The sequence below is a fragment of the Actinoplanes palleronii genome, from assembly GCF_016862315.1.
Classification (GTDB): Bacteria; Actinomycetota; Actinomycetes; order Mycobacteriales; family Micromonosporaceae; genus Actinoplanes; species Actinoplanes palleronii.
In genome coordinates this window covers 1-56,012 of sequence record NZ_BOMS01000158.1, presented here as the reverse complement: position 1 = coordinate 56,012, position 56,012 = coordinate 1, and the positions used below count along the sequence as shown (strand labels likewise).

The 56,012-nt window shown below is 72.0% G+C and carries 54 protein-coding genes (1 of these 54 running past the window's edge); 23 read left to right on the top strand and 31 right to left on the bottom strand.

Features of this window, described 5'->3' with window-relative positions; genetic code table 11:
• From Apa02nite_RS44550 to Apa02nite_RS44515, 8 genes are all read right to left on the bottom strand, one after another.
• Positions 1–333, bottom strand: partial view of a cation:proton antiporter gene (locus Apa02nite_RS44550; protein WP_203830529.1) — the 5' portion only. 927 nt of this gene lie to the left of the window's left edge; only the first 333 of its 1,260 coding nucleotides appear in the window; its start codon is at positions 331–333; its stop codon lies beyond the left edge, outside the window.
• Positions 330–1,610 (bottom strand): cytochrome P450, encoded by a 1,281-nt coding sequence (locus Apa02nite_RS44545; protein ID WP_203830528.1) that lies wholly within the window; start codon positions 1,608–1,610, stop codon positions 330–332. The genes Apa02nite_RS44550 and Apa02nite_RS44545 overlap by 4 nt, the downstream gene beginning before the upstream one ends.
• Positions 1,607–2,599, bottom strand: a complete 993-nt coding sequence (locus Apa02nite_RS44540) for an alpha-hydroxy acid oxidase (RefSeq protein WP_203830527.1) — start codon at positions 2,597–2,599, stop codon at positions 1,607–1,609. The genes Apa02nite_RS44545 and Apa02nite_RS44540 overlap by 4 nt, the downstream gene beginning before the upstream one ends.
• Position 2,600: 1 nt before the next feature.
• Positions 2,601–4,238, bottom strand: a complete 1,638-nt coding sequence (locus Apa02nite_RS44535; protein ID WP_203830526.1) for an NAD(P)-binding domain-containing protein — start codon at positions 4,236–4,238, stop codon at positions 2,601–2,603.
• 213 nt (positions 4,239–4,451) lie between these two features.
• A complete protein-coding gene (locus tag Apa02nite_RS52500) occupies positions 4,452–4,568 on the bottom strand; it encodes an SEC-C metal-binding domain-containing protein (protein ID WP_373873094.1) in 117 nt (38 codons plus the stop codon).
• Positions 4,569–4,731: 163 nt separating this feature from the next.
• Positions 4,732–5,793, bottom strand: a complete 1,062-nt coding sequence (locus tag Apa02nite_RS44525) for an FAD-dependent monooxygenase (protein WP_203830525.1) — start codon at positions 5,791–5,793, stop codon at positions 4,732–4,734.
• A 111-nt stretch (positions 5,794–5,904) separates the two neighbouring features.
• Complete coding sequence (locus tag Apa02nite_RS44520; protein WP_203830524.1) at positions 5,905–8,940, bottom strand: M4 family metallopeptidase; 3,036 nt, start codon at positions 8,938–8,940, stop codon at positions 5,905–5,907.
• A 76-nt stretch (positions 8,941–9,016) separates the two neighbouring features.
• Positions 9,017–10,492: an aromatic amino acid ammonia-lyase gene (locus Apa02nite_RS44515; protein ID WP_239164999.1), complete on the bottom strand. Its 1,476-nt coding sequence runs from the start codon at positions 10,490–10,492 to the stop codon at positions 9,017–9,019.
• Between the two features lie 63 nt (positions 10,493–10,555).
• Here Apa02nite_RS44515 and Apa02nite_RS44510 point away from each other — a divergent pair, with 63 nt between their 5' ends.
• Together Apa02nite_RS44510 and Apa02nite_RS44505 are read left to right on the top strand one after the other, a co-directional pair.
• Positions 10,556–12,073, top strand: a complete 1,518-nt coding sequence (locus tag Apa02nite_RS44510) for an NAD(P)-binding domain-containing protein (RefSeq protein WP_203830523.1) — start codon at positions 10,556–10,558, stop codon at positions 12,071–12,073.
• A 2-nt stretch (positions 12,074–12,075) separates the two neighbouring features.
• Positions 12,076–13,512, top strand: coding sequence for a class I adenylate-forming enzyme family protein (locus Apa02nite_RS44505; RefSeq protein WP_203830522.1), 1,437 nt, complete (start codon positions 12,076–12,078; stop codon positions 13,510–13,512).
• A gap of 243 nt (positions 13,513–13,755) precedes the next feature.
• Here Apa02nite_RS44505 and Apa02nite_RS44500 read toward each other — a convergent pair whose 3' ends face one another.
• Both Apa02nite_RS44500 and Apa02nite_RS44495 read right to left on the bottom strand, forming a co-directional pair.
• Positions 13,756–14,706 (bottom strand): nucleoside hydrolase, encoded by a 951-nt coding sequence (locus Apa02nite_RS44500; RefSeq protein WP_239164998.1) that lies wholly within the window; start codon positions 14,704–14,706, stop codon positions 13,756–13,758.
• 16 nt (positions 14,707–14,722) lie between these two features.
• Complete coding sequence (locus Apa02nite_RS44495) at positions 14,723–15,913, bottom strand: ROK family transcriptional regulator (RefSeq protein WP_203830521.1); 1,191 nt, start codon at positions 15,911–15,913, stop codon at positions 14,723–14,725.
• A 125-nt stretch (positions 15,914–16,038) separates the two neighbouring features.
• On the opposite strand from Apa02nite_RS44495, the gene Apa02nite_RS44490 reads away from it, so the two are divergent.
• From Apa02nite_RS44490 to Apa02nite_RS44470, 5 genes are read left to right on the top strand one after another with little or no spacing between them, the layout of a single operon-like run.
• On the top strand, positions 16,039–17,052 hold the full coding sequence (locus tag Apa02nite_RS44490) for a substrate-binding domain-containing protein (RefSeq protein WP_203830520.1): 1,014 nt from the start codon (positions 16,039–16,041) through the stop codon (positions 17,050–17,052).
• Between the two features lie 2 nt (positions 17,053–17,054).
• On the top strand, positions 17,055–18,020 hold the full coding sequence (locus tag Apa02nite_RS44485; RefSeq protein ID WP_203830519.1) for an ABC transporter permease: 966 nt from the start codon (positions 17,055–17,057) through the stop codon (positions 18,018–18,020).
• On the top strand, positions 18,017–18,757 hold the full coding sequence (locus Apa02nite_RS44480; RefSeq protein ID WP_203830518.1) for an ATP-binding cassette domain-containing protein: 741 nt from the start codon (positions 18,017–18,019) through the stop codon (positions 18,755–18,757). The genes Apa02nite_RS44485 and Apa02nite_RS44480 overlap by 4 nt, the downstream gene beginning before the upstream one ends.
• Positions 18,758–18,768: 11 nt before the next feature.
• Positions 18,769–19,638: a sugar phosphate isomerase/epimerase family protein gene (locus Apa02nite_RS44475; protein ID WP_203830517.1), complete on the top strand. Its 870-nt coding sequence runs from the start codon at positions 18,769–18,771 to the stop codon at positions 19,636–19,638.
• The gene (locus Apa02nite_RS44470) at positions 19,635–20,315 is read left to right on the top strand and encodes a nucleoside/nucleotide kinase family protein (RefSeq protein WP_203830516.1); all 681 of its coding nucleotides are present in this window, start codon (positions 19,635–19,637) and stop codon (positions 20,313–20,315) included. The genes Apa02nite_RS44475 and Apa02nite_RS44470 overlap by 4 nt, the downstream gene beginning before the upstream one ends.
• On the opposite strand, the gene Apa02nite_RS44465 is transcribed toward Apa02nite_RS44470, so the two are convergent.
• On the bottom strand, positions 20,296–20,799 hold the full coding sequence (locus tag Apa02nite_RS44465; protein WP_203830515.1) for a flavin reductase family protein: 504 nt from the start codon (positions 20,797–20,799) through the stop codon (positions 20,296–20,298). The two genes, Apa02nite_RS44470 and Apa02nite_RS44465, sit on opposite strands and share 20 nt — an antisense overlap.
• A 130-nt stretch (positions 20,800–20,929) precedes the next feature.
• Positions 20,930–21,781 carry a universal stress protein gene (locus Apa02nite_RS44460; RefSeq protein WP_203830514.1) on the bottom strand — a complete coding sequence of 284 codons (852 nt, stop codon included), beginning with the start codon at positions 21,779–21,781 and terminating at the stop codon, positions 20,930–20,932.
• A gap of 176 nt (positions 21,782–21,957) precedes the next feature.
• Between Apa02nite_RS44460 and Apa02nite_RS44455 the strand changes: the two genes are divergently transcribed.
• Complete coding sequence (locus Apa02nite_RS44455) at positions 21,958–22,452, top strand: DUF309 domain-containing protein (RefSeq protein WP_203830513.1); 495 nt, start codon at positions 21,958–21,960, stop codon at positions 22,450–22,452.
• On the opposite strand, the gene Apa02nite_RS44450 is transcribed toward Apa02nite_RS44455, so the two are convergent.
• Both Apa02nite_RS44450 and def read right to left on the bottom strand, forming a co-directional pair.
• Complete coding sequence (locus Apa02nite_RS44450) at positions 22,449–22,976, bottom strand: DUF3558 family protein (RefSeq protein ID WP_203830512.1); 528 nt, start codon at positions 22,974–22,976, stop codon at positions 22,449–22,451. The two genes, Apa02nite_RS44455 and Apa02nite_RS44450, sit on opposite strands and share 4 nt — an antisense overlap.
• 155 nt (positions 22,977–23,131) lie before the next feature.
• A complete protein-coding gene (gene def / locus Apa02nite_RS44445) occupies positions 23,132–23,677 on the bottom strand; it encodes a peptide deformylase (protein WP_203830511.1) in 546 nt (181 codons plus the stop codon).
• Between the two features lie 86 nt (positions 23,678–23,763).
• Between def and Apa02nite_RS44440 the strand changes: the two genes are divergently transcribed.
• Entirely contained in the window at positions 23,764–24,744 is a 981-nt protein-coding gene (locus Apa02nite_RS44440) for a cation diffusion facilitator family transporter (protein WP_239164997.1), read from the top strand.
• A 193-nt stretch (positions 24,745–24,937) separates the two neighbouring features.
• On the opposite strand, the gene Apa02nite_RS44435 is transcribed toward Apa02nite_RS44440, so the two are convergent.
• The 4 genes from Apa02nite_RS44435 to Apa02nite_RS44420 form a co-directional block, all read right to left on the bottom strand.
• A complete protein-coding gene (locus Apa02nite_RS44435; RefSeq protein ID WP_203830510.1) occupies positions 24,938–26,500 on the bottom strand; it encodes a pectate lyase family protein in 1,563 nt (520 codons plus the stop codon).
• Positions 26,501–26,761: 261 nt separating this feature from the next.
• On the bottom strand, positions 26,762–27,334 hold the full coding sequence (locus Apa02nite_RS44430) for a Dps family protein (RefSeq protein WP_203830509.1): 573 nt from the start codon (positions 27,332–27,334) through the stop codon (positions 26,762–26,764).
• Positions 27,335–27,556: 222 nt separating this feature from the next.
• Positions 27,557–27,772, bottom strand: a complete 216-nt coding sequence (locus Apa02nite_RS44425; RefSeq protein ID WP_203830508.1) for a hypothetical protein — start codon at positions 27,770–27,772, stop codon at positions 27,557–27,559.
• Positions 27,773–28,017: 245 nt separating this feature from the next.
• Positions 28,018–28,770: a DeoR/GlpR family DNA-binding transcription regulator gene (locus tag Apa02nite_RS44420; RefSeq protein WP_203830507.1), complete on the bottom strand. Its 753-nt coding sequence runs from the start codon at positions 28,768–28,770 to the stop codon at positions 28,018–28,020.
• A gap of 57 nt (positions 28,771–28,827) precedes the next feature.
• On the opposite strand from Apa02nite_RS44420, the gene Apa02nite_RS44415 reads away from it, so the two are divergent.
• Positions 28,828–29,532, top strand: coding sequence for an NUDIX domain-containing protein (locus Apa02nite_RS44415; RefSeq protein ID WP_203830506.1), 705 nt, complete (start codon positions 28,828–28,830; stop codon positions 29,530–29,532).
• Positions 29,533–29,970: 438 nt separating this feature from the next.
• Here Apa02nite_RS44415 and Apa02nite_RS44410 read toward each other — a convergent pair whose 3' ends face one another.
• Entirely contained in the window at positions 29,971–30,630 is a 660-nt protein-coding gene (locus Apa02nite_RS44410; RefSeq protein ID WP_203830505.1) for an alpha/beta fold hydrolase, read from the bottom strand.
• A gap of 56 nt (positions 30,631–30,686) precedes the next feature.
• Between Apa02nite_RS44410 and Apa02nite_RS44405 the strand changes: the two genes are divergently transcribed.
• Both Apa02nite_RS44405 and Apa02nite_RS44400 read left to right on the top strand, forming a co-directional pair.
• The gene (locus Apa02nite_RS44405; RefSeq protein WP_203830504.1) at positions 30,687–31,652 is read left to right on the top strand and encodes a helix-turn-helix transcriptional regulator; all 966 of its coding nucleotides are present in this window, start codon (positions 30,687–30,689) and stop codon (positions 31,650–31,652) included.
• Between the two features lie 106 nt (positions 31,653–31,758).
• Entirely contained in the window at positions 31,759–32,538 is a 780-nt protein-coding gene (locus Apa02nite_RS44400) for an esterase/lipase family protein (protein ID WP_239164996.1), read from the top strand.
• A 327-nt stretch (positions 32,539–32,865) separates the two neighbouring features.
• Here Apa02nite_RS44400 and Apa02nite_RS44395 read toward each other — a convergent pair whose 3' ends face one another.
• The 6 genes from Apa02nite_RS44395 to Apa02nite_RS44370 all read right to left on the bottom strand — a co-directional run bounded on the left by Apa02nite_RS44395 (position 32,866) and on the right by Apa02nite_RS44370 (position 39,674).
• Positions 32,866–33,699 carry an ABC transporter permease gene (locus Apa02nite_RS44395; protein WP_203830503.1) on the bottom strand — a complete coding sequence of 278 codons (834 nt, stop codon included), beginning with the start codon at positions 33,697–33,699 and terminating at the stop codon, positions 32,866–32,868.
• Positions 33,696–34,607, bottom strand: coding sequence for an ABC transporter ATP-binding protein (locus Apa02nite_RS44390; protein ID WP_203830502.1), 912 nt, complete (start codon positions 34,605–34,607; stop codon positions 33,696–33,698). The genes Apa02nite_RS44395 and Apa02nite_RS44390 overlap by 4 nt, the downstream gene beginning before the upstream one ends.
• 13 nt (positions 34,608–34,620) lie before the next feature.
• Positions 34,621–35,745: a LolA-like protein gene (locus Apa02nite_RS44385; RefSeq protein ID WP_203830501.1), complete on the bottom strand. Its 1,125-nt coding sequence runs from the start codon at positions 35,743–35,745 to the stop codon at positions 34,621–34,623.
• Between the two features lie 173 nt (positions 35,746–35,918).
• The gene (locus tag Apa02nite_RS44380) at positions 35,919–36,608 is read right to left on the bottom strand and encodes a hypothetical protein (protein ID WP_203830500.1); all 690 of its coding nucleotides are present in this window, start codon (positions 36,606–36,608) and stop codon (positions 35,919–35,921) included.
• Positions 36,605–37,147, bottom strand: a complete 543-nt coding sequence (locus Apa02nite_RS44375; RefSeq protein WP_275412902.1) for a SigE family RNA polymerase sigma factor — start codon at positions 37,145–37,147, stop codon at positions 36,605–36,607. Before Apa02nite_RS44375 ends, Apa02nite_RS44380 begins: the two co-directional genes overlap by 4 nt.
• Before the next feature lie 223 nt (positions 37,148–37,370).
• Complete coding sequence (locus Apa02nite_RS44370) at positions 37,371–39,674, bottom strand: putative bifunctional diguanylate cyclase/phosphodiesterase (protein WP_203830499.1); 2,304 nt, start codon at positions 39,672–39,674, stop codon at positions 37,371–37,373.
• 101 nt (positions 39,675–39,775) lie between these two features.
• On the opposite strand from Apa02nite_RS44370, the gene Apa02nite_RS44365 reads away from it, so the two are divergent.
• Positions 39,776–41,110, top strand: coding sequence for a TrkH family potassium uptake protein (locus Apa02nite_RS44365; protein ID WP_203830498.1), 1,335 nt, complete (start codon positions 39,776–39,778; stop codon positions 41,108–41,110).
• Entirely contained in the window at positions 41,103–41,771 is a 669-nt protein-coding gene (locus tag Apa02nite_RS44360; RefSeq protein ID WP_203830497.1) for a potassium channel family protein, read from the top strand. The genes Apa02nite_RS44365 and Apa02nite_RS44360 overlap by 8 nt, the downstream gene beginning before the upstream one ends.
• Before the next feature lie 162 nt (positions 41,772–41,933).
• Here the strand turns inward: Apa02nite_RS44360 and Apa02nite_RS44355 are convergent, their stop codons facing one another.
• Entirely contained in the window at positions 41,934–42,323 is a 390-nt protein-coding gene (locus tag Apa02nite_RS44355; protein ID WP_203830496.1) for an ATP-binding protein, read from the bottom strand.
• 187 nt (positions 42,324–42,510) lie between these two features.
• On the opposite strand from Apa02nite_RS44355, the gene Apa02nite_RS44350 reads away from it, so the two are divergent.
• Entirely contained in the window at positions 42,511–42,906 is a 396-nt protein-coding gene (locus tag Apa02nite_RS44350) for a hypothetical protein (protein ID WP_203830537.1), read from the top strand.
• Positions 42,907–42,960: 54 nt separating this feature from the next.
• On the opposite strand, the gene Apa02nite_RS44345 is transcribed toward Apa02nite_RS44350, so the two are convergent.
• Positions 42,961–44,574: a methyl-accepting chemotaxis protein gene (locus Apa02nite_RS44345; RefSeq protein ID WP_203830495.1), complete on the bottom strand. Its 1,614-nt coding sequence runs from the start codon at positions 44,572–44,574 to the stop codon at positions 42,961–42,963.
• 199 nt (positions 44,575–44,773) lie between these two features.
• Here Apa02nite_RS44345 and Apa02nite_RS44340 point away from each other — a divergent pair, with 199 nt between their 5' ends.
• Entirely contained in the window at positions 44,774–45,793 is a 1,020-nt protein-coding gene (locus tag Apa02nite_RS44340) for a lysylphosphatidylglycerol synthase transmembrane domain-containing protein (RefSeq protein WP_203830494.1), read from the top strand.
• On the opposite strand, the gene Apa02nite_RS44335 is transcribed toward Apa02nite_RS44340, so the two are convergent.
• On the bottom strand, positions 45,772–46,242 hold the full coding sequence (locus tag Apa02nite_RS44335) for a MarR family winged helix-turn-helix transcriptional regulator (protein ID WP_203830493.1): 471 nt from the start codon (positions 46,240–46,242) through the stop codon (positions 45,772–45,774). The two genes, Apa02nite_RS44340 and Apa02nite_RS44335, sit on opposite strands and share 22 nt — an antisense overlap.
• A gap of 73 nt (positions 46,243–46,315) precedes the next feature.
• Here Apa02nite_RS44335 and Apa02nite_RS44330 point away from each other — a divergent pair, with 73 nt between their 5' ends.
• Together Apa02nite_RS44330 and Apa02nite_RS44325 are read left to right on the top strand one after the other, a co-directional pair.
• Positions 46,316–47,350: an LLM class flavin-dependent oxidoreductase gene (locus Apa02nite_RS44330; RefSeq protein WP_203830492.1), complete on the top strand. Its 1,035-nt coding sequence runs from the start codon at positions 46,316–46,318 to the stop codon at positions 47,348–47,350.
• A gap of 3 nt (positions 47,351–47,353) precedes the next feature.
• A complete protein-coding gene (locus Apa02nite_RS44325; RefSeq protein ID WP_203830491.1) occupies positions 47,354–48,031 on the top strand; it encodes an NADPH-dependent F420 reductase in 678 nt (225 codons plus the stop codon).
• On the opposite strand, the gene Apa02nite_RS44320 is transcribed toward Apa02nite_RS44325, so the two are convergent.
• Positions 48,028–48,819, bottom strand: a complete 792-nt coding sequence (locus Apa02nite_RS44320) for a hypothetical protein (protein ID WP_203830490.1) — start codon at positions 48,817–48,819, stop codon at positions 48,028–48,030. The genes Apa02nite_RS44325 and Apa02nite_RS44320 overlap by 4 nt on opposite strands.
• A 52-nt stretch (positions 48,820–48,871) precedes the next feature.
• On the opposite strand from Apa02nite_RS44320, the gene Apa02nite_RS44315 reads away from it, so the two are divergent.
• The 4 genes from Apa02nite_RS44315 to Apa02nite_RS44300 all read left to right on the top strand — a co-directional run bounded on the left by Apa02nite_RS44315 (position 48,872) and on the right by Apa02nite_RS44300 (position 52,495).
• Positions 48,872–50,497, top strand: coding sequence for a GGDEF domain-containing protein (locus Apa02nite_RS44315; RefSeq protein WP_203830489.1), 1,626 nt, complete (start codon positions 48,872–48,874; stop codon positions 50,495–50,497).
• A 128-nt stretch (positions 50,498–50,625) separates the two neighbouring features.
• A complete protein-coding gene (locus tag Apa02nite_RS44310) occupies positions 50,626–51,420 on the top strand; it encodes an RNA polymerase sigma factor SigF (RefSeq protein WP_203830488.1) in 795 nt (264 codons plus the stop codon).
• Positions 51,421–51,668: 248 nt separating this feature from the next.
• Entirely contained in the window at positions 51,669–52,133 is a 465-nt protein-coding gene (locus Apa02nite_RS44305) for an ATP-binding protein (protein WP_203830487.1), read from the top strand.
• Positions 52,134–52,141: 8 nt separating this feature from the next.
• On the top strand, positions 52,142–52,495 hold the full coding sequence (locus Apa02nite_RS44300; RefSeq protein WP_203830486.1) for an STAS domain-containing protein: 354 nt from the start codon (positions 52,142–52,144) through the stop codon (positions 52,493–52,495).
• Here the strand turns inward: Apa02nite_RS44300 and Apa02nite_RS44295 are convergent.
• Positions 52,443–53,582 (bottom strand): alkane 1-monooxygenase, encoded by a 1,140-nt coding sequence (locus tag Apa02nite_RS44295; RefSeq protein ID WP_203830485.1) that lies wholly within the window; start codon positions 53,580–53,582, stop codon positions 52,443–52,445. The genes Apa02nite_RS44300 and Apa02nite_RS44295 overlap by 53 nt on opposite strands.
• 50 nt (positions 53,583–53,632) lie before the next feature.
• The gene (locus Apa02nite_RS44290) at positions 53,633–54,214 is read right to left on the bottom strand and encodes a TetR/AcrR family transcriptional regulator (RefSeq protein WP_203830484.1); all 582 of its coding nucleotides are present in this window, start codon (positions 54,212–54,214) and stop codon (positions 53,633–53,635) included.
• Positions 54,215–54,566: 352 nt separating this feature from the next.
• Here Apa02nite_RS44290 and Apa02nite_RS44285 point away from each other — a divergent pair.
• Positions 54,567–56,012 (top strand): PepSY-associated TM helix domain-containing protein (locus Apa02nite_RS44285; RefSeq protein WP_203830483.1); only part of this gene is annotated, 1,446 nt, incomplete at its 3' end.

The following is a 56,012-nucleotide window of genomic DNA, read 5'->3' as shown; positions in this document are numbered from 1 at the left end:
GGTGATCCCGGCGAGCGACACCGCGCCCGCGGTGCCGGCCAGGTTGGTGACCCGGTGCGAGCGGAACGCGTACCCGGCCTGGAACATGAACAGCACCAGGCCGACCTGGCCGACCACGTAGAGCACCGGCAGCAGCGGGGCCGGGAAGAGCGCGGCCTGCACCTGTGGGAAGAGCAGGCCGAGCAGTGACGGGCCGAGCAGCACGCCGGCCAGCATCTCGCTGACCACCGGTGGCTGACCGGCTTTGCCCAGCAGCCACGAGACCAGCTTGCAGAACAGCAGGATGACCGCGACCGCGATGAAGAACCGCGGGGCGAGCTCGGTGGGTGTCATGAGCGGGCCTCCTCCGTGGTGAACGTGGCGAAGTAGGTGGTGCAGAGCTTCTGGCGGCGGGCGTCCAGGACCATCCAGGTGCCGAGGACGAGCTGCTTCACCGACCGCCCGGCGTCCGCGATCCGATCCGCGTGGCGCAGGGCGGCCAGGCGGGTGCTACTCGGCCCGGCCTGACCGATCGGGGTCAGGTAGGCGGGGCCCCGGTTGGGCAGCGAGCGGGTGTGCGCGGCCGGCGCGGCCAGCGTGAACCGGCGCAGCACCGCACGGGTGACGGCGCGCAGCATCACGGGTGCGGCACCGCGCGCCGGGCACGCCCGGTTGGCGGTTATCCCGTACGGGATGAAGTGCGCCTCCTTGCGCGACAGCGACCGCCAGCGTTCCGGGTCGAAGGTGTCGTCGGGTGCCGGTCCGGTGCGCTGAAAGGCCAGGTAGTTGAAGAGCAGCACGGACCCGGCGGGCAGCACGGTGTCCGCGTCGACGGCGATCGGCGCTGACGTGATCCGGTGCGCGACGCCGAACAGCGGATGCACCCGCAGTGTCTCGTCGATGATCCGGTCGAGCGACTCGTCGGAGAGATCGCTGAGATCAGAAACGGTCGAAGCACCCAGCAGGATGTGCGCCATCGCCTCGGACATCTGCACCACCGCGGTGTTGAAGAACGCGCCCTGCAGATACCAGGCGGTCTCCTGCGCGGTGAACGGCTCGGGCAGCACGACCGGGCAGGTCCCGGCGGTGATCCGGCCGAGCAGGTACCGGGTCAGCCGGTCCCGCCGGCGCATGTGCCGCAGGCCCAGCCCCTTCAGCGCGGTCACCACGTCGTCCGCGTTGGCCACGATCAGGTCCCGGACCGGTCGCGGACAGGGCTCGCCGAACACCTGCTCGTAGAAGACCTCGGCCCAGACCGGCATCATCAGGTCACGCAGCCGCACTAGCACGGAACGTCCGCGGGGCAGCTCGTCCAGGATCCGCCCGGCCGCCGCGGTCGCCAGCGCGTCCGAGCGGGCGTGCGGCACCGCCAGAACCTTCCGCGTCGTGCGCGCCACTGTCTGATAGCGATCGCCGGGTTCGAGGTGCTCCTGGTGCATCTGCGGTCCGGGGGCCAGCCAGTACCAGAACAGGTCGGACAGGCCGGCGCCGCGACTGCGCCCGTCGGCGGCCGGATCGCTGTAGACCCGCTCGAAATGTTCCGCGCCGACCAGCGGGCCGGGCACCGGGATGCCCTCGGTCCCGTTCACCCGCTGGAAGATCCACTCCCGGAGCTGGACCACCGCGTTCACCGCGCCACCGCCACCAGGTCGGGGGTCAGGTCGGCCGGTCGCTGCGCTCCGGCCAGGGCCATCACGTGGTCCAGGTCCGCCGTCAACGTCCGCAAATGATCGCGTACGCCAGCAGCGCCCCCGCCCGCCAGCGCCGTGATCACCGGCCGCCCGACCAGCACCGCCGTCGCACCCAGCGCCAGCGCGACGAGTACGTCGGTGCCCCGCCGGATCCCGCCGTCGACGAGCACCGGGATCCGCCCGCCGACCGCCTCGGCCACGGCGGGCAACGCGTCCACCGAGGCGATCGCCCCGTCCAGCTGCCGCCCGCCGTGGTTCGAGACGATCAGCCCGGCCATCCCGTGCTCGACGGCCAGCCGCGCGTCCGCCGGGTGCAGGATCCCCTTGACCAGGATCGGCAGCCCGGTCACCGTGCGCAACCAGCCGAGCCGGTCCCAGCCCAGCCCCGGATCCATCACGATGTCCCGCGCCCGGCCCGTCGCATCGCGCATGTTCTCGCAGGCCAGCCCGGCCGGCAGGTCGGTGAACCCGTTGCGGGTGTCGCGCTCGCGCCGCCCGAACACCGGGGAGTCCACGGTGGCCACCAGCGCCCGGCACCCGGCCTTCTCGGCGCGGCGCACCACGTGCTCGGTGAAGGCCAGGTCCGGCTGCGGATACAGCTGGAACCACAGCGGGCCGCCTGCCTCGGCGATCCGTTCGACCGGCTGGGTCGCGGCCATGCTGACCACCATCACGGTGCCGGCCGCGGCCGCCCCCTCAGCGGTCGCGGCCTCCCCACCGGGGTGCGCGAGCAGGTGGAACGCGGTCGGCGCGACCAGCACCGGGGTGGACAGCCCGGTGCCGAACAGGGTGATCCGCAGGTCCCGGTCACCGGTCGCGCGCAGCACCCGCGGCACGATCCGCAGCCGGTCGTAGGCGGTGACGTTCGCCCGCAGCGTCCGCTCCTCGCCGGCCCCGCCCGCGAAGAAGTCGGCGTGTACCGGGTCCACGTCAGCTCTCGGAACCGGGCTGGTTCTCCGGGGTGTCTCGACCGTGCTGAGACACCCCTGGGAGCCAGCCGGGGCCGTGACCGGCGAGCGGCAGCGACAGGCAGCGGGCCACGAACGCGGCCAGCGGCTTGAGGTGCACGTCCGGCCGGTCCCACTCGTTCTCCAGGTTCTCGGCCAGGTGGTGCACGGCGGTCACCGCGCCGCCCCGGTGGTGCCGGACGACCGGGTGCAGGTAGGCGGCGTCGTGGGCCTGACCGGGCACGTCCTGCGCCACCCGGCCGACGGTGATGTCGAACGGGTCGACCTGGTCGTGCTCGGGGCCGTACTCCAGGGTGACCACGAACGCGTCCGAGTACTCGTGACCGGGAGTGGCCAGCCCGTGCCGGGTGAACCAGTCGACCGGCACCTCGTCGTGGTACCGGGCGTCCGCCCCGGCCACGGTCACCACGTCGGCCAGGAAACCGAACTGCTGCCACAGTGCCGAGGACCGGTTCACCCGCGCGATGATCGCCTCGGTGACCGTTTCCGGCGAGGCGTCCAGCTTCTCGGCCGGCCAGGTGCTCCCGTCGTACGAAAGCTCCAGGGTTGTGGAAAGCGCACGCACCGCATAGCGGAAGCCATGGATGAAACCGCTGGTGGATTTCTTGAAGTCCCGGACCTGGGAGATCGTGCCGGCGAAGAACAGGCCTGGCACGTTGACCGATTCCCATCCCTCGGTCTGTGCCGGGAAGCGGTCCTTGATGGTCAGCTCCGGTCGGCAGGACTCATCGAAGATCGTCGCGTCGAACTGGAAGCCGGTGCAGGCCAGCACCCGGTCGTAACGCAGCTTCTTGATCACTTCCTGGACCCGGGAGAACGCGAAGGTGACCGTGAAGCCGTCGCCGTCGCGTTCGATGCTGCGGACCTCGCCGTCGAGGACCGCGTTCGCGGACTTCAGCTGGTACGTGTCGAGGAAGTTGTTGTTGACCGCGCGCAGGTGCCCGACGTAGTGGGTGCGCCAGGCCAGCCGGATCGAGCTGGGCCCGGCCAGGTGGATCAGCGTGGTCGTCTCCATCAGGGCATCCGCGGTCTCGAACGCCGAGTTGCCCTTCCCGATGATCAGCACTCGCTGGTCGAGGTAGTCGCGCGGATCGACGGACATCTCCGCGTAGCCCTCGGCGAGTTCAAAACCGGGGATGTCCGGCCGGTAGGCGCGGGAGACGCCGGTCGCCACGATCACCCGCCTGGCCTGCCACGTCCGGTCGCCGGCCGCGACGGTGAACAGGTCGCCGTCCCGGCTGATTCTGGTCACTCGCGCGTGATATTCGATCTTCAGGCCCTTACTGAAGTCGTCGAGGTAGCGCAGCATCACGTCGGCGTCCGGGAAATACCTCTCGGTGTACCTGGTGAACCGCAGCGCCGGGTCGTCGCTGAGCAGCGAGTTCCAGTCCAGCCGCAGGTTCAGCTCGGGGTCGTCGGAACCGGTGTGCGGTTTGTTGATCGAGATCAGCGTGCGGTGCCGGGGGAAACGCTCGAAGAACGCGCCCGGCCGGTCCGCGCCCTCCAGCACCAGGTAGTCGCGCCTGCCGTCGGCCTCCAGCAGTGCGGCGAGCTGAAGCCCGGCCGGTCCGGCTCCGATGATCACGTAATCAAGCGGCATGCCGCGACCGTACGAATCAGATTTCAGAGAAATATCAGGGCGTTCCGTCGCCGGCTGGTCCTGAGGGGTGCCCGGAGGGCGGTGAGGCACCGCTGAGGGCCAGCCGGGGCCCGGCGCCGGCTGGTTCTGGGGGGTGTCCGGAAGGCGGTGAGGGACCGCTGAGGGCCAGCCGGCGCCGGCGGCCGTTGCGGGCCGCCGGCGCGGGAACCTCAGTCACGGACGTAGTAGTGGCCGTTGGTGTCGTCGTAGCGACCCTGGCTGCGGCAGCACCGGCGGAAACCGCCGTCCGGAGCCGCACGGGCACGGGTCCTTGCCGCCGAGCTTCTCGATCAGCTCCTTGCCACCGACGCCGGCGGCGACGCCACCGACGACGCGGTCTCCGCGCTTGACCTGAGTTTCGCTACGGATACCCCCTACGACGTTTACTGGTCAGTTCAAAAGGACAGCTCTTCGCGGCGCATGGTGGCCTCCCTGGTGTGTCGGTAGGTGCACGTTAGGCGGCCGGGTCCGGGGGCGCGACCGATTTTGACGCGGTCAGGCGCGCGCTGGCCGCGACCGTCTGTTCGGTTTCGGTCCGGCGCAGATTTTCGTACGCGGTGAAGGCGGCCGCCGGGTCACCGTGCTCACCCAACGCCCCCGCGAGGGCTACCGCGTCCTGCAGAGCCATCGACGCACCCTGCGCCGCGGCCGGGGTGGTGGCGTGCGCGGCGTCCCCGGCCAGCACCATCCGCTCGTTGTGCCAGTGCGGCGTGGTCGGGATGTCGTAGGACTCCCCGCCGATCACGTCCGTGCCGGAGGCCGTGATGATCGCGGTCAGCGGGGTGGCGTCGTCCCGGCACACGTCGAGCGCGCGATCGCGCCACGACGCGGGGGAGTCGCCCGGCTGCCCGCCGTCGACCCGGGCGAACCACCAGGTCCGGCCGTCCCCGCCGGGCGCCGTGAAGCCGAAGAACGCCCGGCTGCCGTGCACCATGTGGAACCCGTCCGGGCCGACGCCGGCCGGATTGCCGGGCGCGTAGCCGTAGATCACGTGGCCGCCGCTGAACCGGGGCTCGGGCGCGGCCGGGTCGATCAGCCGGCGGGTCCGGGAGCGGATGCCGTCGGCCCCGACGAGCACGTCCCCAGTGACCGTGGTCCCGTCGGTGAACGCCACCTCGACACCATCGGCCCGGCTCGCCGCTGATGTCATCCGCCGGCCGTGACGCACCGGGATGCCCCGCTCGGTGGCGAGCTGTTGCAGCGCGCGGTACAGGGCGGCGCGGGTGATCGACCGCGCCCCGCCCGCTATCGGCCGGTGCCCGACCTGCTGCCCGGCGGCGTCCCAGAGCGTCACCGTCGGCGCCGGATAGGAGACCGCCTCGACCGCGGCGGTCGCGCCGATCTCGGCGAGGGCCGCCATCCCGTTGCCCATCAGGGTCAGGAACGCGCCCGCGTCCGCCCCGCCGGCCGCGTGCGCCTCGTGAACCTCGGCCGGGATGCCGGCCCGGTGCAGGGCCAGTGCGGTCGCGGTCCCGGCGACCCCACCGCCCACGATGATCACTCTGCCTACCGTCATGCCACCCATCCTCCACGTAGGACCAAACCGCGGAACGGACCCGCGGGGCGAGACTGCGGGGCGGACCCGCTGGGCGGGACCGCCGGAACGGACCGCGGGACGACGATCGGGTCAGGTGACTTTCAGTTTCAGCGCGGCACTCGTCGCACTCGCGTTCAGGGCGCCGCCCGTGGCCACCACACGCAGCGTCCAGGTGCCACGCTTGAAGGCCCGGGAGAACGTGTACGCCCCGCTCGCCGTCGTCCTCGTTCTGGTCACGGTCACCCACTTGGTGCCGGACTTGCGCTGCAGCGTGATCGTGACTCCGGATCGAGCCGGCTTCGCCGTACCGTAGATCTTGGTTTTGGTCGTGTTCGCCTTGACCGTGACCGTGTAGCGGACGGTGACCGTCGTGGTCGCCGAGGTGGCCGGCCAGACGCCTGCGGCACCCGGATAGGTGACGCGGTAGGCGGTGCGGGCCGCCGGTTTCAGGGTGGCCCGCCAGGCGCCCTTCGCGTCGGTCCTCACCGTCGTGACCCGGCTCCACGTGGTGCGACCGGCCGGTCGCTGCTCCACGGTCAGCACCGCACCGGCGATCGTGCCGCCGCCCCGCACTACCCGGCCACTGAGCACCGTCGCCTGACCGAAACCGATCGTGGCGGGAGAGAGGGCCAGCGGCAGACCGGCCGGGGTCAGGGTGACCGTCTTCTCCGCGCCGGGGCCGATCGCGCTGGTCGCCCGGATCCCGGCGGTGTACGACTTCCGCGGGTCCAGCCCGGTCAGCGGCATCGACCGGGCGGTCCCGGCCAGCGTCGTCGTGCTGCCCGGCGTCACCCGGACGACATACCCGGTGACCTGCACATCGCCGGTCGTGTACCGGGGCTTGTCCCACTCCAGCAGCGGCGCGCCGGGGCTGCCGGTGAGGCGGACGCCGAGCGGGACGGCCGGCGCGTGGGCCGGCAGGACCCGCCACGGCGCCGACACGGTCACCCGCTCACCGTCGGCGTCGACGGCGGTCAGCACGGTGGTGCCCGCACCGGCGGTGGTGGGGATCCCGGCGATCCCGACGGTGTAGACGCCCGAGACCGGCCGGCTCACCGACAGGTCGAGACCGTCCGGCAGACCGGTTGCGGTCACCGCGAGCTTGACCGTGTCGACCATGTCGTCCGGCGCGTCGGCGAAGGTCATCCGGTAGTTGCCGAACGCGCCGATGCCAAGCTGCATGTTCATCGCCACCGGGGCCGCCTGGACGACCGGCGGGCCCTTGACGATCCACCACATCAGCTCCCGGGCGGCGTTGCCGTCCGGGTCGGTGGCGATGATGTCGCTCGGGTACTCGCCCCGGACGCCGGGCGTTCCGGTGATCAGGCCGGCCGCGTCGATCGACACGCCGGGCGGCAGACCGGTGGCGCTGAAGGTGACCGGCTGGCCCTGCGGGTCGCGGGCGCCGACCTGGATGCGCACCGGCTCGCCGACCCGCGGCGACGGCGTGTGGTCGGCGAACGGCAACAGCTCCGGGGTGCCGTACGCGGCGTCCGAGCCGTCCACCCCGGCGGCCAGCCAGGCGGCGTCGACGGTGCGGCGCTCGGTGCTGTCCGGGCCGTAGAGGTCGGCGGCGGCGAGCAGGGTGGCCTGCCGCGCGCCGGCGTAGTTGGTGTTCGAGACCATGTAGACGGTCAGCGCGCGGTACCAGATCTGCGCGGCGCGGTCGTTGCCCAGGCCGGTGACCGGTGTCGCGTCGCCGCACGGCGGGCTGTCGCCCCACTGCGTGACGCCGCTGCCGGCCGCCAGGGTGTAGAAGAACTTCCCGCCGATGCCGGACGAGCGGTGCACGTCCAGGTCCTTGACCGCCGGCGTCCAGCAGGAGGCCGACTTGCCGTTGCGGCTCGGCTCGTCCATCCGGCGCAGCGGCGCGGCGCCGGTCTGCTCGCCGATCAGGTAGTCGGGGGCGTCGGCCGGGTTGTTCGCCGCGAACTCGACGAGCGTGCCGAAGATGTCGCTGCTGGCCTCGTTCAGGGCGCCGGACTCGCCGGAGTAGACCAGGCGGGCGGTGCGGGAGGTGAGACCGTGCGCCATCTCGTGCGCGACGACGTCGAGCGAGGTGAACGGGCGACCCGCCGGGGAGCCGTCGCCGAACATCACGCACTCGCAGTAGTCGCTCCACGAGGCGTTGGCCTGGTCGACCGAGTGGTGGACATAACCGGTCAGCCCGGTGCCGTCGTTGCGGATGCCGGCCCGGCCGAACGTCTCCCGCAGGTAGTCGAAGGTGCGGGCCAGGCCGTACTGCACGTCCACGGCGGCGGTGGCGCGGTCGGTGCGGGTGCCGTCGCCCCACACGTTGTCGGCGTCGGTGAACTCGGCGAACTTCACCGGCTTCAGCGTGTAGTACTCGTTCAGCGCGTCCCGGACGCTGATGCCGCCGCGGTCCGGGTCGACGAGCGCGTACGAGCCGTCGTCGCGCCGGGTGGTGCCCAGCGGCACGTCACCGACCTGCAGGCCGTGACCGGTACCGGACTCGGCGGTGTGCACCTCGTCGTAGTCGCGGCGGACCGTCCCGGTGGTCGCGTCGACGATCACCACGTGGCCGCCGGCGGTCACCTCCCAGGCCAGCGCCGGCTTCCCGGCGAACGCGTCGACGACCTGCCGCGCCCGGCTCGCCGCGCCCTGCCCGGCCACCGTGATCGCCCGGCTCCGGCTGATCTTCGCGGTCGCCGGCACGTCGACGGCGTGGTCCTGTGCGACGGTGGCGCCGGCGAACCGGCCGTTCGCTCCGGTGTGGACGACGAAGTCGCCGCCGAGCACGTCGAGTCCCCGGTGGGTGCGCTCGAATCGGACGTGCCGGCCGCCGCGGGCGTCGACCACCGCGTCCACCGGCTGGTACGTCTCGCCCGGCGCGGAGCGGACGACGGCGCCGTTGCGGCGGATCGCGGCCTGCGCGTCACCGACCGCCCGGGCGCGGGTCGCCGACGGCTTCGGCGCGGGGGCGGTCGTGGTGGCGGTCACTGCCGCGGCTTCCGGAACGATCGTGGTTCCGGCCGGGGCGGTTGACGACGTCCCGGCCGCTTCCGGTTGCGGTTCGCCTGCGGCGCTCTGGTGTACGACCACAGCCGCGCCCCCGGCCAGCACCATCATCACGGAGAGCGCGATCAGGCCATGTTGATGCCGCACTGCCATACCGATAGTCCCCCGTCGATCACCGATGAGGGTGGAACGATACCGGACCGGCGCGGGGCACCCGACCCCGTCATCGAAGGTCTTCGACGACCCGGGCGGCGCGGCGGACGTCCTCGTCGAGCGGGCGGTCCGGGTCGATCGGCGCGATGGCCTCGCTCAGCGCGTCGACGATCGCCGCACACCCGGGTGCGGTCGGCCGCCTGCCGCCCACGTGCACCGCCTGCCGCAGCCCCAGCGCCAGCGACCCGGTGATCAGGCTGAGCAGCCGGGACTGGTCCAGGGCGCGCAGCGCCGCCTGGGTGCCGAACGGGACCACGTCCTGGTTGTGCAGGTTGGTGGGCAGGCTCTGCATGGCGGCCGGCACCACGTCCCGGCGGATCTCGGCGATCAGCGCGGTCGACGCCAGCTGCACACCCTGCAGGCCGTGCTGCTGTCCCGGCCCGGCCGCCAGCATCGGCGGCAGCCCGCCGTTGCGGACCGGGTCGACGAGCAGGTCCAGCTGACGTTCGGCCAGGTTGCCGAGCTGGGCGAGCACGTTGGTGAGCAGGTCGGCGGCGAACGCGGCCGGCTGGCCGAAGAAGTTGCCGCCGTGCACCACCCGGTCGCCGTCCGGGAAGAACAGCGGGTTGTCACTCACACCGGCCAGGTCGGCGGTGACCACACCGTCCACGTAGCGCAGCGCGTCCTCGGCCGCGCCGAGCAGCTGCGGGGTGCACCGGATGCTGTACGGCTCCTGCAACGGGCGGGTGCCGGACGGCGTGGTGCCGGCCAGGACCGTGCGCATGGTGGTGGCCACCTCGATCGCTCCGCAGTGGCCGTACCGGTCGAGCAGGCCGGCGTCGAGGAACTGCGGGTCGCAGCCGAGCAGGTCGGCCAGCACGCAGGTGAGCTGCTGGATCACCCGGTGCGAGGTGCGGACCCGGTCGAGGGCCAGGGCGAGCGCGGCGGTGGTCAGCGAGGTGCCGTTGACCAGGGCGAGCGCGTCCCGGCCGTCGAGGGGGAGCGGGGTCAGCCCGGCGCGGTCGAGGGCTTCGGCGGCCGGCATGCGTACGTCGTACAGATAGGCGTTTCCCCGGCCGCGCAACGCTTGCGCCGCGGCACCCAGCGGGATGAGATCGCCGCTCGCGCCGACCGAACCGAGGCGCGGCATGACCGGGCTGAACGTGGTGCCCAGCGCGGCCGCGAGCGCGTCCACCACGTGCGGCGACACGCCCGAGGCGCCTTGGGCCAGCGAGTGCGCGCGGACCAGCAGGGTGGCCCGGGCCAGCGCCGGGTCGAGGTCCGGACCCTGGCCGGCGCCCAGGTGCGCGAGGGTGTTGTCGGCCTGATCGCGCTGGTCGGCGCGGCCCGCGTAGCCGACCAGCGCGCCGAAACCGGTGGTGTTGCCGTAGACCGCCCGGTCGTCGCCGAGCACCTTGGCCAGAAAGACACGCCCGGCGGTCAGCCGGTCCCGGACCTCCGGACCGGCCAGCACCGTGATCGGCTCGCGTGCGGCGCGCAGGTCCGCGATGCGCAGCGGAGCGGCCAGATCCACCTCGATCGTCATGGTTCGGGACGCTAGCCACGAGTTCTCAGAGCGTTCTGAAATCGGATCGGTAGCTTGCGGCGCATGACGCACGACTACCTCATCATCGGCGCCGGGCCGGCCGGCCTGCAACTCGCCGCCCTGTTGGAGCGCGATGGTCATGACTATGTCGTCCTGGAGGCCGGTGCGGCGCCGGGGACGTTCTTCACCCGGTATCCGCGGCACCGGCAGCTGATCTCGATCAACAAGGTGTGGACCGGGTCGGAGGACGCCGAGTTCAACCTGCGGTCGGACTGGAACTCGCTGCTGACCGACGATCCGGCGCTGCAGTTCAAGAACTACAGCTCGCGGTACTTCCCGGCGGCGGACGATCTCGTACGGTATCTGGCCGATTTTGCCCAGGGGTTGAACGTGTCTTACGGGGTTCGGGTCGACGGCGTGTCTTTTGGAGACGGACATTTCACCGTCACTGCCGGCGCGTCCTCGTGGCAGGCCCGCCGGGTCGTCGTCGCCACCGGCGTCTCCCAGCTTTACGTCCCGCCGATCGAGGGCGCGCCGCTCTGCGAACGGTATGACACGGTCAGCGTCGACCCGCAGGACTTCGTCAACCAGCGAGTGCTGATCATCGGCAAGGGGAATTCGGCGTTCGAGACCGCGGACGCGCTGGTCGAGACGGCCGCGGTGATCCACGTGGCCGGTCCGCACTCGATCCGGCTGGCCTGGCAGACCCATTACGTCGGGCACCTGCGCGCGGTCAACAACAACTTCCTCGACACGTACCAGCTCAAGTCGCAGAACGCCGTGCTGGACGGGACCGTCGAGCGCATCGTCGGCCGCGACGGCGGCGGGTTCACCATCACGTTCCGGTACGCCCGGACCAGCGAACGCCTGCGCGAGATCGACTACGACCGGATCATCCTGGCCACCGGCTTCCAGTTCGACGCGTCGATCTTCGACGACTCCGCGCGGCCCCGGCTGGTGATCAACGGCCGGTTCCCGGAACAGTCACCGGCGTTCGAGTCGGTGAACGTCCCCGGGCTCTACTTCGCCGGCACCCTCACCCAGCAGCGCGACTTCAAGAAGTCCACAAACGGTTTCATCCACGGCTTCCGCTACGGCGTCCGGGCCCTGCACCGGATCCTGAACAGCCGCTACCACGACACCCCGTGGCCGTCGGTCACCGTCGACGCGAGTCCGGAAGCGATCACCGACGCGATCATCGCCCGGATCAACGTGTCGTCGGCGCTGTGGCAGCAGTTCGGTGTGCTCGCCGACGTGGTCTCGGTCGCCGGCGGCGTGGCCCGCTACCAGCAGGAGGTGCCGGTCGCCCACCTCGGCCCGGAACCGCTCGCCCTCGTGATCACCCTGGAGTACGGCCCGGAGCACGACCAGGTCGACCCGTTCGACATCACCGTGCCGCGGATCGCCGAGAACGACGCCGGCGCCGCGCACGACGCCAGCTATCTGCACCCGGTCGTCCGGGTACGCCGCGACGGCGCCGTGGTCGCCGAGCACCACCTCGCCGAGAACCTGGAGAACCACTGGAACATCCCGGCCGTGCACCAGCAGCCCCTGGCGCACTTCCTCAAGGGCGTCCTCTGACCATGTGGCCGGCGCCGGTGCCCGACCTGCCCGATCCGCTGACCGTGTGGCCGGCGCCGGTGCTCGAGCTGCTCGCCGGCGGCGGGGACCGGCCGGTCTTCGAGGACGGCGACACCGTGGTGACGGCGGCCGGGATGTCCGAGCTGATCCGGCGGATCGCGGCCGGGCTGCGCGCGTCCGGGATCGGGCCGGGGCGTGGGGTGGCGCTGCGGCTCGGGGTGAACGCGCCGGCGTTCGCCGCGACGATCGCCGCGTTCGCGGTCGGCGCGCGGGTGTCCGGGCTGCCCGGCGGGCTCACCGAGGGGCAGCTGGCCCACCTGCTGGAACGGGACGACGCGGTGCTGATCGACGACGAGTTCGTGGCCCAGCTGGCCGGGTTCCCCGCTGATCCGCTGGTCGCGGCGGGGCGCGCCGAGGACATCGCACGGATCATCTACACCAGCGGGAGCACCGGGAACCCGAAGGGCTGTGCGCAGACGTACGCCGCGATGTCGGCCGCGTGGGCGCCCTACCCGGACCGCTGGCCACCGGCGATCGCCGAGCTCGCCCGGCGGCTGGACCGCTACCTGGTCTTCGGGTCGCTGAGCAGCCAGGTCATGCTGGAATACGGCATCCTCACGCTCGCCGCCGGCGGCACCCTGGTCGCCGCGCAACGACCGGTCTTCCCGGACGCGCTCGTCGAGCACCGGGCCACCGCCAGCGTGATCACCGTCGGCAAGCTGCACCAGCTGGTCCGCGCGCAACAGGCGAACCCGGCCGACCTGAGCGGCCTGCGGGCGCTGATGGTCTCCGGATCGCCACTGTCCCCGGCGCGGCTGCGCTCGGCGATCGACGTGCTCGGCCCGGTCATCTTCCACGGGTACGGCCAGACCGAGACCGGCATGATCGCGATGGTGACGCCGGGGGAGATGGCGGCTTTTGCCGGTACGGTGGGCCGCCCGCCGCCGGTCACCGCGATCTCACTCCGGGACGGTGAGCTCTATGTGCGAACTCCGGCACAGGCCTCGTCCTACTGGCAGGACCCTTCGGAGTCGGCCGAGGTCTTCGTCGACGGCTGGGTCCGCACCCGCGACCTGGCGACGCTCGACGCCCACGGCTACCTCCACCTGCACGGCCGCACCCGCGACGTGATCATCGTCCAGGCCACGCTGGTCTACGCCGGCCCGATCGAGCAGCTCCTCACCACCGACCCCGCGGTGGCCGAGGCCTACGTGGTCGCCCGCCCCGACGACCACACCGGCGAGTCCGTCCACGCCTACATCGTCCCCACCCCGAACGCCACCCCGGACCTGCCGGCCCTCCGTGCCCTGGTCACCACCCGCCTGGGCCCGGCCTCCACCCCGCAGTCGTTAACGATCATCGATCAGGCCCCGCTGACCCCCAACGGGAAACCCGACAAATCCGCCCTCTCCCGCTCAACCCCTATTCAGTACGAATAAGGAGCGCCCGCCCGCAGGCTACGAGCCGAGTCCCGTGACGGTCCCGCGCGACACCGCCCCACTCCCGACCGCGGCGCGCGTCCAGATCCCGGCTGGTTCTGGGGGGTGTGTCCGAGCCCGCGAGGCACCCCTGAGGACCAGCCGGAAATCTGGGGCGCGGCCGGGCCGGGAGTGGGGGCGGCGTCGCGCGGGACCATCACGGGACTCGGCTCGTAGCCTGCGGAGGGCCGCTCCTTATTCGTACTAAAGGGGGTTTGGAATGGGCAGTTGGCGGATCGTGGTGAGCAGGAGGTGCCAGAAGGCGGGGACGTCGAGGGCTACCGCCACGTCGGCGTTCGGTGGGAGGCCGGTGCGGGCGTGGAGGTCGACGACGGTCGCGCCACGGGTGTGTGTGCCGGTCAGTTCGACGGTGACCGGGGCGGGGACGGTGTGCACGATCGACGGGTCGAGGACGGCGGCGACCGCGATCGGGTCGTGGACCGGTGGGTGTTCGAAGCCGAAGACCCGCAGGTAGGTGGCGGCGAAGAACGTCATCAGCTCCGCGCAGATCGTGCCCAGGCGGGTGTTCATGGCGCGGAACTCGGCGATGACCGACGTGGTGGCCAGGGCCTGGTGGGTGACGTTCAGGCCGATCATGGTGATCGGCAGGCCGGAGCGGAGCACGATGTCGGCGGCTTCCGGGTCGGTGACGATGTTGAACTCGCCGTAGGGCGTGGTGTTGCCACGGTCGGTGGAACCGCCCATGAAGACGATCCGGCGCACCTGCGGGAGGACCTCGGGGTGCCGGGTCAGCAGGGTTGCGATGTTGGTCAGCGGCCCGGTGGCGATCAGGGTGACCGGTTCCGCCGAGTCCACCAGCAGGCGGTGCATCAGGTCGACCGCGTGCCGGCCGGACAATTCACCGACGGGGCCGTCGAGATCCGGGCCGTCCAGGCCGGACTCGCCGTGGATGTCCTCGGCGACGGTGAGCTCGCCGGTCAGCGGGCGGTCGCAGCCGGCCGCGACCGGTACGCCGGTGACGCCGGCCAGGGCGAGGATCCGCAGCGCGTTCCGGGTGGTCTTGTCGAGGGTCTGGTTGCCGGCGACGGTGGTGACGCCGAGCAGGCGGAGCCGGGGATCACCCGTGGCGAGCAGCAGGGCGAGGGCGTCGTCGTGTCCCGGGTCGCAGTCGAGGATCACCTGAATGGGGGTCACCCCGTGACGATAGGCCTCAGCCGCGGGCGACGAGGTCCTCGACCCGGCCGGGCGCGAAGATGCCGTCGGCCAGCAGCAGGGCCAGCCCGATCAGTCCGGAGCGGTTGTCCAGCCGGGTCGCCACGATCTGCAGGCTGCGGGTCGCGAGGGGCAGCGAGCGGCGGTAGACCATCTCGCGGATCCCGGCGAACAGCTGCTCCTCGATCCGGGCGAGCTGCCCGCCGATCACCACGACGCGCGGGTTGACCAGGCTGACCGAGTCGGCGACGGCGTGCCCGATGATCCGGCCGGCCCGGCGGGCCAGGCGCACGGCGAGCAGGTCGCCGGTGCGGACCAGGGCGACCGCGTCGTCCACCGTGGTCACGTCCTTGCCGGCCTCGCGCAGGTCGCGGACCATGGCCCAGCCGCCGGCATAGGCCTCGACGCACCCGGTGTTGCCGCATCGGCAGACCGGCTCGACGTCGGCGTCCTCGACGGTCACCTGGATGTGCCCGATGTCGCCGGCCGCCCCGTCGGCGCCCCGGTAGATCTCGCCGCCCAGGATCATCCCGGCGCCGATGCCGGTGCCCGCCTTGATCATCAAGAGCTGGCGGACGTCGGGGTAGACGCTGCGCTGCTCGCCGAAGGCCATCGCGTTGACGTCCTTGTCGACGAGCACCGGGCAGGCGTAGCGGCCGGCGAACCAGCCGGGGATGTCGTACCGGTCCCAGCCGCTCATGATCGGCGGGCTGACCACCTGGCCGCTGTCGAAGTCGACCGGGCCGGGCACGTCCAGGCCGATCCCGAACACCTCGGCGGGTGTGCGCCCGGCGCCGGCCAGCAGCTCACCGAACATCGTATCGGCCGTGGTGAGCACCGGATCGGGTCCGGCGGCCACGTCGATGGCCCGCTCGCGCTCGGCGAGCACGGTGCCGCGCAGGTCGCACAGCGCGGTCCGCATGCCGGTGGCGCCGATGTCGGCGACCAGCAGCACGCCGCGGTCGTGGTGGAACGTGAACCGGCTGGCCGGTCGGCCGCCGGTCGGTGAGCCCTCGCCGCTCGGCACCACCAGGGCCGCGCTGAGCAGCGCGTCGAGGCGCTGGTTGACGGTGGACCGGGACAGGCCGGTCAGTTGCATGACATCGGCCCGGGTCAGGCTCGGCCGGCCCCGGAACAGCTGGAGCACCGCACCGAGTCCGGCCACGGTCGGGACTGCTGACGCGCTCATGGACACCGGCAGATCCTATTACGAGTAGGCGTCATACGTAAGTCCCGGATGTTTTGGTTGACAGAAGTCATAAGTGCCTCTGTAATCAGACGAAACATCGACGACACACCTCGGGAGGTCTCCCCGTGTCACGTATACCGATCACTTTCGGCCTGGCGCTCACCGTGCTGGTCACGGCCGCGGCTTGCGGGTCGAACGACGACGCCACCACGGCCGGCACCGCCAAGGTCGCGGCCGTCATCAAGGGCCTCGACAACCCGTTCTTCCAGTCCATGGAGAAGGGCATCAAGGAGCAGGCGCAGACCTCCGGCACCGCGGTGACCGTGCAGGCGGCCAACTCGATCACCGACACCACCGGGCAGGCGGACAAGCTCACCGGCCTGGCCGGGCAGGACTTCTCCTGCTACATCGTCAACCCGATCTCCGGCACCAACCTGATCCAGGGCATCGCCCAGCTGGCAGCGAAGAAGAAGACCATCGTCAACATCGACAGCCCGGTGGAGGCCGCCGCCGCGAAGGCCGCGAACGCCGCGCCGGCCACCTACATCGGCACCAACAACACCTCGGCCGGGCAGCAGGCCGGCGAGCAGATGCTGAAGCTGCTGCCGGGCGGTGGCAAGGTCGCCGCGATCGGCGGCATCGCCGGTGACGTCACCAGCGGCCAGCGCATCGACGGGTTCAGCCAGGCGATCACCGGCAAGCTCGAGCTGGTGCAGACGGTCGCCGCCAACTGGGAGCGCCAGGAGGCGCTTACCCAGGCCACCAACCTGATGCGGGCCCAGCCCGACCTCAAGGGCTTCTTCGTCGCCAACGACGACATGGGGCTGGGTGTGGCGCGCGCCGTCGCGACGTCCGGGAAGACCGGGCAGATCAAAATCATCAGCGTCGACGGGATCAAGGACGCGCTGAGCGCGGTCAAGGCCGGTCAGGTGGACGCGGTGGTGGCGCAGTACCCGTACGCGATCGGGCTGATGGGCATGGAGGCGTGCCAGGCCGCGGCGAAGGGCAAGACGCTGCCGGCCACCGTCGAGGCGCCGGTCGAGGTGGTCACTAAGGAGAACGCCGACCAGGCGCTCGCCGCCACGCCGAAGCCGTTCGGCACGTACGCCGACCCGTTCAAGACCCTGCTGGGCAGCTGATCATGACGACTGTCGCCGCTACGCCGCGGTTCAACACCGGACGGCTCAAGGACGTCAGCTTCTGGGCCGAGTGGGCCGCCGCGATCGGGCTGGTCCTGCTGGTCATCGTCTTCCAGATCCTCAACCCGACGTTCCTGAGCACCGGCAACATCGCCTCGATGCTGGTCGCCGCCGCGATCCTGGTGATCCTGGCGGTGGGGCAGACGTTCGTGGTCGCCACCGGTGGCATCGACCTGTCGGTCGCGTCGATGATGACCCTCGGGGCGGTCGGTTTCGGCCAGGCGTACTCGCACGGCTGGGGCCTGACCTGGTCCTGCCTGGTCGCGGTCGCGGTCGGCGCGGTCACCGGCCTGATCAACGGGCTGGTCATCGCGAAGGGCCGGATCACCGACTTCATCGTCACGCTCGGCATGCTCTCCGCGGCCTCCGGCGCCGCACTGATCCTCGCCGACGGCAAGCCGGTCACCGTCATCGACACCACCCTGCTCCAGCTCTCCACCGGCGGGATCGGCGTGTTCGGCTGGACCGTGCTGATCGCCGCGGTGGTCGCGATCATCGCCCATGTGCTGGTGTTCTGGACCCGGTTCGGCACCCACGTGCTGGCCACCGGCGGCTCCCGCGAGGCGGCCAACGCGACAGGCATCAACACCGACAGGATCAAGATCGCGGTGTACGCGGTGTCCGGCCTCCTCGCCGGTCTCGCCGCCATCCTGCTCGTCGCCCGGGTCGGCGCCGCCGAACCCGCCTCGAACACGTCCTTCCTGCTCAACTCGGTGGCCGCGGTCGTCCTCGGCGGGGTCAGCCTGCTCGGCGGGCGGGCCACCATCGCCGGCCCGGTGATCGGCGCGCTGCTGCTGACCGCGCTCACCAACGGCCTCACCCTGCTCGGCGTCTCGCAGTTCTACCAGCCCCTGGCCGTCGGCTTCGTCGTCGTCCTCGCGGCCCTACTCACGAGGTTCCAGAAATGAGTGCTCTGCTGAGTGCCGACGGCGTCTCCCTGGCCTTCGGCAGCGTCCAAGCCCTGAAAGACGTCTCCCTGACCGTCGCCGAGGGGGAGATCACCGCCCTGGTCGGCGACAACGGCGCCGGCAAGTCGACACTGGTCCGCTGCATCGCCGGTGTGCACCGCCCGGACCACGGCACCATCACGATGCGCGGCGAGTCACTGCACCTGAAGTCCCCCGAGGACGCCCGGGAGCAGGGCATCGAGACGGTGCACCAGAACCTGGCGCTGGTCGAGGACCTGACCGTGTGGCAGAACCTGTTCCTGAACCGTGAGCTCGTACACAAGATGGGTCCTTTCGGTCTGCTGGACCGCCGCCGCATGCAGCGGCAGGCCCGGGAGATGGTCGCGACCCTGGCGGTGAACGTGCCCGCGGTCGGCAGCCGGGTCCGGCGGCTCTCCGGCGGGCAGCGGCAGGCGGTGGCGATCTGCCGCGCGGCCGGCTTCAGCTCCCAGCTCGTGATCATGGATGAGCCGACCGCGGCCCTCGGCGTCCAGGAGACCGCCCGGGTCGAGGAGCTGATCACCAAGCTCCGCGACGACGGCCGCGCCGTGCTGCTCATCAGCCACAACTTCGACCAGGTCATGCGGCTGTCCGACCAGGTCTGGGTGATGCGCGCGGGCCGCTGCGTCGGCGGCCGCCGCACCGCCGACACCACCGGCCAGGAGATCGTCGGTCTGATCACCGGCGCCATTCAGTGAAGGAGACCCCCATGGACATCCGCAATCCGCTCGGTGTGCACGCCCTCGTCTGGGTCGGCGACACCGCCCCGGCCTCGGTCACGACCGCGATCCAGAAGACAAAATCTTCGGGGTACGACCTGATCGAGTTCTCGTTGCACGACTCCCTGAACCTGGACGTCGCCCGGACCCGGGCCGAGCTGGACGCGGCCGGTCTCAAGGTCGCCTGCTCCCGTGGCCTGGCGATGGACGCCGACATCTCCAGCGACGACCCCGCCGTGGTGGCCCGCGGCGAGCGCCTGCTGCAGGACTCCCTGACGATCGCGGCCGGGATCGGCGCCAGCCACCTGACCGGGGCGCTCTACAGCGCGTTCGGCAGCTACGCCCGCCCGCTGAGCACGGCCGGCCGGGCCAACGTGGTCACCGTGCTGCGCGAGCTGGCCAAGCAGGCCAGCGGCACCGGCGTCACCCTCGGCCTGGAGATCTGCAACCGGTACGAGACGAACGTGGTGAACACCGCGCGCGACGCGTTGCGCCTGGCCGACGACATCGGCGAGGACAACGTGGTCATCCACCTGGACACGTACCACATGAACATCGAGGAGAACGACATGGTACGGCCGGTGCTGGACGCCGCCGACCGCCTCGGTTACGTGCACGTCGGCGAGAACCACCGGGGCTACCTGGGCTCCGGGCACCTGGACTTCACGTCGTTCTTCCACGCGCTCGGCGCGATCGGCTACACCGGCCCGATCACCTTCGAGTCGTTCTCGTCCGCGGTGGTCGCGCCCGGCCTCTCCGCCGACCTGTCCATCTGGCGCAACCTCTGGGACGACGGCGAGGACCTGGCCCGGCACGCGCGGCAGTTCATCGCCGGCCATCTCAGCGCCCGACCGGCATGACCATCACTTTCGCCGGCCTGGTGGACCGGGCCGGCGCGCTCGCCGCGGGCGGGCGACGGGCCGTCCTCGGGATCACCGGCGCTCCGGCGGCCGGCAAGACCACCCTCGCGGAGGCGCTGGTCCGGACGCTGGCGCGGGCCGGGGTGCCGGTGGCGCACGTACCGATGGACGGTTATCACCTCGCCGACGGGGAACTCGACCGGCTCGGCCGGCGCGACCGCAAGGGCGCGCCGGACACCTTCGACGCCGCCGGGTACGCGGCGCTGCTGCGCCGACTGCGGGAGGACGAGGACGACCTGGTGTACGCCCCCAGCTTCGAGCGCCTGCTCGAACAGCCGCTGGCCGGTGCGATCCCGGTACCCCGCGCCGCCCGGCTGATCATCTCGGAGGGCAACTACCTGCTGGTCGACGAGCCGCGCTGGTGCGACGCCCGCCGCCGGTTCGACGAGATCTGGTACGTCGACCTGGCGCAGGAGGAACGGGTGCGCCGTCTGGTCGAGCGGCACGTGCGCTTCGGCAAACCGCAGGCGGAGGCGATCGCCTGGGCCACCGGCACCGACGAGCACAACGCCGGGCTGATCGTGGCCACCCGGGACCGGGCCGACCTGATCGTTCCGAACACCGTGCTGGACGAAGCGTTGGATCAGGTTCGCCCGGTCACAGACGGGCGGCGGTGACGAACGTCCGGGCGTGGTGGATCAGCGGCCGGTCGTCGTCCGGGCCGTGGAACACCTCGAGCACCGACGCCACCACCAGCGTCGCGTCACCCACCGGCACCAGGTGCAGCGGCGCGGCCCGCAGCGCGGCGACCGCGTCGAACAGGACCGGCTCGCCGGACGGGAGGGTGCTCCACCCCTGCTCCGGGGTGAACCGGTCACCGGCGGAGTGCGCGAACTCCCGGGCCAGCGCGACGTGCCGGGTGCCGAGCAGGTGGACGACGAAGCTCGGCGCGTCCAGCAGGATCCGCGCCGACCGCGTGCCCATGACCGAGAACGACAGGGCCGGCGGCGACACCGACACCGACGCCACACTCGAGGCGGTCAGCCCGACCGGCCCGTCCGGCCCGACCGCGCTGATCACCGCGACCCCGGTCGGATACCGGCGGAAGGCCCCCTTGAGCCGCTCGCCGACACCCGATTCCCGCACTGTTCCCAGATCCACCACGCGACGGTAAAACCTCAACCCCGCTTGATGTCAAAGCGTCGTTTGTCACTCCACGCTCCCGGCTGGCCCCCAGGGGTGCCTCGAGGCGGCGGAGACACCCCCGAGCACCAGCCGGGGTCAGCGCCGGTCACTCCGGGGCGGTGCGGGCGATGTGGACCGGGCAGGCGGCGTGGTGCAGCAGCTGCAGGCTGGTCGAGCCGACGAGCGATCCGGAGACCCGGCCGTGTCCGTGACTGCCCACGACGATCAGGCGGGCCCGGTGGGACGCCGCGATCAGGGCGGCCGGTGGGGTGTGGTGGGTCAGCGCCACCTGGACCGGCACATCCGGGAACTTGGCGCGCCACGGGGCCAGCTGCTCCTCCAGACGGTCGAGCTCGCCGTCGTCCAGAGCGGGCGGGTCGGTGGTGAGCCAGGCCGGGAGGGCCGGCGGGCAGGCGCGGATCACCGTGATCGGGCAGTTCTGGTCGGCGGCGGCGCCGAAGACGGTCTCCAGGACCAGGTCGGCGCTGGGGGAGTCGTCGACTCCCGCGGCGATCGGCGCGTCCGGGGCCGGTTGCTCGCCGATCACCATGACCGGGCACGGCGCGTGGGTGGCGACCCGCTGGGCGGTGGAGCCGAGCAGCATCCCGGTGAAGCCGCCGCGGCCGCGCCGGCCCAGGACCAGCAGCTGGGCGCCGCGGGCCGACTCGAGCAGCCGGGGGACGGCCGGTCCGATCAGGGTGAACGTCTGCGGGGTGAGCCCGGGGGCGACCCGCTGGACCCGGTCCACCGCGGCCGCGACGACATCCTCGGCCTGCCGGCGGGCCGCGTCCAGGTGGTGCTCGCCGACCGGGACGCGGGATTCGCGCCAGTCCCAGTCGAAGGCGTGCACGACCCGCAGGGTCAGGCCGCGCCGGTGTGCCTCCCGGGCCGCCCAGTCGACGGCCGCGTCGCTCGTTGTGGTGCCGTCGGTACCGACGACGATCCCAGTGGTCCGCATGGCAGGTTCCCTTCGTCTCTGCCGTCCATCCTCGGTTCCGTCGATCTCCCGGGGCAGGGCAACAGCACCCGGCCCGGCGGGCCGAAGGTCACTTCCACCGATCTCCGGGGCAGGGCGACAGCACCCGGCCCGCCAGGCCGAAGGTCCCGGACCTACCAGGGGGCACTATGAGAGGCATGAACACTGCACCGGACGTGCCAGGAACCGCCCGGGACCGGGACGCGGCCGGGCGGGCCCGCAACTCGCGTCCCCGCGACGGGCTGGGTCGCCCGCTCCCGCACGGGCTGCCCGGCGTGCCGACCACCCCGGAAGACCTGGTGCTCCCGCCGGACGAGGCGCTGCGCGAGGCCGAGAGCCTGCTCGCCGCCGGCCGGCCGTTCCACGCCCACGAGGTCCTCGAGGGTGCGTGGAAGGCCTGCGACGACGACACCCGGGAGCTGTGGAAGGGCCTGGCCCAGCTCGCGGTCGGGGTCACCCACCTGCGGCGGGGCAACGAGGTCGGCGCGGTGCGCCTGCTGACACGCGCGGCGGACCGGATCGAACCGTACGCCGAAAGCAGCCCGCACCGGATCCCGGTGGCCGCGCTGACCGCCTGGGCCCGCGCCCTGATCGCGAGGATCGGCAGCGGCCCGGTGCCGGAGGAACTGCTGGCCCCGCGCCTGATCGGCTAGATCTTCGGGAGCAGGGCCTCGGCCACGTCCTTCTCGTCGGACAGGTTCTGCTTCTCGGTGCCGCCGTGCGCGTAGACGTCGATCTGCACCGTCCCGAAGAGCACGTACAGGTGACCGGAGTGCGCGTACGCCTGATCGCCGAGGTCCTCGACCGGCTCCGCCTCGGCGACGGTGACCTGGAACTCCGCCGCGGTGGTGCGGCTCAGGAAGACCGCGAGCTGGCCGCCGTCCTGCTGCCACTGGCAGTACCGGGTGGCGTCACCGGCGTTCGCGCCGTCCTCGTCGATCTGGCTGACCTTGCGGTTGGTCAGGGTGCTGATGTCGTCCTCGGAGAGCAGCGTGCACGGGTCCGGGATGTCGCCGTCGTCCTTCACCGACGCGGCGTTGCCGACCTGCTGGGCCGCGGCCGGTTCCCGCGTGGTCGTCCGGGCGGCGGACCGGGGGCTGGCGTCGGCGTTGTTGACGAACCCGCAGCCGGTCAGGGCGAGCGAGAGGGCCGCCAGGGCGGCGAGGCGGTGCTTCACGGGTTCTCCTCCGGGCGATGCGGTGGTGCGGCCGGTGGGATCGCATCACGGCAGAGGGTGCAAATCCCAGGGGTACGGGCGCGGAGTCACCCGGTCGCGTCAACCCTGGCCGGCTGCCCGGACCACCACCTCCTCCAGAATGCCGGTCGACGTCATCAGTGCGGGCTGACCCGCAGCTCCGGGACCGGCACGCCCTCGAACCAGGCGGCCTCGCGCAGCGTGTCGAGCAGCCGCTGCCGGTCGTCGGCGTCCTGCCGGTCGAGGAACAGGATCCCGTCGAGGTGGTCGGTCTCGTGCTGCATGCACCGGGCCAGCAGGCCCTGGCCGACGACCTGGGCCGGGTCGCCGTGCTTGGTGTAGCCCTTGGCGACGGCATTGAGCCGGCGCTTGGTGTCCAGATAGACGCCGGGGATCGACAGGCAGCCCTCCGGACCCCGCTGATCCTCCTCGTCGGGGAACTCCAGCACCGGGTTGACCAGGTGGTCCAGCCGCAGATCGTTGCCCGGCAGGTCCGGGTTGATCGCGAAGACCCGCAGGCTGACCCCGATCTGCGGCGCGGCCAGCCCGGCGCCGCGCGACTCCGCCAGGGTCTGTGTCAGGTCGTCGACCAGTCGGCTGAGCTCGGCGTCGAAATCGGACACCGGCGCGGCGGCCAGGCGCAGCACCGGGTCACCGATCTTCCGGATGGGTAGCACGGACACGACGACCTCCATGATGCGGGACACTGCAGCGCTCCTGGAGACGCTACCCGGGTGTGCGCGCGGGTCAAGCCGGGTACCGCGAGCTTGTGGACAACGCCGCTGTGGACGAAAAACGCCTCGATCAGCCCTCTTCCGGTTCCGAGAATTCCTCGGAGGGCGGTGACAGCAAGTGGACCGTGATCGTCGCGGTGGTCGCGAACGGCGCCATCGCGATCGCGAAGATCATTGCCGGGTTGCTGACCGGTTCGGCGTCGATGTGGGCCGAGGCCGCCCACTCCATCGCGGACACCGGCAACGAGATCCTGCTGTTGATCGGCCTCAAGCGCTCCCTCCGGGAGCCGGACAGCAAACACCCCTTCGGGTACGGACAGGAGCGCTATTTCTGGACGTTCCTGGCAGCGCTGGGGATCTTCCTGGTCGGCGGGGTGCTGTCGATCGGCGAGGGCGTGCGCAGCATCCTGATGCCGGAGGCGGTCGAATCGCTGTGGATCGGCGTCGGCGTGCTCGTGGTGGCCGCGGTGTTCGAGAGCTACTCCTGGTACACCGCGCACAAGCAGTTGCGCCGCGACGCCAAGCAGCAGAACCGGACCCTGCGGCACCACCTGCGGCACGCCTCCGACCCGAGCGCCACCACGGTCTTCCTCGAGGACACCGCCGCGCTGATCGGTCTCGCGATCGCCCTGGCCGCGCTGGTCCTGCACGCCGGGACCGGCTGGGCGGGCTGGGACGCGATCGGCAGCATGACGATCGGCCTGCTGCTGATCGTGGTGGCGTACCTGCTGGCCCGCCGCTCCAAGGGCCTGCTGCTGGAGGAGTCGGCGCCGGACGACGTGCTCGACCCGATCCGCGCCAAGGTGGCCGCCGAGTCCTGGGTCGAGAAGATCGACGACATGCACGCGGTGTGGGTCGGCCCGTCGCAGCTGCTGGTCAACCTGTGGGTGACACCGACCCGCGCGGTCCGGGACAGCCCGGCCGGCAACCTGGTCGAGCACGCCTCCCACCTGCGCCGCGACCTGATGTCCGACGACGCGGTAGCCCAGGTAACCCTGACCCTCGAGACCCCCTGACCCCCTGACCCGCCACCACCGTGGTCCGGGCCGCTCGTCGCTGCCGGGCCTCGGCTGGTCTCCAGGGGTGCCTCCCGGCGTGCGAGGCACCCCTGGAGACCAGCCGGGTGGGTGAGCGGCGCGCTTGCGGGTCGCCGGCTGGTTGTCAGGGGTGCCTCCCGATGGGTGAGGCACCCCTGAGGGCCAGCTGGGGTCAGGAGGCGTAGGTCTCGAACTCCGCGACCTTGGGGGTGCCGGAGGCGCTGGTGATCTTGAAGGTGATCTTGGTGAGGGCGGTGGCCGGGAAGCTGATCACGCCGGCGCCGGTGCCGGAGGTCAGGACCGCGCCGGTGGTGCCGTTGAGGACCTGGTAGGCGCCGATCAGGCCGGTGGCGCCGGACGCCTCGCGCAGGTTGATCCGGGCGACGGTGGTGGCCGAGCCCCACTTGATCGAGATGTCGCCGGTGGTGCCGCTCGGGGACCAGTACGTGGTCAGGCTGCCGTCGCGGACGTTGCCGTAGCTGGTGCCGCTGGCCTTGCTCGACCCGTCGGCGCCGGCGCCCGAGGCGAGGCTGAGGTTGGTGCCGCTGGGCTGCGACGGGCTGGCCGTCGGCGACACGGTCGGCGACACGGTGGGCGAGACCGTCGGTGAGCTGGTCGGCGACGCGGTCGGAGCAGTGGTGGCGCACTTGCCGTCCGAGGTCTTCAGTCCGGTGCCCGAGCCGGCGGTCGCGCGGGCGATCGCGGGGACGCACGACGCGCTGTCCAGCACGTACGCGTAAGGGATGCTCACGGTCGTGTTGGAGACCGGATTCGGGCCGGCGGGGTTGTTGTCGGAGGCCACGGCCGACCAGGTCACGTTGTCGAACGTGTTGCCGGCGACCTGCCAGTACCCGGGCAGGTCGGTGTAGAACGTGCCGAGCACGTCCTTGGAGTTCTGGAAGTAGTTGTTGTCCACCTTCGCCTTGCCGCCGGCGCGGGCGTTGATCCCGGACTCGTTCAGGCTGAGGTAGTAGTTGTTGTAGATGTGCGCGGTCGCGCCCCGCAGCAGCGGGGTGCGCGAGTCGATGTTCTCGTAGAAGTTGTGGTGGAACGTGACCGGGCCGTTGGCGAGATCGCTGTCACCGGAGCCGATCAGGCCGCCACGGCCGGAGTTGCGCAGGATGCTGTAGGAGAGCGTGACGTACTGGGTGTTGTCCTTCATGTCGAACAGGCCGTCGTAGCCCGCCGACTCGCCGCCCGAGGCCAGCAGCGTGGCGTGGTCCACCCAGACGTTGTGGACGTTGGTCTCCATGCCGATCGCGTCGCCGCCGTTGGAGGTCGGCGAGCCGGACTTCTTGACGTTCTGGACCGTCACGTTCTGGATGATGATGTTGCTGGCGTCCCGGATGTGGATGCCGAGCTGGTCGAAGACGGCGCCGCCGCCCACCCCGACGATCGTGATGTTGCTGACCTCTTTGAGCTCGATCTTGTCGGCGGCGGTGTTGCAGCTGGCGCCGGAGACCTTCGTGGTGTTGCCGTGGTTGATCGTGCCCTCGACCTCGATGGTGATCGGGGTGCTGCTGCTGGCCCGGTTGCAGAGCGCGGTGTGGATCTGGGTGCCGGTGGTGGCCCGGACCGTGGTCCCGCCGGCGCCACCGGTGGTGCCGCCGTTGACGCTGGCGTATCCGGTCGCGGTGCCGACCGCCGCCGCCGATGCCTGGGGGAGGGGCATGGCGAAGGCGACGGCAGCGGCGGTGATCGCGGTGCCGCTCGCTAGGGCAAGTGCTCTCTTCATGGACTGCTCTCCTGGGGATGTAGTGCGGGAAAGCGCTTTCCTTCGGAGCATAGGAGCACATCGATTAACGTACAAGAAACTTCGATGTTTGCATTTTGTTGCAGCCGCGGGCCGCGTCACCGCGGGCCTCTGACGCGGCCGGGCACCCCTCCGGGCCGATCGTTCCGGTCACTGACGGGAGGCTGGTTCTCCGGGCCGGGTCCGATTTCGTACGTACGAAAAAGGCCGCCGGAACCAACCGGCGGCCTGAATCGTGCGGGATCAGCGCTTGCCGCGTTTGGCAGCGGTCTTCTCGTCGCTGACGCCGGCGGTGAGTAGCGTGCCGTCCGCGGACTCCACGTGGGCGCGGACGAACCAGTGGTACTGCTCGAGCTTGCCGGACTGGCCGATCAGCAGGTCCTGGGTGACCGGGTCGGACTCCTCGGTCTTCGCGATCGCCTCCCGGTGCGACTCGATCACGCCGGTGTAGACGATGTCGAGCGCGGCCAGGTGCGACGTGGTGTCGGCGCGGCCGATCGCGTAGTCGTCCCAGGAGCGCTGGGCGACCAGGGCGCCCGGCGTGCCGACCGGGGAACCGCCCAGCGTGGCGATCCGCTCGGCGATGTCGTCGACCATGACGCGCACCGCGTCGACCTGCGGGTCGAGCATCTGGTGCACCGCGATGAAGTGCGGGCCGACGACGTTCCAGTGCACGTGCTTGAGGGTCAGCGCCAGGTCGTTCAGGGCGTTGAGCCGGTCCTGCAGCACAGCGATGACGTCACCGGCGGTGTCCGGTTTGAGGCCGGGAACGGTGTAGCTCGGGCTGGTGGTCGGTTGAGTCTTACGTGCAGCCATCGCTTCTCTCACTCCTCTAACCAGGGATACGTCTGGTGGAGTGCCCGTCCCCGAGGGCGATAAACCGTGCGAGCAGTCACCATGTTCGTGGGGAAAGATGCCGGTATGACCTCGGCGCGGCATCTGCTGGCCGCCGCCGTCACCGGCTGATCGCCTCCACCTACGGGGCCCGGACATGGAACCGCCCTCCGCGTGGGGCGGAGGGCGGCGAGGAACCGGCGGTCAGACCTTCTGGGTCTCGGTCGTCGCGGGGTGCAGCTCCGTGGTCGTCTTCTTGACGAACCGGCCGGTGCTGGTGCTGCGGTTCACCTCGCGGTCGCCGTGGTCCTTGCCGACGTGCTCGGTGGTCGTGGTCTTGGGGGAGCGCGTGGTGGTCGACTCCTTGACGAAGCGGCCGCTCTTCGCGCTGCGGTTGACGTCCTGCTCGGTGCTAGCCATCTCGGGGGCCTCCTCTGTCAGCGGGGGATGTCGCTGCCCTTGATGTGCCCACAGCAGACATCCGGAAACCCGAACGCGAATCGGTGGCACGTCCGCTCACCCCTGACCTGCGGGGCGGATCGCCGGGCGGGCGTTGCCGGTAGCGTGCGGCGGGTGACCACGCGGCGGCCGGCCCTCACCGAGGCGCCTTTGCGGGCCGTGGTGGAAGGGCTTCTGGGCGCTCACCGTCGTACCGGAAAGGGTCCTCAGGCCGGGATGATCGCGACGCCGGCGGTGCGCAGCGGTCGCAACGCCGGGTGGTCCGGCAGGTCGGTGATGATGCCGCTGACCTCGGCGGGCGGCAGGACCGTGAACGCCGCGGCCGCGCCGATCTTCTCGGCGCTCGCCAGGACGTAGGTCTCCGCGGCGCGCCCGGCGAGGGTCCGCTTCATCGCGGCCTCGTCAGGATCACCCGTAGTGAGGCCGGCCTCGTGGTGCACGCCGGCGACGCCGAGCAGGAACAGGTCGGCGGCGATCCCCCGTGCGGCCTCCGCGGTTGCGGCGCCGCAGGTCACCGCGGAGTGTTTGAAGAGACGGCCACCGAGCACGTAGACCTCGACCGATGGATGGCCGACCAGCGCGGCGGCCACGGTGGGACTGTGCGTGACGATCGTGGCGGTCAGACCGAGCGGCAGGGCGGCGGTGACCGCGAGGGCGGTGGTGCCGCCGTCGAGCAGGACGGTGCTGCCAGGCCGGATCAGTGCGACGGCCGCGGCGGCGACCCGTTCCTTGCTGGAGGTGGCGACGGTGGTGCGCGTCGCGTAGTCGGCGGCGGCCGGGGAGAGCGGCAGCGCGCCGCCGTAGACCCGCTGGCAGAGGCCCGCGGCGGCGAGTTCGCGCAGGTCACGGCGGATCATGTCCTCGGTGACGGCGAGCTCGGCGGCGATCTGCTTGGCGACCACCTTGCCGTCGGCGTGCAGGCGGGACAGCAGGACGTCGCGTCGCTCCGCGGCCAGCATCCGTGTTTCTCCTCATTATTGTCGACTCATGCGCGTTTCCGGTTGTAGGTTACGCCCATGACTGTGCGACCTGGCATCGACCTTCCCGACGCCCGCGGCCGGACCGGTTTGGATCAGGTGGGCCGCGACCTGACCGGCAATCCGGACGTGATCGTGCGCGACGTGGAACTGCTCGCCACGGCCTGGCACGTGCTGCGCCGCACCACCTACGACTACCGCCGCGGCGACGGGCAGTGGACCAGTGAGCAGCGCGAGACGTACGACCGGGGCGACGGCGCGACGGTCCTGCTCTACGACCCGGAGCGGGAGACCGTGCTGTTCACCCGGCAGTTCCGCTATCCGGTGTACGTGAACGGACATCCGGACGGCATGTTCGTCGAGACCGCGGCCGGGCTGCTCGACGGCGACGACCCGGCCGCCGCGATCCGGCGGGAGGCGAGCGAGGAGTTGGGCGTGGCGATCGGCGAGCTGGAGCCGGTCTTCGTGGTGTGGACCAGTCCGGGATCGGTCACCGAGCGGATCCACTGCTTCGCGGCGCCGTACTCCGCGGCGTCCCGGGTCGGCGCCGGCGGCGGGCTTGCCGACGAGGGCGAGGACATCGCCGCGGTGGAGCTGCCGTTCGCGCAGGCCCTCACACAGATCGAGACCGGTGAGATCGCCGACGCCAAGACGATCATGCTGCTGCAGTGGGCGGCGCTGCGGGGCCCGTTCTGCGCGGCCGTTTCCGGTCACAACGCGGTTCGTCACGGCACGCGCGCCTAGCTGCTGTTCCGCACGCGCGAGGCCGGTGTTCACTTGCGGTCACCCCCGGCGGTCCGCGCCAGGTCCGCCGCCCCTCGCGACCGTCATTTTCCGGTACGAATACCGAGCCCCCGCCGGAGGCCTCTCGGCCCAAGCCCCCGGGGCGACCGGCCCGCAACTCCCCTACGGCAAGCCCCACCCGGCGCGCCCGCACCCGAACTCCCCACGCCGCCCTCGCCGGCGGTGTGTGTGTCGAGTTTGGGTGCGGAGCGCGCCGAAAGTCCCCACGTCGCGCTGCGGTCTTGGGTGGCAGCGGTGTGGCGTGCGGCCACCGCGGGACGTGGCTCGTGGCCCGATACCCCGGCCCGGCCGGCCCGATACCCGGCCCGGCGGCCGAGCCCAGCGCGGCGATCGGGGCCGGGGTGATCTGGACCGGGATGACGTGGACGGGCGGCGGGCTCAGCTGTGTGCGGTGGCGGAGGCGCTCAGCAGGTCGGCGAGCGCCTGCGGTTCGGAGAACATCGGCCAGTGGCCGGTGGGCAGCTCGCGATAGGTCCAGTCGCCGTCGACCATCAGCGCGAACGCGGGCACCGACCCGGCCATCCCGCGCAGCTGGGCCTCGGTGAACGAGCAGAGCACCGCCGTCCGCGGGATCTTCTGCCACGCCGAGCCGTGCCGGACCGGGTCGGTCGCGGTGGCCACCGGCTGGGGCCGGCCCCGCTCGCGGACCACCGCCCAGTCGAAGCCCGCGGCGGTCGGCGGCGCCTCGGCCGGCACCGGGATGAAGCCGTCGACCGCGTGCGGCGGCGAGCCGTCGAAATCGGCCTGGGACATCCCGTCCGGCATCGGGCCGGAATCGACGTAGACCAGGCGGGCCACCCGCTCCGGCACCCGGTCGGCGGCCGCCGTGATCACCATCCCGCCGTAGCTGTGTCCGACCAGGATCACGTCGTCGAGGCCGCGCAGCACGTCGGCGAGCTGGGTGACGTGGTCCTCGATCCCGATGCCCGGTCCGAGATCGGGCGAGAACGTGTGCACCTCGCCGGGCAGCGCCGCGGCCACCTCGTCCCACGCCCAGCCGCCCAGCCAGAACCCCGGTACCAGCACGTATGTCGTCATGAGGAGAACGCTAGGCGCTATACCGGGCAGCTTCCGCCCGGTATACTGTGTGGCCCATGCCACAGTCACTCGGAAGGGTGCTCGGACTGCTCGAGCTGCTCCAGGCCAGTCCGGCCGGTGCCACCGTCGGGCAGCTCGCCGAGCGGCTCGGTGTCGACGAGCGCACCGTCCGGCGGTATGCGGGACACCTCGCCGACCTGGGCATCCCGGTCGAGGGGCGGCGCGGGCGGTATGGCGGGTACACGCTGGCACCCGGCTATCGGCTGCCGCCGCTGATGCTCACCGACGACGAGGCCCTGGCCGTGCTGCTCGGCCTGGTCGCCGGGCGCCGGGCGGGTCTGGTCACCACCGCGGCCGCCGGGGAGACCGCCCTCGCGAAGATCCAGCGGGTGCTGCCGGCGGCCCTGCGCGCCCGGATCGACGCGCTGCTGGCCACCCTCGACTTCGCCGCCGGGCGACCCGCGCCGGCAGGTGCCAATCCGGACACCGACACGCTGCTCACCCTGGCCGGTGCGGCCCGGGAGCACCGGCCGGTCACGTTCACCTATGCCAAGCCCGGCGCGGATCCGGCGGTGCGCGGCCTCGACCCCTACGGCCTGGTCTTCCACGGCGGCAAGTGGTTCGTGACCGGGCGCGATCACGACCGGGGTGAGGTGCGGACGTTCCGTCTCGACCGGATCAGCGGGGCCGTCGCGGGGGAGGGGGTCTTCGAGGTGCCGGCCGGGTTCGACCCCGGCGCGCAGGTGGCCGCCGGGCTCGCGGCCGGTGCCTGGCGGCACGAGGTGTCGGTGCTGCTGCACACCGGCCTCGACGAGGCCCGCAGACGGATCCCGGCGACGGTCGCGACCCTGGTCCAAGCTGATGATTATCGGGTACGGATGACCGCCCGCGCGGAGCGCCTGGACGGGATGGCGCAGATGCTGGCCGGCCTCGGCTGGGAGTTCACCGTGGAGAAGCCGTCCGAACTGCGCGCCGAGGTCGCCGCCCTGGCTGCCCGCTTGCAGGCGGCCGCGGAGCGCTGACGCTCGATGGCGGAGCCACGGCCGCGAACCGCCGGCGCTCGACGCCGAACGCCCAGCCGTCCGGGAGCGGCGGGCCGTGCCACGATCGCTGCGCCATGATGGGGTGATGTCACCACGTCGGCGGTCCCTGCTCCTCGGCGTCGCCGGCGTTGTCGTCGCGCTGCTCATCGTGCTGGGCGTCCGGCTCGTCGGCGCCGGTGGCGGTGACGACGGCACCCGCCCCGACCAGGCCCGGCCGGGCACCGTGCTGCTGGTCCCGGGGTACGGCGGCAGCCGGACCGCGCTCACCAGCCTCGCCGCCCGGCTGCAAGCCGAGGGCCGCACCGCCGACGTGCTGACCCTGCCCGGCGACGGCACCGGCGACCTGCTGGCACAGGCCGACACGCTGGACACCGCGGTCCGTGACGCGCTGCGCGCCGGCGCGCCCTCGGTCGACGTGATCGGGTATTCCGCCGGGGGAGTGGTCACCCGCCTCTGGGTCGACCGGCACGCCGGCGCCGAGGTGGCCCGCCGGATCGTCACGCTCGGCTCCCCGCTGCACGGCGCCCGGATCGCCGGCGTCGGCGCCGCCCTGGCCCCGGACGCCTGCCCGCAGGCGTGCCGCCAGCTCGCCCCGGGCAGCGACCTGCTGCGCGGGATCACCGGCTCCCTGCCGTCCGGCCTCCCGTGGCTGTCGATCTGGACCGAGAACGACGAGACCGTCCAGCCCCCCGATTCGGCTCGCCTGTCCGGCGCGGTCAACCTCTCGCTCCAGGGTCTGTGCCCCGCCGCCCGGGTGGCCCACAGCGAACTCCCCACCGACCCGGACGTGGTGGCCCTGGTCCTGACCGCCCTGAGCCCCACCCCTCTGTCCGAACCCACGACCTGCCCCACCAGCGCCAGCTGACCCCACGCCGCCGGGTTATCGGCTGGCTCTCAGGGGTGTCTCACCGGCCTCGAGACACCCCGGTGAACCAGCCGGAGTCTGGGGCGCGGCACGGTCGTGACCCGCGGCGGCGTCGCGGTTCCCGGCTGGTGCTGAGGGGTGTCTCACCGGCCTTGAGACACCCCGGTGAACCAGCCGGGGTCTGGGGCGCGGCACGGTCGTGAGTGGCGGCGGCGTCGCGGGGCCGCACGGGCGGGACGTGGCTCGTAGCCTGCGGGCGAGCGCTCCGTATTCGTACCGAATAGGGCACCTGAGCCGCAGCGGACCTGGCGCCCGGAAGCGGTGCCCTCAGTTGGCGACGTCCTTGGTCAGGAAGTTGGCCCAGGCGGCTCCCAGCAGAACGGCCAGATAGACGAGCTGGATGCCGGCGCCGCGTTCGATGTCGCGCCAGAGGACCGGGTCGCGGAAGAAGTCGACCCAGGCAAGCCAGTAGCGGGTCGGCAGGTACGGGCGGATCGCGGCGGCCGCGTCCAGCGTGACCAGGACCTGACTGGTCACCAGGACCGCCAGCGCGCCCATCGCGGCGCCCAGCGAGGAGTCCGTGACCGTGGAGAGGAACAGGGCGATCGCGGCCACCCCGAGCATCGAGATCACGATGTACGCGACCGTGCCCAGCAGCCGCAGCGCCAGGCCGGCCGGGCTGATCGTGACGCCGGACAGCGAGGTCACGTCGGGTGGCAGCGCGACACCGGCCGAGCTGGTCGACACCCCGAACAGCAGAATCCCGGTCAGGTACGACGTGACCAGCACCGACACGATCGCGAACAGCACGAACGCGACCAGCGAGATCAGCTTGGCGACCAGCAGCCGGGAGCGGCTGACCGGCCGGATCAGCAGGTAGCGCAGCGTGCCCGCGGACGCCTCGCCGGCCACCGCGTCACCGGCCAGGACCGCGACCGACACCGGCAGGAAGACCGGCAGCACCAGGGCCATCGCGGCGGCCGGGTAGAGCGCGCCGTTGCTCAGCACCGCTGACAGGAACGCGCCTCCCTGGCCGGGCGGCGGCGGGATCCGGGTGGTGGCCAGGAAGATCGCCACGGTCAGCGGCAGGGCGCAGAGCAGCGCCGCGATCACGTACGTCCGTGGCCGCCGGAACAGTTTGGCCAGCTCGACCCCGATCATCCGGCTGCCTCCACGCGGTCCGAGCTGGTCGTGGTCGCGTCGAGGACGACCTGTTCGAGGGTGCGGCGTTCGGTGGCGATCGCGGTGACCGTCACCCCGGCCGCGACAAGTTCCGCGTTGAGCGCGCCCGGGTCGTCGTGCCGGACGGTCAGCACCTCGCCGTCGCGGTGCTCGACCCGGCCGTCGAGCAGCGCCACCACCCGTTCCGGGGTGGGGCTGCCGACCGTGACCCGGCCGGTCGGGGCGCGCAGCGAGCTGAGATCCTCCTGCAGCACCAGCCGGCCGCGGTCCATCACACCGACCCGGGTGCAGAACGCGTCGATCTCGGCGAGCAGGTGGCTGGAGAGGAACACCGTGGTGCCCTCCCGGTTGAGCTCGTCGAGCAGGTCCCGGATCTCCCGGATGCCCCGCGGGTCGAGGCCGTTGGTGGGCTCGTCCAGGATCAGCAGCTGGGGCTGGCGCAGCAGCGCGCCGGCCAGGCCGAGCCGCTGCCGCATGCCGAGCGAGTAGTTGCGGACCGGGCGCCGATCGATACCGGCCAGGCCGACCCGTTCCAGGGCGTCGCTGACCCGCTGCCGCCGATCCTTGCGCCGCCCGCCGGCGCCGGCCGCGTCGAAGAGCGTGAGGTTCACCCGGCCGGACAGGTGCGGGTACGCCCCGGGGCCCTCGACCAGCGCGCCGATCGACGGCAGCACCTCCTGGATCCGCTTGGGGACCGGCCGGCCGAGCACCTCGATCTCGCCGCGGGTCGCGAAGACCAGGCCGAGCAGCATCCGGACCAGGGTGGTCTTGCCGGAGCCGTTCGGGCCGAGCAGCCCGTAGCGGTCACCCTCGCGCACCTCGAGTTCGACGCTGTCGACCGCGACGGTCCGGCCATAACGCTTGGTCAGATCGTGCGTGATGATCATCCAACAACCCCGGTCATCCGGTCACTCCGGCCAGGCCGGTGGCCACCCGGCGCAGCAGGTCCGGGCCGACCAGCCCGGCGACCAGGAACGTGCGGTTCCGGTTGCGGACCGCGAGCACGTTCAACAGCCCTGTCTCGATCACCGCGGCCTCGTTTCCGTCCGGCACCGGCACCTCCAGTCCATACGTGGTGATCTGCCGGAATGCCCGCCCGCCGGAGCGTCCCGGCAGGGCGAGCACGACGAACGACGCGAGGCCGGCGCCGTACACGCCGGCCGCGGACACGCCGGCGACCGCGTCCCGGCGGGGGAGCCCGGCCAGCGTGGCCGGCAGTGGTGCGGGCTGGCCGCGGTTGAGGGCGCTGAGCGCGTCCGGCGCCTCGGCGACCGAGTAGCCGATGCCCGGCCGGGGCGCGGGCGGGGTCAGCACCCCGGCGTCCGGCGCGCCGAACCGGATCTCCAGGAACCGGGTGACGAACACCGGCCGCGCCCCGCCCCGCGCGGTCACCTCGACCTGCAGCGGCAGCCCGTGCTCCGGATCGGCCCAGATGTCCACATGCGCGACGGTGGTGTCGGTGCCGGCCGGGGTCAGGCGCATCCCGGCCGCCTCCACGCCGGCGACCCGCTTGGCGTCCAGCGGGGTGAGGCTGTCGCCGGCGGCGGCCGACAGCACCTGCCGGGCCAGCGCCGGTGGGGTGAGGTCGGCCGCCCGGGGCAGCCGTACCGGCTGGGCGCCCTCGATCCGGGTCAGCTGGTTGTCGCCGAAGTCCCAGGTGAACTGGGCCTCCGGGGTCTGGTAGAGACCGTGCTCGGTGCCCTCGCCCAGCACGTCGACCCGCCAGCGGTCCGGTGCCGCGTACCAGGTGCGCATCTCGGTGGTGCCGCTGACCAGCGCGGTCACCTGGGTGAGATTGGGCAGGGCGGGGAGTCCGAGCAGGCCGGCGCTCTGTGCGTACCCCTGATGGGCCTGAATGCCGGAGGCCGCGATCCGGGAGCGGAGATCGGCCGGGTCGACGCCGGCGGCCCGGACCGGCCAGACGTTGACCACCACCGGGACCGCCGCCAGCACCAGGACGAGTCCGAGCACGACGGCCCATCGGCGCAGCCCCTGCGCGGTCACCACGGTGCGGCCGATGTCCATAGTCCAGCAACCGTACCCAGGATCACCGCCGACCCGCGCAAGATCGCTCCGGCTCGGGGCCCCGGCTGGTCCTCAGGGGTGCCTCAAGGCCGGTGAGACACCCCGGAGAACCAGCCGGCAACCGGAAGCCGCGCCACGGTCCTGCGCGGCTCTGGCCCTGCTGGTGCTGAGGGTCACTTGCCCGTGGCGGCGGCCATCCGGGCGATCGCTTCCGGACTGACCCGCAGGCCGGCGCCGAGCTCGAGCAGCTGGTCGCGGCTGAGCGGCACGTCGGCCTGTACCGTCGCGTAGACCTGCGGCGACACCGAGATGATCAGCTGCCAGGTGGGGCCGATCGGGTGCAGCACCGCCTCGTGCCCGGCCACGGTGACCTTCTCGCCGTCGACCGGGTCGCGGTAGGCGCGCTGCTCCAGGTAGATGCCGATCTTGCCGCCGAGGTCGCGGGGGTCGTACATCGGCGCCTTCGACGGGTCGACGCCCGGCGACGGGTCGCGGACCGCGTCCGGGGCGATGGTGAGGCCACCCTCGTCGTCGTTCTGGACGAAGAACCCGGCCGGCACCTTGGCGATGGTGAAGTACTTGGGCTGCTCCCCGCGGTAGTCGACGAGCCGCAGACCGGCGACGGTGCTCTCGGCGACGGCCGGCGCGGGCGGTGAGCCGGGCCGGTTGCCGACGACGGCTCCGGTGAACGAGACCGCGGCGACGATCGCGGCGACCCCGAAGGCCGAGCCGGCCACCGTACGGGCGGTCCGCCGCCGCCGCACGGCCCGGTGCGCGCGGGCGAGGTCCGCCGTGACGGTGTCGCTGGTGGCGGTCTCGATCGGCCCGCCGAAACGGTCGAGCCTGGTGTGCAGATCCATCATCGGTGCGCTCCCTGCGGCAGTGTGATGAGGGCGGCCCGCGGCTGTCCCAGCGCGGCTCGCAGTTTGTCCAGCGCCCGGGCGGTCTGGCTCTTGACCGTCCCGGGTGAGCAGCCGAGCGCCTCGGCGGTGTCGGTCACGTCCATGTCGTGCACGAAGCGGAAGACGATCGCGGCGCGCATCCGCGGCGGCAGCTCGCCCAGGGCCCGGGCCAGCTCCGGGTCACCGTCGTCGGCCGCGGCGCTCACCCGCTCCGGCACCTCGGCGAACGACCGCTCGAAGCGCCGCCAGATCCGGCGCCGCTCGTCCATCAGCGCGTTGAACAGCGCCCGCCGCACGTAGGCGTCCGGGTTGGCGGCCCGCCGATAGGCCGCCCAGGAGATGTAGAGCTTGGTCAGCGCGGTCTGCACCAGGTCTTCGGCGAGGAACGGATCGCCGGCGGTCAGCAGCCGGGCGGTGTGCAGCATCCGCCCCCGGTGCCCGGCCACGAACGCGGCGAACTGGCTGTCGTGCTCGGCTGTCCCCGAGCTTTCTGGTTTCACGTCCCTCAAGACCGTAGTGCCCCCGGTCCAGGTTGCACGCCCCCAGGAAAACCCGATGTGGTACGAATACCGAGCGGCCGTCCGCAGGCTACGAGCCGAGTCCCGCCCGTGAGGCCGACGCGAGACCGCTGCACGTCGAGGCCGAGGCGCGACTCCGGATTCCGGCTGGTGCTGAGGGCTGTCTCAAGGCCGCTGAGGCAACCCTGAGCACCAGCCGACCACCTCAGGCGGCGACCGCAGCGGTCTGGAACGTGGCCTCGAACGCCTCGGCGCTCATCGGCCGGCCGAACAGGTAGCCCTGCGCCAGCCGATAACCCGCCGCGTGCAGCCGCTCCGCCTGGTCCCGCGTCTCCACGCCCTCGGCCACCGCGTCGATGCCGAAGTCCGTGGTGAAGCCGATGATGTTCTTGACGATGATGGCGCCCGCGTCCTCCGCGCTGGCGCCGCTGACGAACGACTTGTCCACCTTGAGGACGTCGACCGGGCAGGTGAGCAGCAGGCTCAGCGACGAGTGGCCGGTGCCGAAGTCGTCGAGGGCGATCCGCAGGCCGAGCGCCTTGAGCCGGTTCAGCTGATCGATAGCGGTCTCGGCGTTGAGGACCGCGGTCTCGGTGACCTCGAGCAGCAGGTGGTCGGTGTCGGCGCCGGTGGCCCGCAGCGTGGCGGCGACCGCGTCGACGAAGTCGGGGTCGGCGAGCTGGCGGGCCGAGACGTTGACGCTGATCCGGCCGGGCGCGCCGGCGCCGAACCGGGCGGACCAGTCGGCGCTCTGCCGGCAGGCCTGCTCGAAGACCCAGGCGCCCAGCTCGTGGATCACACCGGTGCGCTCGGCGACCGGGATGAACACGTCCGGCGGCACCAGCCCGCGCTCCGGGTGCTGCCAGCGCAGCAGCACCTCGGCGCCGGTCGTCACCCCGTCGGGCAGGCTCACGATCGGCTGGTAGAGGACGAAGAACTGCTCGCCGGCCAGCGCGCCGCGCAGGTCGGCGGCGAGCCGCGCGGTGTCGTCGGCGGCCCGGTCCATCCGCGGGTCGAACCGCTGCCAGCGCTGACCGCCGGCGGCCTTGGCGGCGTACATCGCGACGTCGGCGCGGCGCAGCAGCTCGGCCGGGTCGTCGCCGGGCTGGACACCGGTGACGCCGATGCTGGCGCCGGGGGTGAGGATGTTGCCGTCCAGATCGGCGGGCCGTCCCACCGCGGCGACCAGGGCGGCGAAGTCCTGGTGACCGGGAAGACCGGGCAGGACCAGCGCGAACTCGTCGCCGCCGAGCCGGGTGACCAGGGCGCCGGCGCCGAGCGTCGCGGTCAGCCGCCGGCTGGTCTCCTGGATCAGCCGGTCGCCGATCCGGTGGCCGAGCCGGTCGTTGACCGCCTTGAAGTCGTCCAGGTCGAGCAGCGCCACGTGGAACGTCGCGCCCGCGGCGAGCAGCCGTGAGGTGTGCTCCTCGAACAGGGTGCGGTTGCCGGCGTCGGTGAGGCTGTCGTGGGTGGCCTGGTGGGTCAGCCGGTCCTGGTAGTCGCGCAGCTGGTTCAGGTGCCCGTCGACGGTGGTCAGCAGCCCGTGGTTCTCCCGCAGCGCGATGATCTGCCGGACCACGACCAGCGCGGTGAGCGCGACCGCGACGGTCTCCATGGTGCGGGTGGTGGCCGGGTCGCCGCTGCCGGTGGTCAGCAGCATCGTGTCGGTGATCGCGACGGCGAGGTACGGCACGACGCTGATCCGTGGCCGCCCGGAGCGCGGCCGTGGTTCCCGGTTGCCGGCCCGCTGCTGGCTGACCGCGGAGAGATGGATGGCCAGCGCGGCCACCGGCACGGCGATCAGGGCGCTGGACAGGTAGGGGCGGCCGGCCAGCAGCAGCGACACGACGCCGAGCACGCCACCCAGCGCGGCTCCGGTGGCCAGGATGTGGATGGCGCGGCGGTCCAGCCGGCCGGCGCCGGCGAACGCGACCTTGATGAACGTGGCCATCGACAGCCCGGCCACCGCCATGATCACCAGCATCGCCCCGGCGCCACCGGTCTGGCTGACCCACTGCTCGTGGTTGCGCAGCGTGAGGTTCCAGACGACGGCGCCCACGGTCAGCAGCACGATGCCGGAGTCCAGGCCGAACCGGATCCAGTCGCCGCGGCTGCGCTGCCAGGACGGCAGCCGCAGCAGGGCCCACATGGCGGTGCCGAGGGTGCCCAGGTACCCGGCCAGGGTGATCATGCCGATCTCCTGGGACGGCGCCGGGCCACCGGTGGCGTCGTTGATGTTGGAGACGATGCCGGCCAGGAAGAAGCAGCAGGCCACGGCGAGGTGCCGCCAGAACCGCCGGGTCTCGGCGTCCAGGTCGGCCTGCCGGCTCGCCGTCCAGCAGGCGTGCCCGGCCAGCACGGCGGACACCGGGATGGGCAGCCAGCCGATCACCGGGTGCGGATAGACGTAGGTGAAACCACCGATCAGCCAGGCGCCGCAGAACAGCGCCACGACCGCGGTGACGAGCGGCGGCCCGTTCCGTCGGTCGAAGATCGGCAGGCGCGGCACGTGTTCTCCCTGGGTCCTCGGCGTTTGTCGTCCACCATCGTCGGCCGCCGCGCCGGGGAGCTGAGATCTTCACCGCGGTGCCGGGGTGATATGCACGTTCGGTGTTATCTCCCTGGCGGTACCCGGCCCGCATCGTGCCGCTCGCGTTCCTCGGCGCGATCCTGCTCGGCACCGGCCTGATGATGCTGCCCGCCGCACGGGCCGAGCCGGGCCACGCCCCGCTGGTCACCGCGCTGTTCACCGCGGCGTCCGCGGTCTGCGTGACCGGTCTGTCGGTCGTCGACACCCCGACGTACTGGTCGACGTTCGGCCACGTGCTGCTGACCGTGCTGTCGCAGATCGGCGGCTTCGGCATCATGACCCTGGCCACCCTGCTCAGCCTGCTGGTGTCGCGCCGGCTCGGGTTGCGGGGCCGGCTGCTGGCCCAGGCCGAGAGCGCCGGCCTGACCGGTGGCAACCTCGGCGGGGTGCTGCTGCGGGTGGCGGGGGTCATGGTCGTTTCGGAGGCCGCCATCGCCGCCGTGCTCACGGTCCGCTTCTGGCTTTCGTACGACTACAGCCTCGGCCGCGCCCTCTGGGAGGCGATCTTCCACGCCGTCCAGGCGTTCAACAACGCCGGGTTCGCGCTCTACCCGGACAGCCTGGTCCGGTTCGTCGCGGATCCGTGGATCTGCCTGCCGCTGACGTTCGGCGTGCTGGCCGGCTCGATCGGCTTCCCGGTGGTGTTCGAGCTGGTCCGCGAGTGGCGCAAGCCGGACGCCTGGTCCACGCATACCCGGCTGACCGTGTGGGGCACCGTGCTGCTCTCCGGGTTCGGCTTCCTGACCTTCCTGGTCTTCGAGTGGGGCAACCCGGGCACGCTCGGCCCGCTCGGCACCCCGGCGAAGATGCTCGCCGCGTTCACCCAGGACGTGATGACCCGCTCCGGCGGCTTCAACACCGTCGACCTGGGTCACACGTACAGCGAGACCACCGCGGTCACCACCGCGCTGATGTTCATCGGCGGGGGCAGCGCGAGCACCGCCGGCGGCATCAAGATCACGACGTTCCTGCTGTTGGCGTACGTGATCTGGGCCGAGTTGCGCGGCGAGCCGGACGTGGTGATCCACCGTCGCCGGATCGCCGAGGAGACCCAGCGGCAGGCGCTCACGGTGGCCCTGATGGGTGTCGCCCTGGTCGCGTCCGGCACGCTGGCACTGGACGCGCTGACCGACGGCGTGCCGTTCGACCGGGCCCTGTTCGAGGTCACCTCGGCGTTCGCCACCGTCGGGCTCAGCACCGGCATCACCGCGAGCCTGCCGCCGTCCGCGCAGGTCCTGCTCGTCGTCCTGATGTACGTCGGCCGGGTCGGCACGATCACGGTGGGCACCGCGATCGCGTTGAACACCCGCCGCCGGCACTACCGCTACCCGGAAGAGAGGCCCCTCGTTGGCTGAGAGAAGCGCGTCGAGCGACAACGTGGTGGTGATCGGTCTCGGCCGGTTCGGCGGTCAGGTCGCCGCGTCCCTGCTGGACCTCGGGTACGAGGTGCTCGGCATCGACACCGACCCGCGGATCGTGCAGGACTGGTCGGACCGGCTCACCCAGGTCGTCGAGGTGGACGCCACCGACGAGGACGCGCTGCGCCAGCTCGGCGTGCACGAGTTCCCGCGCGCGGTGGTCGGCATCGGCACCAACCTGGAGACCAGCGTGCTGACCGTGCTCACGCTCACCGAGCTGGGCGTCGCGGAGATCTGGGCCAAGGCGACCAGCGTCAAGCACGGCAAGATCCTCAAGTCGGTCGGCGCCCAGCACGTGATCTTCCCGGAGACCGAGATGGGCGAGCGGGTCGCGCACCTGATCACCGGCCGGATGCTCGACTACATCGAGTTCGACGACGACTTCGCGATCGCCAAGGTCCGCGCGCCGCGGGGTGCGGCCGGCCGCACGCTGCGGGACCTCGGGTTGCGCAACACGTGGGGGATCACCGTGGTCGGCACCAAGCGGCCCGGCGAGGACTTCACGTACGCGACGCCGGAGACGGTCGTCCCGCAGGGCTGCGTGCTGATCGTCGCCGGGGACACCGCCAAGGTGGAGGCGTTCGCCGCGGCGAACTGAGCCCGGACGTGGCGAAGGCCCTCACCCGAGTGTCGCGGGCAGGGCCTTCGTCGGATATCTCGACCGGGAACGGGGATCTCAGCCGTCGAACCCGGGCGGTTGTGGTGTAGCTAACACTGCCCGGTTCTGACCGGGATTAACCATGGTTTCCGGATTGATGGCTCAGGCGGCGGTGGCGCAGACGGCGGCCATGGCCAGCTCGGCCCAGACGACCTTGCCGGCCTGGCTGGTGCGGGTGCCCCAGGCGCTGGTCACCGCGGCGACGATCAGCAGCCCGCGCCCGCCGATCCGGCGCGGGTCGGGGGCGCGGACGCTGGGCGCGGCGGAACTCTCGTCGAACACCTCGACGAGCACGCCCTCGCGACGCCGGGTCAGCACCAGCTCGCCGCGGCCGCCGGCGTGCTGGACCGCGTTCTGCACCAGCTCGCTGATCACCACGAGAGCGTCCCCGGCCAGGTCGGTGAGCTGCCAGGTGGCGAGCACGTGGCGCACGGTCCGGCGGATGGCCGCGCTGCCGTAGCCGTGCGCGAAGGGCATCCGCAGCGTCTCCATGCCCCAGTTTTACCCGATTGTGGGCAGTCGATGCGAATTGATCACAGTTTCGGCGAGTCGACGTGACCGATCGGTTTCATCGGGCTGAACGGCGGGCATCAACCGGGACAGGAGTTCGGAGGCGAGCCTGGTGTGACACGGCTCCCGCCGCTCGCAGTCCCATCCATCACCACCTGGAGAAACGACAATGAAGATGATGAAGCTGGCCGTCGGATTCGCCGCTGGATATGTGCTGGGCACCCGGGCCGGCCGCGAGAAGTTCGAGCAGATCGCCGCGACCGCGCGCAAGGTCGGCAGCCACCCCAAGGTGGTGCAGGCGCAGGAGAAGGCGACCGCACTGATCAACACCGGCGTCGAGAAGACCAACGCGAAGCTGGCGTCGATCGCCCCGGAGTCGTCCTCCACGACCCCCGCCCCGTCGCACGTCACCCCGTCGCCGTCGCTGGTCACGGCCGGCGCCACGTCGGTGACGCCCACGCCGTCGCCGGCCACCACCACTCCGGTCGTGACGCCCGCGCAGACGAAGCCGCGGACGTCCTCGGCCGCCACGCGTGGCACGAACAACAGTGACCTGCTGAACTGACGCACGATGGGAAAAACCCGGTGGAGACGACCGTCTCCACCGGGTTTTTGCTGTTCAGTAGCGGAACCGCTGGACCAGGGTCTGCAGGCCCTCCGCGGCATCGGCCAGCTCGCCCATCGCGGCGCGGGTCTCGGCCATCCCGGAGCTGGTGCCGGCGGCTCCGTCGGCGACCCCGCCGATCGTGCCGGCGATCTCGGTGGTGCCGGCCGCCGCCTGGGCGACGTTGCGGCTGATCTCGGCGGTGGTCGCGGTCTGCTCCTCGACCGCGGCGGCGATCGTGGTCTGGTACTGGTTGATCTCCGCGATCACCTCGGAGATCTCGTGGATCGAGCCGGCCGCGGCGCGCGCGTCGGACTGGATCGCCGCGACCCGCCCGGCGATGTCCTCGGTGGCCCGGGCGGTCTCCTGGGCCAGGTCCTTGACCTCGGAGGCGACCACGGCGAAGCCCTTGCCGGCGTCGCCGGCCCGGGCCGCCTCGATGGTGGCGTTCAGGGCGAGCAGGTTGGTCTGCTCGGCGATCGACGTGATCAGGTTCAGCACGTTGCCGATCTCGGCGCTCGACGCGTCCAGCTGCGCCACCGTGCCCGAGGCGCTGGTGGCCACCTCGACCGCGGACGCCGCGACCCGGGCGGCCTGCGACGCCGACTCGGCGATCTCCCGGATGGCGGCGGACATCTCCTCGGCACCGGCCACCACGGACTGGACGTTGTCGGACACGTGCCCCGCGGCTTCGGCCACGCTCCGGGAGCGCCCGGACGTCGTGTCGGCGGTGGCGGCGATCGAGGCGCTCATCGTGGCCAGCCGGGCCGCCGAGCCGGCCACCCCGGCGGCGGTCTCGGCGACCGCCTGCACGGTGCTGCGCACCCCGGCGGTCGCGGTGTGCAGTTCGGTCGCCATCCGGCCGATCTCGTCGCGCGAGGCGTGCGGCGCCGCGGACGTCAGGTCGCCGGCCGCCATCGCGGACAGCACCGCGCCGACCTCGTGCAGCGACCGGACGATCCGCCGTACCGTGTAGGTCGCGACCGCGAGGCCGATCAGGATCCCGGCGATCACCAGCACGATCAGCTGTATCCGGGACCGGTGGTACTGATCGTGCGCGGTCGTCATCCGCTGGTCGGCCTCCGCCCGTTCGGCCGTGGCGGCGGTCTGCAGCGCGGCCAGGGCCTTGGTGACCAGCGGGGTCAGCGTGCTCGTCGCCTGCGCCTCGAACTCGTCCAGGTCGTCGGCGCGGGCCGCCGGGATCTGCTTGGCGTCCCGGATGCTGATGTACTGCGCCCAGAGCTGGGTGAACGCGTCGACCGCGGCGGGATCGGTGGCGTGCTGCCGGTACACCTCGGTCGCGGCGGTGACCGCGGCGTCGGCGACCGTCACCTTCGCCACGGCGGCGTCCTTGTCGGAGAGCAGCGCCACGTCGCGGACCGCCACCCGCACACTCACCGCGGCGACGCGCAGGTCGGCGAGCTCCAGTGACGGAATCATGTTGCTCTGCACGATCGACTCGGTGCTGGCGTACACCTTCGACAGGCTCGCGACCGCCAGCACACCCGCCGCGATCGCGGCGACCGCGACCACGCCGACCGCGGTGAAGATCTTGGCGGCGACCGGGAGGTCGGCGAACCATCGGGCGGCCGGATTGCCGGGCCGGCCGGGGAGCGGCGTGTGGGCCATCAGCACGGTCCTTCACCACGGGGGCGGCTGCTGTCCACCACGCTCGTCATCAAACCGACGATACGGACACCGGCCCGCCGGTTCGTGTGGTTCAGCGAAGCCGGGGACGCGCCGGCCCGGACCGTATCGTCGCTGGTGGCTGCTGTGAAGCCCGCCTCCGGATGGGGACATCGGCGGGCCGGGCTGGCATGCTGTGCCGATGCTGTCGACCCTGCGTTCCGGGACCCGGCGCTGGAACGCCGAGTTACCGCCGGTGGTGCGGCGATGGTGGCGTCCCGCGCTCGGCCTCACGGTCACCGTGGCCATCCTGGTCACTCTGCGTGACCAGCTGCCCGATCTGAGTTCCCTGCTGACCGTCTGGCAGGACGTGGATCTGCGCTGGGCCGCGGCCGCCGTGACCGCCGGGCTGCTCTCCCAGGCCGCGTTCGCCGAGCAGCAGCGCCTGCTGTTGTCCGGTCTCGGGGTGCGGCTGCCGCGGGACAGCGCGGTCGCGTTGACCATCAGCGGGGCCGCGGTGAGCATGGCCGTCCCGGCGGGCGCGGCGGTCGCGACCGCTTTCACCTTCCGGACCTTCCGGCGGTACGGGGCGAGCACCGCCGTGGCGACCGCCGTGACAGTGGTCTCCGGCGTCATCTCGATCCTGAGCCTGGCACTGCTCTACACGCTCGGCTGGCTGGTCCGGTCGGACGTCGCCGCCACCGTCCAGGTGCCCGAGGTGCTCGGCGTGGCCGCCGCCCTGGTCGCGGCCGTCGTCGCCGGGCGGATGCTGTGGCGTCGCCGCCCCGCCGTGCCGGTGGGGCCGGACTCCCGGCTCGGCCGGCTGCTCGCCGCCGCCGGGCGGACCACCCGGGAGATGGCCGCGCTGCCGCCCCGACGCTGGGCCTCGGTCGTGACGGCCGGGATGACCAAGTGGGTGCTCGACCTGTTCTGCCTGGCCGCGGCGGCCACCGCCTGCCACGCCACGCTCGGCTGGTGGCGGATCGCGGTGATCTACCTGGGCATTCAGATCGTCCGGCAGATCCCGCTGACACCGGGCGGCACCGGCCTGATCGAGGTCGGCATGCTCGCGGCGCTGGTGGCCGCCGGCTGCAGCCACCCGGTCGCCGCCGCCGTGGTGGTGCTGTACCGCCTGATCAGCATGTGGCTGGTCCTGCTGATGGGCATGCCGGCCTACCTCTGGCTGCGCCGGGACTGGGCTCAGCCCGCCACGTCGTCCTGAAGGTGCGCGCGCAGCGCGGCGGCGATCTCGGCCGCCGCGGTCAGCTGGGCCGGGGTCAGGGCGTCGACGAACAGCTCCCGGATGGCCCGCAGGTGCGGTGCGGTCGCCGCGGCGAAGGCGTCCGCGCCGGCCGTCGCGAGCACCACCTGCGCGCCGCGACTGTCGCCCGGGTGCTCCTCACGGCCGATCAGCCCGCGGCGTTCCATCCGGCCCAGGTGATGCGACAGCCGGCTGCGTTCCCAGCCGATGTGCGCGGCCAGCTCGGACGAGCGCATCCGGCGATCGGTGGCCTCGCTCAGCGCCAGCAGCACGGTGTAGTCGCCGGTGGACAGGCCGGTGTCGTGCTGCAGCCGCCCGGCCAGGCGCCCGCGCAGCACCTCGGTGCTCTCCAGGAACTCCCGCCAGGTCCGCAATTCGTCTCGGGACGGCAGCTTGCGTCGGCCGGGCATAAACCTTCACCTCCGGTGGTTGACGTGTCAATCATAGGCGGTTGACATGTCAATCATCAGGGAGCGCGGCACCATGACGGACCTCATCTTCGGGCTGGACACCTTCGGCGACGTGCCGGAGGACGACAACGGCACGCTCGTCTCGGACGCCACCGCGATCCGGCAGGTCGTCGAGGAGGCCGTGCTCGCCGACGAACTGGGCGTGGACGTGATCGCGCTGGGCGAGCACCACCGCCCGGAATACTCGATCTCCACGCCGGAGACGGTGCTGGCCGCGATCGCCGCGCGCACCTCCCGGATCAAGCTGGCCTCCGGCGTCACGGTGCTCAGCTCGGACGACCCGGTCCGGGTCTTCCAGCGGTTCGCCACCGTCGACGCGCTGTCGAACGGCCGGGCCGAGCCGATCCTCGGCCGGGGCTCGTTCACCGAGTCGTTCCCGCTGTTCGGCTACGACCTGAGCGACTACGACGTGCTCTTCGAGGAGAAGCTCGAGCTGTTCGTGAAGCTGCTCGACGAGAAGCCGGTGACCTGGAGCGGCACCACCCGCCCCGCGCTGACCGACGCCGACGTGTTCCCGAAGACCGAGTCGGGCCGGCTGAACGCCTGGGTCGGTGTCGGCGGCTCGCCGCAGTCGGTGGTGCGCACCGCCCGGCACGGGCTGCCGCTGATGCTCGCCATCATCGGCGGTCAGCCGGAGCGCTTCGCGCCGTACGTCGACCTGTACCGGCGGGCCACCGAGCAGCTGGGGACGGTGGCGCACCCGATCGGGATGCACTCGCCGGGGTTCGTGGCGGACACCGACGAGCAGGCCAAGGAGCTGTTCTACCCGTATTACAAGGTGCAGCGGGACCGGATCGGCGCGCTGCGCGGCTGGCCGCCGTTGCGCCGGGCCGAGTTCGACGCCGAGGTCGGCAACGGCTCGCTCTACGTCGGCTCGCCGGACACCGTGGCCCGCAAGATCGCCCGCGCGGTGACGGCGCTCGGCGTGGGCCGCTTCGACATGATCTACACGGTCGGTGCCCAGCCGATCAGTGCGCGCCTCAAGGCCGTCGAGCTCTTCGGTACGAAGGTGCTGCCCCAGGTCCGCGACATGCTGACGGAGAAGTGACCCATGACCACCCTCGGCATCCTCGGCGCCGGCAAACTCGGCACCGTGCTCGCGCGGCTGGCCGTCGCGGCCGGTTACGACGTACTCGTGGCGGGTTCCGGTGACCCGAAGAAGATCGCCCTGATCGTGGAGGTGCTCACCCCGGGCGCGGTCGCGGTGACCGCGGCCGAGGCGGCCGCGCGTGCCGACGTGGTGGTGCTGGCGCTGCCGCTCGGCAAGTACCGCACCCTCCCGGCCGGCGCGCTGGACGGCAAGCTGGTGATCGACGCGATGAACTACTGGTGGGAGGTGGACGGCATCCGCGCCGACCTCACCGACCCGCACACCTCGTCCAGCGAGATCGTGCAGGCGTTCCTGGCCGGGTCGCACGTGGTGAAGGGCTTCAACCACATGGGGTACCACGACGTGGAGCAGGAGGCCCGGCCGGCCGGCGCGCCCGGGCGCAAGGCGATCGCCATCGCCGGTGACGACGCCACCAGCGTCACCGCGACGGCGGCGCTGGTCGACGCGCTCGGCTTCGACCCGGTTCGTGCCGGGGCGCTGGCCGAGGGCGTACGGATGGAACCGGGCGCCGGGCTCTTCGGCGCGAACACCGACGCCGAGCAGGTCCGTGCCCTGCTGGCCGCGTTCCCGGAGTCGGACCGGGGCCGCGTGGTCCATGCGGCCCGCTCCGCGGCTTAGGGGTTCCAGTCGACGAGGATCCGGGCCTGGTCGAAGTGCCGGGCGGCCAGGTCCTTGCGCCGGATCAGCCAGAAGATCGTCGCGCCGCCCGGCCGGGCGCCGTGGAACTCGGCGACCAGCACCCAGTCCTCGACGTTCGCCTCGGTCTCGTCGAAGTCCCAGTCCCCGTCCTCGGGCCGGCCGGCCGCCCGGACCGGGTCGACGCCGTTGTCGTCGGTGCCGTACCCGCCGAGCAGCAGCGGCTGCCACAGTCCCCGGTCGGCGAAGACCTCGCGCCACACCGCGGTCAGCTCCTCGGACCGGTCGTGGCCGGGGACCGTGCCGACGTAGGGCAGTGAGACGTCGACGCTCAGGTGCAGGTCACCGGGCGCCAGCAGGGCGTAGACCTCGGCGTACTCCGGATCCTCCGGGGTGAGGCCCTCCGGGAACTCCGGGCGTTCCCGGACGTCGGCGCCGGCCGGCACGTAGACCATCCGGCCCCAGCCGTCCTCCTCCGGCCAGCCGAACAGCAGCAGCGAGCCGTCGGCCGGCAGCGGCAGATCCGTCGCGCCGGCCGGCAGCGCGGCCAGGTCGATGCCGGCGATGAGCGGGAACATCGGGTCCTCGGCGCCGGCGGGCAGCAGCACCGGCCCGCGGATCGCGCCGGCCACCGGCCCGTCACCGTCCCTGGTCAGCACCGCACACGGGCGGGCGAGCCCGAGCCAGCGCTCCACGTCGGCGGCGGGGATGTCGCGCCGCAGCGCCTCGGCCCGGAACTGATCGATGATCTGCGATTCTCGATTCGTCACCCGCAGGACCGTAGAGCACGGGTACGACAGTCACGCCGCCCGACATCTCAGGATGGCCCCGGCCCGGCCGATGACCCTGAACGTGGAGACACCCGACGTCGCGCTCGACATCGAGCTCACCTTCCTGGAGGACCGTCCCCGGTACGGCATGGACCTGGACGAATGGTTCACCCGGGCGGTCGAGGCGGAGGCGGCCGCGCGGGAGCTCGGGCGTACCGACATGTCGATGCGGGCGCAACTGGTCGAGGCCGACATCATCGGCCGCCGCGGCGATGTGATCACCAGCGGGCAGATCTGCCGCCAGGTCAACGCGTGGGCGATCGAGAACGGCCACCCGCGTCTGCTGGTGCTCAGCCACCTGCGGCTGTCGCCGTACTTCGGTCAGCTCGGTGACTACCCCACGGCGCTGGAGCACGCGCTCGACGCCATGAAGGCGGTCGCCGAGATGGGCGACGGCGCCTCGGCGTTCCTGCGCTGGCGCAGCGTGATGGCCCTGGCCGACGCCCTCGCGGACGTCGACGACATCACCGGTGCCCGGCTGCGCTACGCCGAGGCCGAGCGGCTGTCGATTCCCCTGCGCGACGTCCGGGTCCGGCTCCGGGTCTTCAACAACCTGGCGTTCACCGAGCACCAGGCCGGCGAGAGCGAGCTGGCCGAGCGGGCCGTGGCCCGGATCCTGCAGCTCGCCGCCGAGCACGACGTCACGCTCGACTACAACACGCTCGACACGGTGGCGAACGTCCAGCTCGGCGCGGGGCGCTTCCTGGAGTCGGTGCAGACCCTGCTGCCGGCCCTCGACGACGAGTACGCGATCGCGTACGAGGAGGTCGGCTCCCGGGCGCAGTGCCTGGTCACCCTCTCCGGGGTGCACCGCCGGGCCGGCGAGCTGGACAAGGCGCAGGACGCCATCGACCGCTGCCGGCTGCTCTGCGAGCACCGCCGGCTCTCCGGCGTCGCCGTCGACGTACGGCGCGAGCAGGCCGAGATCTGGGCCGCCGCGGGCCGGTACGCCGAAGCGCTGGAGGAGTACAAGGCCTTCCATGCCGCCGCGATGGCGCTGATCTCCAGCGAGCGCGACGCCCGGGCCAAGACCCTGCACGCGATGTACGAGGCCGACGAGGCCCGCCGGGCCGGCGCCCGCGCGCAGGAGCTCTCCCTGCGGGACCCGCTGACCAGCCTGTTCAACCGCCGGTTCGTCGACGTGGAGCTGCCGGTCCTGCTCGGCCAGGCCGAGGAGGACCGGGTGCCGCTGTCGGTGGCCGTCGTCGACCTCGACCACTTCAAGCGGATCAACGACACCTGCTCGCACGAGGTCGGCGACCGGGTCCTGCGGGTGGTCGCCGAGCTGCTGACCACCGCGGCCGCCGGCGCGCCGGGCGCGTTCGCGGCCCGGCTCGGCGGTGAGGAGTTCCTGCTGGTCCTGCCGGGGATGGACGCCGCGCAGGCGTACCTCTGGGCGGAGCGGCTGCGGGTGGCGATCCAGGGCTACGGGTGGCGGCCGACGACCGGGGACGTGCCGGTGACCGCCAGCATCGGCGTCGCGACCTCGGCCGAGGGGTTCCGGACCCAGGAGGCGCTGCTGCGCCAGGTGGACGTCCACCTCTACGCGGCCAAGGAGGGCGGCCGGAACCGGACCTCCGACGGCCCCCTCGAAATGCTCATGCAAAAAGCATCATGAACCACTTATGCATCAACCTAACGGTTTGATATAGCTGACCGTTCGGGTGGTTTCAGACGTTCGGATCTTCGGGAAATACGTGCGCCACCGACACCCTCCCGTAGTGGTCGAACCGAGGAGCAACCAGCATGACTGTCATCGCTGAAGCCGCAGTCGAGACCGACGCGTCGGCGAGCACGGACCAGGCCGGCGACCTGATCAACGCGATGGCAGCCGTGCCGGCCGGCCATCCCTCCCGGCCCGCCATGCGGGACCGCGCGATCGAGGCCTGGCTGCCGCTCGCCCGGCACCTGTCCAGCCGCTACGCCAACCGCGGCGAGCCCCGCGACGACCTCTACCAGGTCGCCGTGGTCGGCCTGATCAAGGCGGTCGACCGGTTCGAGCCGGACCGCGGTGTCGACTTCGCCGGCTTCGCGATCCCGACCATCGTCGGCGAGCTCAAGCGGCACTTCCGCGACAAGACCTGGTCGGTACGCGTGCCGCGCCGCCTGCAGGAGCTGCGCCTGGCGATCACCGCGGCCAACAACACGCTCACCAACGACCTGGGCCGCTCGCCCACGGTGGCCGACATCGCCCGGCACCTGGAGATCAGCGAGGACGAGGTGATTGAGGGCCTCGAGGGCGCCCGCGCCTACAACTCGACGAGCCTGTCCACCCCGGTCACCGAGGGTGGCTCCGAGCTGGGTGAGACCCTGGGCGGCGAGGACTCCGCGTTCGAGGAGGCCGAGCTGCGCGTCGCGCTCGGCCCGGCGATGTCCGCCCTGGACGAGCGCGAGCAGAAGATCATCACGCTGCGCTTCTACGGCAACCTGACCCAGTCGCAGATCGCCGACCAGATCGGCATCTCACAGATGCACGTGTCCCGGCTCCTGACCAAGGCCCTCACCAAGCTGCGCCGTGGCCTCGACGGCGCGCTGGTCTGATCGTCCGTCGCCGGGTCCGGTCTCCTCGGGGTAGGAGACCGGTCTCGGCGCCATCACGACCGCGACGAGTGGTTCGGCCGTGTCGATCCTGGGGAACGCTGCGGTCACGAATCGGGACATGACCTCACAGTCGGCGCTGACGTGCCGTACTTCAGGTTTCCGCGCTGAATCTTCTGCAGAGGTACACGGGGGCGATGGAAAATCCGGATCACGGCATAGTCGGAGCCGATCGGGGGCACAGGCGTGCGATGGAGCCGATCCGCACCTCACCGCCACCGCCGCACGCCGCGCAGCTACGTGTGTGGACCCTGACCAGCACCGCCGAGCTCCAGCAACTGCGGGCCGCCCTGCAGCAGGAGCTGAGCGGCCACCCGATGCTCCCGGACGACGACCACGGTGACGTGCTGGACGGGATCGTGCTGGTCGCCACCGAGCTGGCCACCAACGCGATCCGGCACGGCCTGCCGCCCACCGAGATCCGTCTGCTGCGCAGCGACGATCACCTGATCCTGGACGTCGCCGACCACGACCTGACCACGATCCCGGAGCTGGCCGACACCCGCCCGCTGCACGCCGGTGGTCACGGCCTGCACCTCGCCCAGGCCTTCTCGCTCGACGTCGGCTGGTACGCCACCGAGGACACCAAGCACATCTGGGCGATCTTCCCGACCCAGGGCGAGTCCCGGGTGGGCAGCGCGGCCGGCCCCTGGTAGGCGATCACGTGACCGACGACTACTACACCATCGCCACCGGCCCGGCCGCGGCCGACGCCGGCGGGGTGGCGACCGTGCGCGTGACGCTGGCCGGGTCCTTCGACATCGGCGCCCGCGACGAGTTGCGGGACGCGCTGCTCGCCGCGGTCGACGCGGGCGCCCCCGGTGGCCGGGTCCTGGTCGACCTCGGCCAGGTCCGGTTCGTCGACTCGGAGGCGATCAGCGCGCTGATCCAGGGCTACCTGTCCGCGGAGACGGCCGGCCTGAGCCTGCGGCTGACCGGGGCGACCGGCGTCGTCGCCAAGGTGCTCACCGTGATCGGCCTGGATCACCTGCGGGAAGACCCGGCGCCCGGTTCGTGAGGCCGGCGTCGCCGCCGTAGTGGGCCAGCAGTCGCGGGTCCATGATCCGGCGCCAGAGCGGCGGGATCAGCGCGACCAGCAGCATGGTGGCGTACCCGGCGGGCAACTGCGGTGACGCGTCGAACGTGCGCAGGGTCTGGTAGCGGCGCAGCGGGTTGGCGTGGTGGTCGCTGTGCCGTTGCAGCTGGAACAGGAACACGTTGGTGGTCAGCCGGTCGCTGTTCCAGCTGTGCCGCGGGTCGACGCCCTCGTACCGGCCGGTGGCGGTGCGCTGCCGCAGCAGCCCGTAGTGCTCCAGGTAGTTGACCGCCTCCAGCGTCGTGAAGCCGACCACCGCCTGTAACAGCAGGAACGGCAGCGCGCGCACCCCGAACACCCCGATCAGCAGACCGAGAACGGCCACGGTCATCACCCAGGCGTTCAGGATGTCGTTGCGCGGGTGCCAGGGGCTGCGCCCGCGGAGCCGGTGCCGGCCGGTCTCCAGGCGCCAGGCCGACCGCAGGCTGCCGAGCACCGTGCGCGGCCAGAACCGCCAGAACGACTCGCCGAGCCGGGAACTGGCCGGGTCCTCCGGGGTGGCGACCCGGACGTGGTGGCCGCGGTTGTGCTCGACGAAGAAGTGCCCGTACCCGGTCGGGGCCAGGGCGATCTTGGAGAGCCAGCGCTCCACCGTCTCGCGCTTGTGGCCCAGCTCGTGCGCGGTGTTGATGGCGATCCCGTTGACCAGCCCGGCGGTCAGCACCAGCCCGAGCCCGCCGATCACTCCCGGACCGCGCACCCAGGCGGCGCAGGTGACGACCAGTGCGGCGTACTGCGCGGGCAGGAACAGATAGGTGATCCACCGGTAGTAGGGCGACGCCTGCAGCGCGGGCACCGCCTCGTCCGGCGGGTTCGCCCGGTCGTCGCCGACGAGCAGGTCGACGAGCGGGATGACACCGAGGATGACCACCGGGGTCAGCCACCAGAACCACGGCGAGGAGGTGGCGGTGGCGAACAGCAGTGCGGCGAACGGAAGGCCGGGCACCACCAGGGCCAGCGGCCAGAGGGGGCGTTTCCGGTCACGCCAGGGGAGTGCGGCGACAGCCATGCCATCGATGCTTTACATTCGAGCCGTTGGTGTCAAGTGTATGGACACAGCTAGCGCAGAAGTCGAACAAACACCTCGGCCAGGGCGCTCGCCGCCGTCGCCGTGTCCGCGCTCGGCCGCACCACGTGGCTCACGGTGAGCCGCACGATCGACTCTCCGGCCAGCGCGACCACCCCGGGGTCGGCGTCCGGCAGGCTGGCCGCGGCCCACTCGTCGATCACCGCGCCGGCCGCCGACAGCAGCAGGTCCGACCGGGTGGTGAGGAACGGCAGCAGCTCGTCGGGCGCGCCGGCCAGGATCGACCGCACCAGTGGGTTCTGATCGGCTTCGGTCAGCGTGTGCAGGATGGCGGCGTGTGCGGCGGCCCGGACGTCGGCGCCGTGCTCCCGTAGCCGCTCACGCACCGCGACGGTGAACCGCTCGATCTCCCGCGCGGCGAGCGCCTGGGCGAGCCCGTCCCGCCCGTCGAACTCGTTGTAGACCGTCTGCCGGCTGACCCCGGCGGCCTTGGCCACGTCCGCCATCCGCACCCGGCCCCAGCCGTGTCTCACGGTCAGCTCCCGGGCCGCGTCGACCAGGCTGTCGCGGAGCCGTGCGCGGTTGGCGTCCCGATAGGAGGGTGCGGATTCCATGACCCAAAACCTTATTCGGTACGGATACCGAGCGCCCCGCCGCAGGCGACAAGCCGAGTCCCGGGCCGGTCTCGCGCGATACCGCCCGCCGCAAGGCCGCAGCGCGCCTCCCGGCCTCGGCTGGCGCTGGCGGTTGCCTCCCGGCTGTCGAGACAGCCGCCAGCACCGGCCGGGATCGTGCGCCTGACCGATTTGTCTCGCCGGCTGACGGGGCGGGAAAGTTCTGAGAAAAAGCTGGGAACCAGCGGGGCGTCTGCGGCGACTACGCAGTCGACGCCCGAGCGGAACGGCGTCGACTGCAACCCCCTGGATGCCGGCGCCCCCGCGCCGCCGACCTCGACGAGGACAGCCGATGGCCGTGACACCCGAGCTCAGCGCACCCGAACAGGTCGAGACCCCGGCCCGAGCCCCGCGACAACCGTCCGCGCTCGGCGCCCTGCTGCTGCGCCTGCACTTCTACGCCGGTGTGCTGATCGCGCCGTTCCTGCTGGTCGCGGCGCTGACCGGGCTGGCGTACACGATCACCCCGCAGCTGGACTCGATCGTCTACGGCGACGAGCTCACGGTGGCCGCGACCGGCGGCCAGACCCGGCCGCTGGCCGAGCAGATCACCGCGGCCCGGGCCGTGCACCCCGGCGGGACGCTCACCGGCGTACGACCGGGGGAGGGCGACGCCACCACCCAGATCGACTTCAGCTCGCCGGAGCTCGACGAGGAGCACCTGCACACGGTGTACGTCGACCCGTACACCGGCGCCACGACCGGGCAGCTGACCACCTGGTTCGGGTCCACCCCGCTGAAGACCTGGCTCGACGACCTGCACCGCAACCTGCACCTGGGTGTCACCGGCCGGCATTACTCCGAGCTCGCCGCCAGCTGGCTCTGGGTGATCACCCTGGGCGGCGTGGTGCTGTGGTGGCGGCGCCTGCGGGGCAACCGCACCGCCAAGCGCCTGCTCGCTCCGGAACTGGGCGCGAAGAAGGGTGTCCGGCGTACCCGGAGCTGGCACGCGGCCACCGGGCTCTGGCTCACCGCCGGCCTGCTGATCCTGTCCGCGACCGGGCTCACCTGGTCGCGCTACGCCGGCGGCAACTTCCACGAGGCGCTGGACGCGATGCGGGGCGGTACGCCGTACGTCAGCACGACAGTGACCGGCGAGGCTGCCGCGACCGGCGGTCATCACGGCGGGATGGTCATGCCCGGTGGGGAGGCCCCGGTCGACCCGGCCGCGATCGACACCGTCCTGGCCGCCGCCCGCAAGGAGGGCCTGACCGGGCCGGTGACGATCGCCGTCCCCGGGGACGCCGCCACTGCCTGGACCGTCTCGCAGAACCGCCCGCTCTGGCCGGTCGCCGCGGACAGCATCGCCATGGACTCCACCGGCCAGGTCGTGGACCGGGTCGACTTCGCCGACTGGCCGCTGACCGCCAAGCTCACCAAATGGGGCGTCGCCGCGCACATGGGCGAGCTGTTCGGCCCGGTCAACCAGATTCTGCTGGCCGCGCTCGCGATCGGCCTGATCACCGTGATCATCTGGGGCTACCGGATGTGGTGGCAGCGCCGCCCGACCCGCGTCGGGCGTCAGGCCCTGGCCGGCGCGCCGCCGGCCCGGGGCAACTGGGTCAACCTGCCGCTGCCGGTGATCGCCGCCGGGCTGCCGGTCGTGTTCGCGCTCGGCTGGTACCTGCCGCTGCTCGGCGTCCCGCTGCTGGCCTTCCTGGCCTTCGACACCGCCGTCCAGGTGATCCGGCCCCGCCGCCGCCCACCCGTCCCGACCAGCCCCGCCCCGGCCGGCAGC

Coding starts and splice junctions, on each gene's coding strand:
- Apa02nite_RS44385 (WP_203830501.1), bottom strand. CDS start 35,745: ATGGACATCGGCCGCACCGTGGTGACCGCGCAGGGGCTGCGCCGATGG.
- Apa02nite_RS44315 (WP_203830489.1), top strand. CDS start 48,872: ATGGCCCCGGCCCGGCCGATGACCCTGAACGTGGAGACACCCGACGTC.
- Apa02nite_RS44380 (WP_203830500.1), bottom strand. CDS start 36,608: ATGATGGATCTGCACACCAGGCTCGACCGTTTCGGCGGGCCGATCGAG.
- Apa02nite_RS44435 (WP_203830510.1), bottom strand. CDS start 26,500: ATGAAGAGAGCACTTGCCCTAGCGAGCGGCACCGCGATCACCGCCGCT.
- Apa02nite_RS44470 (WP_203830516.1), top strand. CDS start 19,635: ATGACCATCACTTTCGCCGGCCTGGTGGACCGGGCCGGCGCGCTCGCC.
- Apa02nite_RS44480 (WP_203830518.1), top strand. CDS start 18,017: ATGAGTGCTCTGCTGAGTGCCGACGGCGTCTCCCTGGCCTTCGGCAGC.
- Apa02nite_RS44400 (WP_239164996.1), top strand. CDS start 31,759: ATGTCACCACGTCGGCGGTCCCTGCTCCTCGGCGTCGCCGGCGTTGTC.
- Apa02nite_RS44350 (WP_203830537.1), top strand. CDS start 42,511: ATGAAGATGATGAAGCTGGCCGTCGGATTCGCCGCTGGATATGTGCTG.
- Apa02nite_RS44430 (WP_203830509.1), bottom strand. CDS start 27,334: ATGGCTGCACGTAAGACTCAACCGACCACCAGCCCGAGCTACACCGTT.
- Apa02nite_RS44515 (WP_239164999.1), bottom strand. CDS start 10,492: ATGACGATCGAGGTGGATCTGGCCGCTCCGCTGCGCATCGCGGACCTG.
- Apa02nite_RS44510 (WP_203830523.1), top strand. CDS start 10,556: ATGACGCACGACTACCTCATCATCGGCGCCGGGCCGGCCGGCCTGCAA.
- Apa02nite_RS44525 (WP_203830525.1), bottom strand. CDS start 5,793: ATGACGGTAGGCAGAGTGATCATCGTGGGCGGTGGGGTCGCCGGGACC.
- Apa02nite_RS44330 (WP_203830492.1), top strand. CDS start 46,316: ATGACGGACCTCATCTTCGGGCTGGACACCTTCGGCGACGTGCCGGAG.
- Apa02nite_RS44455 (WP_203830513.1), top strand. CDS start 21,958: ATGAACACTGCACCGGACGTGCCAGGAACCGCCCGGGACCGGGACGCG.
- Apa02nite_RS44410 (WP_203830505.1), bottom strand. CDS start 30,630: ATGACGACATACGTGCTGGTACCGGGGTTCTGGCTGGGCGGCTGGGCG.
- Apa02nite_RS44345 (WP_203830495.1), bottom strand. CDS start 44,574: ATGGCCCACACGCCGCTCCCCGGCCGGCCCGGCAATCCGGCCGCCCGA.
- Apa02nite_RS44335 (WP_203830493.1), bottom strand. CDS start 46,242: ATGCCCGGCCGACGCAAGCTGCCGTCCCGAGACGAATTGCGGACCTGG.
- Apa02nite_RS44420 (WP_203830507.1), bottom strand. CDS start 28,770: ATGCTGGCCGCGGAGCGACGCGACGTCCTGCTGTCCCGCCTGCACGCC.
- Apa02nite_RS44505 (WP_203830522.1), top strand. CDS start 12,076: ATGTGGCCGGCGCCGGTGCCCGACCTGCCCGATCCGCTGACCGTGTGG.
- Apa02nite_RS44425 (WP_203830508.1), bottom strand. CDS start 27,772: ATGGCTAGCACCGAGCAGGACGTCAACCGCAGCGCGAAGAGCGGCCGC.
- Apa02nite_RS44310 (WP_203830488.1), top strand. CDS start 50,626: ATGACTGTCATCGCTGAAGCCGCAGTCGAGACCGACGCGTCGGCGAGC.
- Apa02nite_RS44305 (WP_203830487.1), top strand. CDS start 51,669: ATGGAGCCGATCCGCACCTCACCGCCACCGCCGCACGCCGCGCAGCTA.
- Apa02nite_RS44415 (WP_203830506.1), top strand. CDS start 28,828: ATGACTGTGCGACCTGGCATCGACCTTCCCGACGCCCGCGGCCGGACC.
- Apa02nite_RS44295 (WP_203830485.1), bottom strand. CDS start 53,582: ATGGCTGTCGCCGCACTCCCCTGGCGTGACCGGAAACGCCCCCTCTGG.
- Apa02nite_RS44355 (WP_203830496.1), bottom strand. CDS start 42,323: ATGGAGACGCTGCGGATGCCCTTCGCGCACGGCTACGGCAGCGCGGCC.
- Apa02nite_RS44405 (WP_203830504.1), top strand. CDS start 30,687: ATGCCACAGTCACTCGGAAGGGTGCTCGGACTGCTCGAGCTGCTCCAG.
- Apa02nite_RS44340 (WP_203830494.1), top strand. CDS start 44,774: ATGCTGTCGACCCTGCGTTCCGGGACCCGGCGCTGGAACGCCGAGTTA.
- Apa02nite_RS44395 (WP_203830503.1), bottom strand. CDS start 33,699: ATGATCGGGGTCGAGCTGGCCAAACTGTTCCGGCGGCCACGGACGTAC.
- Apa02nite_RS44290 (WP_203830484.1), bottom strand. CDS start 54,214: ATGGAATCCGCACCCTCCTATCGGGACGCCAACCGCGCACGGCTCCGC.
- Apa02nite_RS44495 (WP_203830521.1), bottom strand. CDS start 15,913: ATGAGCGCGTCAGCAGTCCCGACCGTGGCCGGACTCGGTGCGGTGCTC.
- Apa02nite_RS44475 (WP_203830517.1), top strand. CDS start 18,769: ATGGACATCCGCAATCCGCTCGGTGTGCACGCCCTCGTCTGGGTCGGC.
- Apa02nite_RS44485 (WP_203830519.1), top strand. CDS start 17,055: ATGACGACTGTCGCCGCTACGCCGCGGTTCAACACCGGACGGCTCAAG.
- Apa02nite_RS44535 (WP_203830526.1), bottom strand. CDS start 4,238: ATGCCGCTTGATTACGTGATCATCGGAGCCGGACCGGCCGGGCTTCAG.
- Apa02nite_RS44460 (WP_203830514.1), bottom strand. CDS start 21,781: ATGCGGACCACTGGGATCGTCGTCGGTACCGACGGCACCACAACGAGC.
- Apa02nite_RS44325 (WP_203830491.1), top strand. CDS start 47,354: ATGACCACCCTCGGCATCCTCGGCGCCGGCAAACTCGGCACCGTGCTC.
- Apa02nite_RS44390 (WP_203830502.1), bottom strand. CDS start 34,607: ATGATCATCACGCACGATCTGACCAAGCGTTATGGCCGGACCGTCGCG.